We start from the raw sequence: 57,671 nt of genomic DNA on the forward strand, positions 1-57,671 counted from the left end.
AAATCAGTTATGTTCATTGGATGGAAGATATTATGAAATGTTGACATTTTTACCCTTGATAATACTAGTATACTTAAATATGTAAAGTTTTGTAACGACATTCAACATTTCTGGATATTTACATGGTAGAAAATTTTGGTTAAATGAACATGGGTGTCACTCATATAGCAATTCAAGCTCAAAAAATACACCCCAACCCTACCCTTTCCAAAGTATAGGGAAAAGGTAATTTTGTACAGCGTTTTCCGCTCTTATGAGGTACAAAGTTAAATCATAAAACTCTTGTGGTGCGGGCCTCTTGCCCGCTAGATATGTACCTCATAACACCAGTAAATGCCGTATCTCAGAAGAAAAAACTATGAAAGTTCAACCACGCTAAAATACTTATAAAACAAGCGTGATCATTCATTTTTAAGGTTAATAAATTACTGATGATTTTTCAGCTACCTTAAATAACGTTCCAGTAATTATGGCTTTTTTTACTAGAGAACCCATAAAAATAAAGCATAATTAACCTTTATAACCATTAACCAACAAAACCACCATGAACACACCACCCCTCCGCGTCGGAGTCCTGGGATTTGGCGGACTCGGACAAGCAGCAGCAAAACTCCTGACCAGTAAACGGGAAATGATCCTTGTCGCCGTTGCAGATCAAAAAGGCTACGCATACTCCACAGAAGGATTAAACACTCAAGCTTGTATTACCACATACCAAACCCAAGGAACAGTCGGTTATTTAGAACCAGTTGGGACCCTAAGCAATAACAGCATTCAAGATTTAATTCAAGCTACAGGTGACACTGTCAATGGTTATTTCCTAGCCCTACCCAACCTCCCCAACGATTTTATCCCCTCCGTCGCCAAAGAATTTATCAAAGCCGCTTGGAAAGGTGTCCTAGTCGATGCCATAAAACGCACCAGTGCAGTAGAACAACTCCTGGCCATGAAAAACCAACTACAAGCCGCTGGTATTACCTACATGACCGGCTGTGGCGCAACTCCTGGACTATTAACCGCCGCCGCCGCCTTAGCCGCCCAAAGTTACGCGGAAATTCACAATGTGGAAATTACCTTTGGTGTGGGAATTGCTAACTGGGAAGCCTACCGCGCCACCGTGCGGGAAGATATTGGCCACATACCTGGTTATAGTGTAGAAGCCGCTAAAGCCATGACTGACGCAGAGATAGAAGCATTATTAGATCAAACCAACGGCGTGTTAACCCTGAAAAACATGGAACACGCCGATGATATTATGTTAGAAATTGCCGGAATTTGTTCACGGGACAGAGTAACTGTAGGTGGTGTAGTTGATACCCGTAACCCTAAAAAGCCCCTGAGTACCAATGTAAAAGTGACAGGACGTACTTTTGAGGGTAAGATATCCACCCACACCTTTACATTAGGCGATGAAACCAGCATGGCCGCCAACGTCTGTGGACCTGCCTTTGGTTATCTCAAAGCTGGTCAGGAATTACATCAACGCGGTATTTCGGGTTTATTCACAGCAGCAGAAATCATGCCTAAGTTTGTAAAATAGGTAATTGGTAATATAACAATATACCCGACTTCTTTAAGGGTCGGGTATACTTCTAAAAGTACCCAATTTCTTCTCGCAAAACTCCATTAATTGCTTCTGCTGTAGCTGTTGAAATTAGCTGATAAATAAATCTTATGATTGCTACTGACATAAACCCTATTAGCACCGTCAATAATGCTACTAAGTGATAAAAGTTTATATCCCCCCGTAACCCGTAAAAAATGGCAAATTAAGAAAATTAAGCTAATTTTAAATTATTGATATCCTACTATCTTTAACAACAGTGATCTTGTACCACTGCTAGATAAGTTAAAGATGGAAATAACCAGTAATTAACTCTTAAAGGTGGCTTCTAGCATTCTCATGGATGATCATTTTACCTGAAGTTAAGAAAATTTCCACCCCTGCTGGTCAGTTTGTGTAAGTATACAATCACTACTTAGGCGAGATATTTCATCTTGACATTTCACAAAAATTAACTCAACTTGACTATTTAGCTGGATAGCTATTATTTATTTTAAATTTCCATGTCAACTCTCGTTATCGTTGAATCTCCCACAAAAGCTCGCACTATTCGCAACTACCTACCAAATGACTATCGGGTAGAAGCTTCTATGGGTCATGTTCGTGACCTTCCCCAGTCGGCCAGCGAAATTCCCGCGGCCGTCAAAGGAGAAAAATGGGCGCAGCTTGGGGTAAATGTAGAAGCTGATTTTGAACCGATTTATGTAGTTCCCAAAGACAAAAAGAAAATTGTTACCCAGCTTAAAGAAGCTCTCAAGGGCGTAAGTGAACTGATTCTGGCTACTGACGAAGACCGGGAAGGAGAAAGTATTAGTTGGCATTTATACCAATTACTTAAGCCTAAAGTGCCGACAAAGCGCATGGTATTCCATGAAATTACTAAGGAAGCTATTCAAAAAGCTTTGAAGGACTGTCGTAATATTGATGAGCAGTTAGTTCGCGCTCAAGAAACCCGACGCATTTTAGACCGATTAGTAGGATATACCCTATCTCCGCTGCTATGGAAAAAAATTGCTTGGGGACTATCCGCTGGTAGAGTACAATCTGTAGCAGTACGCTTATTAGTAACTAAGGAACGACAACGGCGAGCTTTTCATGAAGGCACCTATTGGGATTTAAAAGCCAGTCTAGAACATGAAAAAAGTCCATTTAGCGCGGTTCTGGTGACTCTTGGCGGTACGAAAGTTGCCACAGGCAGCGATTTTGACCCCACGACTGGCAGAATTACCGCAGGTCGCAATGTCGTCTTGCTCAATGAAGAAGAAGCGGAAGCCCTAAAAGCCCGCTTAGAAGGGAAAACTTGGACAGTGACGGATATGGAAGAACGTCCTGTAATTCGCAAACCAGCACCACCATTTACAACTTCTACATTACAACAAGAATCTAACCGCAAATTGCGTTTATCAGCACGGGATACGATGCGAGTCGCTCAGAATTTGTATGAGCAAGGCTATATTACCTATATGCGAACCGATTCCGTACATTTATCTGACCAAGCGATATCCGCCGCTCGCGCTTGTGTAGAACAAAAATACGGTAAACAATATCTGAGTCCCCAACCTAGACAATACACAACTAAATCTAAGGGTGCACAAGAAGCTCATGAAGCGATTCGTCCCGCTGGTAGCAGTTTTCGTACCCCCCAAGAAACCGGTTTAGCTGGACGGGAATTTTCTGTATATGATTTGATTTGGAAACGCACCGTCGCCTCACAGATGGCTGATTCTCGTCAAACTCAAGTTACTGTGCAAATCCAAGTAGAAGAAGCTGGCTTTCGTTCTTCTGGTAAACGCATAGACTTTCCTGGCTACCTTCGCGCCTACGTCGAAGGTTCGGATGATCCTGATGCTGCTTTAGAAGATCAAGAAGTAATTCTACCTAATTTAAAAGTTGGTGATCATCCTCAATGCAACGAACTGGAAGCAGTCGGCCACGAAACCCAACCTCCCGCCCGTTATACTGAAGCAACTTTAGTGAAAACCTTAGAAAGTGAAGGTATTGGTCGTCCTAGTACCTACGCCAGCATTATTGGGACAATCATTGATAAAGATTACGCCCAATTGGTGAATAATGCCTTAATTCCCACTTTCACGGCTTTTGCTGTCACTGATTTACTGGAAAAACATTTTCCAGATATTGTTGACCCTAGTTTTACCTCTAAAATGGAGCAAACCTTAGATGAAATTTCCACAGGTGAAGCTCAATGGCTACCATACCTAAAGAAATTTTATCTTGGTGAACAAGGTCTAGAAACTTTGGTGCGAGAACAAGAAACCGAAATTGATGCTACCAAGGCTAGAACTGTAGAATTAGAAAATTTAGATGCTAAAGTCCGAATTGGTAAATATGGTCCTTACATTGAAGTTACCAATGGTGAAGAAGTAATTACCGCTTCTATCCCCAAAAACCTCACCCCGGCTGACCTTAACCCTAAACAGGTGGAAATTCTCCTCAAACAAAAAACCGTAGGACCAGACCAACTTGGTCGCCACCCGGAAACTGGAGAACCAATTTATATTAAACTGGGTACTTATGGTCCCTACGTTCAATTAGGGGATAAAACTGAGGAAAATCCTAAACCCAAACAAGCTTCTTTACTCAAAGGTGTAACCCCGGAAACTCTCACTCTAGAAATGGCTGTGGGTTTATTGTCTCTACCCCGTGCTTTGGGAACTCACCCGGAAACTGGAGGTAAAGTCCAAGCTAGTTTGGGACGATTTGGCCCCTATGTAGTCCATGACCAAGGGAAAGAAGGAAAAGACTACCGTTCTCTAAAATCTACGGATGATGTCTTGACAATTTCCCTAAATCGTGCTCTAGAATTATTGGCAGAACCGAAAAAAGGACGTACAGCCAGCAAAAGTAAGTCAAAGGAAGCTTTGCGGGAGTTGGGTCTACATCCAGAAGATGATTCGCCAATTAATATCTATGATGGTCCCTATGGTCCTTACATTAAACATGGGAAAACTAATGCCAGTATTCCTGAAGGTGAAACGGTAGAAAATATAACTTTGTCTACGGCTATTGAATTACTCTCCGCTAAAATATCTACAAAATCTCCACGCAAAACAACTAAGTCAACAACTACTAGAGGGAAAAAGAAAGACCCATAAACCTAGATTTGGGGGAGTAGGGAAAAATTTTTTTTCTTCCTTCTTCCTGCTTCTCACTCGGTAATTTATTTCCCTATCACTAATTACCCATTACTAATTGTGAATGTGATAATGTAAGAAGTGAGGGAAAACACAAAACTAAAATTTCCTTGTAGTTCATACCAGACTTATGGAAATGTGTCAACCTTTTTAAGGGCTAAAGGTGCAATCATACACCAGTTTCTGCGACCCGGTTAAATAAAATTGAGGTACTATCCCAGGAGCGGTCAGTTTAATGGATTATATAGAAAAGGTACTGGAAAAGCTAAAGGAATTAGCTCGGAAGTTGATTGATAGTCTGCTAGGACCAGAGGTGGAATCAGAACCGGAACTGATTCCAATTCCGGTACATGAGCGTTCTACACGTCGACGCTAAAATTCTCGGAGTGTGGGGGTTGAATTTGTCAGCTTTAAGTATTCTTGTACTGCATGGTCCAAACCTAAATTTGCTAGGACTCAGAGAACCTGGAATTTATGGTTCTTTAACAATGTCTGAAATTAATCGCTTGTTAGAGTCCAAAGCTATGGAACTACAGGTAAATATATTACCCATGCAGTCAAATCATGAGGGGTTTTTAGTAGATGCTATTCATGGGTCTTTAGGAAAACATCAGGGGATTGTCATTAATGCTGGAGCTTATACTCATACTAGTGTAGCTCTGCGAGATGCGATCGCTGCTGTTGATTTACCTACTGTTGAAGTACATCTAAGTAATATTTATCGTCGGGAAGATTTCCGCCATCATTCTTATATCGCACCAGTGGTAATTGGTCAAATTAGTGGTTTTGGCTCTCAAAGCTATTTGTTAGGCTTGGAAGCACTGGTGTACTATTTAAGGCAATAGGTAATGGGTAATGGGTAATTGGTAATGGGTAATTGGTAATGGGTAATTGGTAATGGGTAATGGGTAATGGGTAATTGGTAATGGGTAATGGTAATAACAACTGACCACTAACAACTGACCACTGACCACTGACAACTAACAACTGACCACTAACAACTGACCACTGACAACTAACCTATTAAAATTATGCGTTATTCTCTCATTAATCGGGTTAGAGGGGCTTTTTTGGGAGCTTTTTTAGGAGAGAGTTTATCTAACCCGAAGAGTTTTGCTTTGGGTAGAATTGCGGTTTTGGGGACAGAAAGTTTAATTAGTTTAGGTAAGTTAGATGTGGATGATTGGTTAAAACGACAACAACAAACAGGTATTAAATTAGAAACAAATATTGATTCCTGGGGACAAATAATTCTCGCTACATTACCAGTAGTGATTTTTTTCCATGAAAATCCTCCAAAGATGGCAGAAAATATCCTAAAATTGCAACAAATATTTAACTGGCAACATGAGTCAGTCATAAAAGATGCTAGTTTGATTATAGGATATGCGATCGCTCAGTCCCTAAATGAGAAACTTAACCCCCGGACACTAATTTCCGAAATCGTGAGTTTTTTAGATCAAACATCAAATCCTTCATCTTCTATACCACAACAATTGATAAAAGTCAATGATTTGTTACAAACTGTTACAGGACTAGAAACAGCACAAAGGGAACTAACCAGTCCAGAAAAATTGATTAGCAATATTAGTTTAGCTTTCTACTGCTTTTTGAGTACCTTAGAAGACTTTTCTCTTACCGTATTACGAGCTAATCAAAATCACGAATTTGCTAATCAAAATATTACAGGTGCAATTGCTGGAACATTATCAGGTACATATAATAGTATAGTGAGTATACCTGTAAATTGGCAAATTTCCCCCTCAGTCACCAACTCTCCTGTATGGGGACTTGAGAATTTTGCCCAGATGTTAAAATTAACCGATACAATGATGGCGGTGTGGTCTGGAGTTTATAACTGTGGTGATAATTTTGGTGAATGTGTAGAAACAGGATATACTGTTTTTGCGGCTCCTCATATTATCCGTAGACGTTGAGTTAATTTAATTTTTGTGAATTATGAAGTTAATTATCTAATAAACTTGGAGACTTTCGTATTTAGCCCTGCTGAGGGTCAAGTACGAACCGCTATTCCTCCCTAAGTTATTAAACAACTTCGGTCGTGTTCGCAGTAGCGTACCGGAGGTATCAGCCATATTTGGGGTATTTCGCGGCAGAAAAGATGAAAACGCAGCAATTTTTCCAGTCCTTGAGTCAACATTTAAGGCAATGGCAACAAAAGTATAAAGTGCTATTCCGTGAAGGAAAGCATTCAAGTAAACTGCATGGGAATTTTTTGAGGAATCTACCTCTATATTTATCAGCAAAGAGTCATCAAGGCAAACAAGGTAAACAAAGACAGACTCAACAATCAACTGCTAAATTAGTGAGGAAAACTGGTAGCATTGATAAATTTATTTTTAGATGGGTGCATCAAAAACGCTCGTCAATAGTTTTGGTATTGGCAATATTATCATTAACAAGTATAGTAGGTCATGATTTATATAATCAACCAAGAGTGAAAGTTGATAGTATTGCTTTACAAACATTTGTTGCTCCACATACAGATAATATTGAAGATAGGCAAGAGACAGAACAAAAACGAAAAGATTTTATAGATAAGTATGTGCCGGTTTTGATGACTGATAACCAAATAAATCAGCAAATCAATGATCAATTGGCAGAAATTTTAGATACGGGTGATCAAGTGCGGGGAATAGTTGGTGTTTTTCCGTTTTTTGATAGTTCAGTTTTATCTATTTCTACTCAACGTTATCTACGGACTTTTCCTGAATCAGAATGGCAAAAGTTAAAAGGGATTTTAGAAAATAATAGAAAGCAAAATTTAAGACAAAAAAATTCAAAATTTTTGTTGCCTTCGCAAATTTCCAGTAATGGTAAATCAATATCTAATTCATCAAGTTTTCCGGGTTTACCATTTTCTCGAACTTCTTCTGATGATGAAAACCATGGTAATGAAGCTACTTTTATTCAAGCGTTGTCAGAACTGCAAACTTATCAATTTTCTGCACCAGAACCTGATTTCTCGAAGCTGATTACCCAAATATCGAAAGTTAGAGAAGGATATAATCTAGCTATTGATAAAGCCTTGCAAATAGAAACCGGGCAAGTCAAAAAACCTCACACAGCACCTATTATTTTAGAGTTAACTGATAATGATTGGGTGAAAACACAGGTGGGAATTCGTAAAATTGCCGAGCGGATTCTTGCCCAGGGTATACCTGTTGGCTTGCCCAAAACTATTTTGAAGAATGCGGTTAGTTTGCAAGTAGAATTATCTGTACCTAGTGAAGCTGAACCATTAGCAAAAAATTTATTATTAGCGGTATTACAACCAAATCTTAAACAAGATGAGGCAGAAACTAAACAAAAAGCTGAACTGGTAGCTAAGACAATACCATCTGTAATTGTACCGATGAAAAAAGGTGAGGTAATTGTCAAAAAAGGCGAAAAGATTACAAACAGAAAATTTCAGATATTAGAACATTATCGCTTAATTGTCCGCCAAATAAATTGGATGGGTTTAACAATTGTAGCAGTGGTTGTGACTCTAGGAGTTTGGGTTTTTGCGTGGTTAGAAAGAAAAAGTCATAACTATTTGCGACAACGCGATCGCTTGTTAGTTTTACTACTTACCCTGACTGTTCCCGGAGTATTAGCCATGGGTTTACCCTATACTACTTGGAGTGCTATTGGTTTATTATTAGGCAGTTTCTATGGACCAACTGTAGGTATGACTGTGGTGGGGCTGTTGTCGCTAATATTACCAGTTACTACAAGTATAAATATTCTTGTATTACTGTCTGGGGCTGTGGGAGGGATATTAAGTAGTTATGTAGCGCATAGATTGCGATCGCGGGAAGAATTGGCATTATTAGGTATTATCACGGCCTTAACCCAAGGGACTGTATTCTTATTATTAAAAATCCTCACTGGTGGGGTATTTGGTTCAGGTTGGTATATCATCCAAGAAGCTGGTTTATTTGCGATATCTGGGCTGTCTTGGAGTGTTGTGGCTTTGGGTTTAAGTCCTTATTTAGAAACGCTGTTTGATGTAATTACCCCCATCCGTTTGGCAGAATTAGCTAACCCCAACCGTCCATTATTAAAACGACTGGCTACGGAAACTCCAGGAACTTTTCAACATACCTTATTAGTGGCAACTCTAGCTGAGGCTGCAGCTAAAGAATTGGGCTGTAATGTGGAATTAGTGAGGGCTGGAACGCTGTATCATGATATTGGCAAGATGCACGATCCTTTAGGATTTATAGAAAATCAAATCGGCAGTCCCAATAAACATGAAACAGAAATTAAAGATCCTTGGAAAAGTGCCGCATTGATTAAAAAGCACGTTACCGAAGGGTTAGTTATGGCCAAAAAACATAGTTTACCAACGGCAATTCAGGCTTTTATTCCCGAACATCAAGGAACAATGGCGATCGCCTATTTTTATCATCAAGCCCAACAAATAGCCCAAGAAAATCCGCAGATCATTGTCGATAAAGCCGATTTTTGTTATGATGGACCCATACCCCAATCACGGGAAACAGGTATTGTTATGTTGGCAGATTCTTGTGAAGCTGCATTACGTAGTCTCAAAGATGCAACCCCAGAAAAAGCATTAAATATGCTCAATAATATTTTGCGGGCAAAATGGCAAGATGATCAATTAATAGATTCAGGTTTGACAAGGGCCGAAATGCCAAAAATTGCTCGAATCTTTGTGGATGTTTGGCAACAATTTCATCATAAACGCATTGCTTATCCTAAAGCAAAAGCTGGTAATTCGTAATTACAGCACATTCTGCTTGACCGAAATACACCATCAGCGGGCAAGAGACCCGCACCACAAGAGTTTTATTATTAATATCTGTACTTTATAACACCGGGAACTGCTGTAAGATGAAGCTACATGAGAACTTTAGGAATAATTGAACGCCGATGAACGCCGATGAACGCCGATGCAGATGAATTGTATGCTATATTCATACTTAATGGTTAAACTAGAGATAGAAAAATCACAATAGGACGATTATGATGAGCGATCGTGATTATACCTTAATTATTGACAAAAGTGGTAGTATGTCCACACCTGACCAAGCGGGTGGAAGAACTAGATGGCAAATAGCCCAAGAGTCTACTATCGCTTTAGCCAGAAAGTGTGAAGAATTTGATCCTGATGGCATTACAGTTTACGTATTTTCCGGCAAATTTAAACGTTATGATAATGTTACTACTGCCAAAGTAGCCCAAATATTTCAGGAGAATGATCCAGCAGGAACAACCAATTTAGGAAGTGTACTCCAAGATGCCCTAAATAATTACTTCCAGCGCAAAGCCGCAGGTCAAACTAAACCTAATGGAGAAACCATTTTAGTGATTACTGATGGTGAACCAGATGATCGCAAAGCGGTATTTGAAATTATCATCAGTGCTACCCGACAAATGGAAAAGGATGAAGAATTAGGAATTTCCATGATTCAAGTCGGTTCAGATCCTCAAGCTACCAAATTTCTTAAAGCTTTGGATGATCAATTACAAAGTGTCGGTGCTAAATTTGATATTTGTGATACAATAACTCTGGATGATTTAGAAGACATGAGTTTAACTGATGTTTTAATGAATGCTATCACAGATTAATTAACAAAAATTACTAATATCTGGAGAGTTTAGTCATGCTAGAAAACCGTGATTACACCTTGATTATTGATAAGAGCGGTAGCATGGCTACCCCAGATCAAAAAGGTGGGAGAAGTAGATGGGTAGCAGCACAAGAATCAACTTTAGCATTAGCAAGTAAATGTGAACAGTTTGATCCAGATGGTATTACTATTTACTTATTTTCTGGAAAATTTAAACGTTATGATAATGTGACATCTGCCAAAGTAACGCAAATTTTCACTGAAAATGATCCTTCAGGAACAACGGATTTAGCAGGTGTTTTGAAAAACGCTACTGATGATTATTTACAACGCAAAGCAGCGGGTCAAACTAAACCCAATGGGGAAACAATTTTAGTAGTTACTGACGGTGAACCAGATGATCGTAAAGCCGTCATGAGGGTAATTATTGAAGTTTCTCGTCGTTTGGATAGGGATGAAGAATTAGCTATTTCTTTTATCCAAGTGGGGAATGATGCTCAAGCTACTCGCTTTTTGAAAATCTTGGATGATGAACTGCAAAGTGCAGGTGCTAAGTTTGATATTTGCGACACTATCACAATGGATGATATGGAAGATATGAGTTTATCAGAAGTTTTACTCAATGCCATTAATGACTAGTAAGCTCATGAATTGAAAGTTAGAAATTCAAAATTAAACAATTATATCCCTAGCTTTCTACATTAATCCATCATTTATTGATAAGATCAGAAAAGAAGTTAGGGATATTATATTTTGTACACAGGAATTACAAATATGGATGCAATTGACAAGCTATTAGCTGAACTCAAAACTGAATATATAGAAGCAAAAACTCCACCAGCACAAAATAATTTAACCCCAGTTAAATTGATTTCACCGACAATAAAATCTGATGTATTCACAGATAATTTATTATCAAAAGTAAAAGCTGATATTTTGGCAAAAGATGCGGCGGTCGCACTGCAAAAACAAGAAGAATTAACACAGGAAAAAATTCGTCAAGAAAACCTTCAAGCTAAACAAAAAGCAGTTTTAGAAAAATCTGCTAAACAATGGTTAGCTAAATTAGATCCATTATCACCAGAAGGAATATGGTTTGAAAAATTTGCTCAAGGTTATCCTAACAGATTACTAGCCGCAATTGATTATTTACAAACTAATTCTTAATCAAAGATTCAGAACAGTAAATTTTTTTTATATACACAAAATAGAAAATTAAAATTTTTCCCCTTGTTCCTGTTCCCTTCTCAGTTTAGGATAACAAGTACCTAGCACTTTTAGCTTGAGTGAGGTACACCATGAGCAAGATGACCGCACCACAAGAGTTTAATTATTGATATCTGTAATTCATAATAGCGGGAACTGCTGTAAGAACTGGAAAAACAAAGAATCAGAAAAAATCAGTTAAATGATCAATTCTGATTTCTGCATTCACAGACTAAAATGGCATTTTGTCGTTAACAGGAAAATGCTCATCCTCTTCCTTTTCCTCTTCGTCTTCTTCTGAGTTTAACACGATTCGGGATGCAGAATATGGAAATAAATTTTGAAATCCAGTCAACCGTTCTTTTAATAATGCTTCTGGTGCAGTATTCCAAAGACTTTCATAATAGAAAAAAGCCACTCCCAGTCCCCGTTGCTGGGCAGCACGGACTTGAGATTGAATCTGTTCAATTGATACAGATTTAGTTCTTAAACCTGCCATGATACCGATTCCCGTTGGGATTCTTTGTTTTACCTCTTCCATTTCTGGACGAGAAAGCTTATCAACAAAATGATCTAAATTCTCCCGATAAACTTGCATAATTAACTCATCTACTATGTCTAATCGTACCCAATTCAACCAATCTTGGAGTTGAAATTTATAAGCATGATCATAGTAATTAGGAGAGACAGAGAAAATCATTTTCGGTTTTATCTGTTTAACCGTTTGGTTAAGTCTTACCATAAATTCTGTAATTTTATTGGCCCGCCAATTTACCCATTCTGGATTTTGAGGATCACTTGGTGGAGTTTTTTTGGTTTCTTGTTGATATAAGGCAACTGTATATTTATCGTAGCCAAATTCAGAAGGTAAACTGGTATGATCATCAAATTGGATGCCATCAAGATTATATTTATTAGTAAGTTCCACTAGCAGGTCGCTAATAAACTGTTGTACTTCTGGATGAAATGGATTTAACCATGAAACTTCACCACCAGCGCTAATAGATGTTTGACTACCATCTTTTTTTTGTGTTAACCATTCTGGCTTATTCATTGCTAATTCTGAACTGGGAGGAGTCATAAACCCAAATTCAAACCAAGGAATTACCAATAAATTTTGCCGATGAGATTTATCAATTAAATCGGCAAGAATATCATGTCCATCTAAGCCTTGAAATACAAAAGGTTGAATTTCTAAACGCCTGGCTACAGCACTAGGATACATGACATAACCAGAATTCCAAACGACAGGATAGATAGTGTTAAAATTGAGTTTTTGCAGTTGTGTTACAGCTTCCTGAACTTTAGTCCTATCTTTGAGAACGTCTAGATCATTATTTGTCATCCACACACCACGAATTTCTGGATGTGATATTTCTTGCGCGGTAACAGGTGTAAAGATATTTCCCCGGAAAACCAGGAGTAAGGAAATTAAAAATAAGGGCAGAAATAACCTTTTCAGTAATTTCTGAGAACCTCTATGGAAATTGAATTTCATTGTAATTTAACAGTATTGGAATGATATAGCAGTTCCCATGCTCGTAAGGTATAAAGTTTTTTAGTTTTAGGGAACAGTGAACAGTGAACAAGGAATAAATTGGTGTGCACTTCATTAAACCAGGAAATGCTATAATGATATAAGTAGGTTGACCTTAAAAATTGTCGTTATGGTAGTTGGTAATAAGTAACTGGCAATAAATAAGAGTAAAGAAGTGATCACGGATTTTACAGTTCTTTACGCAGTTTGGCTTTATTGTGTTAACCTACTTAGAACATATAGAATAAATTCATCCAAAAAATAGTTATAATTGCTGAGTTTGAGAAAAAATCCAGAAATTGTAGTTTTTACCACCTTCCGATTTTTCTCCATTCCCAGCATTTACAACTTAGTCACCATTACCAAACCGCTTAATTAAATCCTCAGGACGCAGATTAGCAACAAATTCGCGGAAAGCTTCCTGTTCAGCCTCATCAGCATCACGATCCACGGGAATAGAAGCATCAGCCACTACCTCCTCCATCACCCAAATAGGAGTATTTGTACGAAGAGCAATAGCGATCGCATCACTAGGACGGGCATCAATTTCTTTTTTAACATCTCCTTGTTGTAAAATCAACGCAGCATAAAAAGTATCTTTTTGCAAAGTATGAATAATAACTTTATCTAAAGTCATATTCCATGCTTCCAGCATATTCACCATCAGATCATGGGTTAAAGGTCGAGGAGGCTTTTGATTTTCCATTGCCCCCATAATTGCCCTTGCTTGTTCCTGACCTATGTAAATGGGCAAAGCGCGACGATCTGAACCATCCTTCAGAAGTACAATCGGGCTACGAGTAATCGCATCCAATGCTATACCAGCGACTTTCATTTCTATCATTGGTTCAGCCTCTAAAATTCTTTAATCGCTTGGAACTATGTTGCATATAACCCTCTTCTTTAGTTTTTTCACAAGACAGAAATAAACATAGGACTTTTCTTGTTTATAATACTTCCATTAAACTCCGATAGCGTAGCAGGGAATAAGCCATAATTTTAGTTAATGAAAAAATTAAGTTAACTCAAGCCCGGACGTTGATATACCTCTCTAGTGAACAGGTATAGACAAATCCATTTTTCACCGACTCTGACAACTAATTTATTCATCCTTCATACATATTTTATCCTGATTTTAATTTCCTGAGGCCAGTGTGTCTGGAAATTGATGCTAATATATTAATATTCATTGACCAAAATCAGGAAAAAAATTAAACTTGCGGGCTTTAGATTTTTTCCGAGAACTATTAGTTAATTTCCGCCAAAATTAGGCAATAAATAAAATTATTTTCGTAAAAGCTGTGTTTACAGGATTAATTCAAGGCTTAGGAACAATAAAACCCTTAACGGGAGATTCATGGCAAATTAGTTATCGAGATCCTGCTAAGATGATCATTGAGGATTTGGCCTATGGTGACAGTGTGGCAGTAGATGGAGTCTGCTTAACAGTTGAAAATATCCTAAAAGATGGATTTATTGCCACCGCTTCACCGGAAACCCTCCGCCGCACAACATTAGATAAAGAAGAAATTCAACAAAGATATGTCAACTTAGAGGCATCACTGCGAGTAGGAGGTAAAGTCGGCGGTCATTTTGTTATGGGTCACGTAGATGGAATTGGTCAACTCATCACATCTGAACAAACTGCCAGTTCCTGGGAAATGACCTTTGTTGCCCCACAGACTATCACCCGGTATATAGTTCCTAAAGGTAGCATTGCCGTCAATGGTATCAGCCTCACCGTAGCTGAATATCAATCAGAATCATCTCAATTTACCGTCGCCGTCATACCCCTGACCTATAGCGAAACTAATCTCAGTCATTTAGTAGCAGGTAGTTGGGTAAATCTGGAAGGAGACATTCTGGGTAAATACGTAGAAAAATTCCTCACTCCTGGAAATAATCACCATCGACAAGAGGAAATTACAACTACATTCCTAGCAGAAAACGGATATTTATAAAGGGAATAGGAGTTAGCAATTAGAAAGGGGAAGATTCCCCACTATTCCTACTTCCTACCCCTACTCCCTGCCCAAATTACCGAGCTTGGGCGGTTTTTATTCCTTCCGTTCCTTGTGCTAACTCGCTAACTCCACCTTGTAACTGTATACTTGGGTCTACAGCAATCCATCCATTTTGAGTCAGGTGACGGATTTCAAAGTGCAAATGAGGACCAGTAGAGTTACCAGTGCTACCAACTCGACCAATGACAGTTCCTGGTTCTACCCATTGACCAGGTTGAACAAAGATATCTGACATATGCCCATACAGACTCTGTTGAGCAGAACCGTGATTAATGATTACAGCTAAACCATAACCACCTAACCAATTAGCTGATTCTACTTGACCTTTAGCCGCTGCTAAAATTGGTGTTCCCGTGGGCGCACCAAAATCTGTACCAGCGTGAAAACGGCGATCGCCTGTGATAGGATGAACTCGCCAGCCAAATAAAGACGTAATTGGTGCAGCCACCGACAGTGGGAAAACTACTCCCGAACCACCACCAGCGCCACGATAGGCCAGGGTATTAGTATAAGGAACTTCAGGTAAAACTGAGGCCAGGGAGAAGTCATAAGACACCATACTAGGACGGGGTGCAATATTACCCTCTATCATTGGTGCTGGTAAACTACCTACCTGAGGAGGGATAGGATTAGCTCTCACTGTTGTTGTACTAAATTCCCCGGGACTGGGAATAAAGCGATTAGCGTGATAGTTAGCCTTTGTATGACTGCTGCTGTTAGGTTTAGAAATCCGCCAATTATTTTCAGGTTGACTAATTTTGCTGACACTACTAGCAACTGTCTGAGCCAGATTCTCACTTTGATTACTGTTAGCAGTTATAGTTTTCCAGCCTAATTTCTTTTGACCAGAAACTGGAACTAATTTAGCAACTTCACTTTTCTTCAGCCAAGTTGGTGATGATTCTTTAGACTTAGCCACAGTCGGAGTTTGTGTAGCTTTAGCGCAAGTTCTAGATACAGTTGCACCACAACTACTAGAACGCTCTGTCACTACTACAGAACTAGGAGGTTCATAGTTACTTTCTACACCACTATTGTACTCATTTGTATCAATATAAGCGTTATTGGAATCCTTGGGTTTGTTTTCTGTATCCTTAGCAGTGTCTTGAGAAATATTCTTTGTTTGAGAGACTTGTGGCAGTTTTTTTACAGTATCAACCTCACTAACGCTAGTAGTGGGTCGAGTATCTTCACCTTTAGGTTGAGAAATTCTAATACTAGCAGTGGGTCGAGTATCTTCACCTTTAGGTTGAGAAATTCTAACACTAGTAGTGGGTCGAGTATCTTCACCTTTAGGTTGAGAAATTCTAACACTAGTAGTGGGTCGAGTATCTTCACCTTCAGAAACACTCTTACTGGTTAGCTTCTTTTTCAGATTAGCTCGACGGACAGAAAAATCTGGTTCTGGCTCGGTTATATTGGGAATAATAGTTTTCTTCTCAACTGGATTTGTGACTGCTGTTGGTTGGGAATTCTCAATAGTGGGAACAATATTGTCTATCGCTCCACTTTCCGTTTGAGCAGTTACAAACCCGCTGCTAAGAAGACCAAGGCTACTTAATAAACAAAGACCTTGTACTGGTATTCTAGAGGCAAAACGCTTACCCATACCACGGTAGTAAAAATTTTTATGGGCAGATTTATGGTGCTGCGTCATTTTTTCTCTTTTGTTGTGTGTAATAAAGGGTAAATAATCAATATTCGTCAGTGGTCAGTAGTCAGTAGTCAGTGGTCAGTGGTCAGTGGTCAGTGGTCAGTTGCCGGTTTGACTATAACCCAAACTGATTGTACCCGGTTGGACAGAAATTTCTGGTGTTAAGATTGCTTTTGGATCATCAGTTATCACTTGCAACCGCAAATTGCCCTCTTGAGTTACCCCAACTATTTTACCTAAAATATTATTGACATAAACCTGATCACCGATGTTTACAAGTACATTAAGGTAGCGAGGCAAAAGTGTATTTATTCCTTCTACCTGTAGACACTCTATACCGGACTTAATTCCGATTAAAACTTGTGAAGTGAGAACTTCCAGGTGGTGAATCATCTGATAATTACGGGAATTTTGCCATAATTGCAGATTAATTCCAGTTTCTGGAACTTGATTTTCCCAGTTAATTCCAACACCAATCACAGCTTGAGTAATTTGTCCTTGATTGACTTTAGTTTCTGTTAAAATGCCGCCTAATTTGCGACCATCTAATACTAAATCATTTGGCCACTTTATGCCCACCGGTATACCAGATTTTCGTAATTGTGCTGTAATTCCCCAAGCACTGGCCAAAGTAAGTTGATAACTATTGATAGCTTTTAATTGAGAGTCTATTACCATGGAAAGATATAGACCACCAGCCAGAGACTGCCATTGACGACCCCATTGCCCCCTACCAGCGGTCTGCTGGGTAGCAATAACCACACAACCGGGTTTTTCTCCTTGGTCAATTAATTGCCACAGAGTTTGATTTGTAGAGGATAGAGTGCTAAAAATATGTAGAGAGAATGGTATATCTTGCTGCTGATATTCGGCTTTTAAGCTATCTACCAAAAGTTGTTGATTAAATTCCACCACAGTTCACCATCATTTTAAATCTTTTTTGGTAGTTGTTCAAGTTAACATTGATTGCAGGTTGTTAATTTTCTATTGAGGTTTGGTTAAAGATGCACACTTGGCACTGGCACAATTGGGAAGGACTACCTTATCTGACTTGTAATCTCCTAAAACCTTGGTCTCATGGTTTCTTTACCCAACAGTTTTGGCCCCGTCTACCTCATGAGCTAACTCAGGTACTACAACCAGACGCTTTAGCTTATCGCTTAAAACAGGTACATGGCAATACTGTTTTGACTCCCCAGGAGGTTGATGATCATCTTAATAGCAGTGATGATGATTTGGCCTTGGCAGATGGTTTAATTAGTCAGCAACCGTTACAAGCTGTTTGGGTTGCTTCCGCTGATTGTACACCTGTATTAATTGGAGATGTGAAAACTGGACAGGTAGCGGCTTTACACGCTGGTTGGCGGGGTACAGCGGCAAAAATTATCCCGGAGGCTATTTCCAAAATGCAATCCCACGGTACTAATTTAGCAGATTTGCGCGTGGCCATGGGTCCAGCTATTGCTGGGGAAGTTTACCAAGTTTCTGTAGAAGTAGCTGCGGAAATCGGCACTACCATCATACCACATAATCAACCAGAAAAAGTTATTACCGCTTTATACGATTTACCTAATCCACCTTTACTGAGGGATACAGAGCCAGGAAAGGTACGTTTAGATGTACGTCGGGTGAATGCTTTACAGTTGGAGCAATTAGGAATTAGTGGAGAACAAATTGCTATTGCCCCCTATTGTACTTTCCAAACTCCAGATCATTTCTTTTCCTATCGTCGGGAAAGGGAAAAAAAGGTGCAATGGTCAGGAATTGTGAGTATAGGTAAATAAGGCTCTTGGTATTTGTTATACTAAATTACTTGTTAGTAAAAGGAAATGGGGAAAAAGAGAAGATTTTGCCATAATATTCAAACATAAGGCTTATTTTTTATACACTGCTTCCCGGTATTATGAGATACATATCTAGCGAGCAAGATGACCGCACCACAAGAGTTTGATGATTCAACTTTGTACCTCATAAGAGCGGAAACCGCTGTATATACCGTCAAACCTTATTTTAAACAACGAACAACTGACCACTGACCACTGACAACTGACCACTGACAACCGACCAAGGATTGTTAAGCTATAGTTGGAGTCTGTGTTCAAAATCAAAATCAAGCCAGTGATAAGTAGAAAAGCCTATCATATTTATGGGATAATACTATAGACATATCTCATTTAATGAGCAAATAGCCTATTTGCAAGATACTACCTACCGGAATTATCATTAAAAGTGTAAAAATGGTTGCTCATAAAAGAGAAAAATCCTATTTCCCAAGTTTTTCTATTCTAGTAGAAACCAAACATAACGAGACACAATCATGACCAATACAGAAGCACAAGTTGGCGACATCCAAGAAAAAATTCAAGCAGAAGTTGAGCAAGCTCGCGCTGTATGCGACATCTCCGGTGGTAATTCCGCTGAATGTGCTGCTGCTTGGGATGCTGTAGAAGAATTGCAAGCGGCAGCTTCTCACCAGCGTCAAGTTAAGCCTAAAAACGCTCTAGAGCAATACTGTGATGCTAATCCAGAGGCAGATGAATGCCGCTTGTACGAAGACTAAAACCGCAGAACGGAATTAAAGATTAACAATTAAAAATTAAAAAGGTATATTTTACAAGCTTTCTCGCAATTTTTAATGGTTAGTTATTTTTGTCCCCCCCTGCTCTATAACCAGTAGTTGTACTTTGTTGCTAAGTGGCAATTTATCAGTATATCGATGGTTTGAAGCTCCATTAATCACTTGGACGTTAACCAGACGGGGATTAAATTCCCCGTTTTAACTTGGTAATAAAACTTCCAAACTGACTTTTTTCTGGAATGGCTAACTCTACGCTATCCTATCAAATATCCAGTCACAAATTTTTCTATTTTTTATTGACTTTATGACACAACTATGGTTTAGACCTTATGTTTGGATGGACTACCGACTAGCGTTATTATTTACGCTAATTATTCCTTTAATTTTGCTAATTTGGACTTTTGTACAAAAAGCAGAGGCCATGCAACGTTTATTAATCATTTACTGTCGAGTAGCTAGTTTATTAGTTATTAGTATGTACTTAATGATTGGTGGTTTTGGAGTAAGTTTTATTTCCGCTTTAATGGCTCGGATTCTTATTCCTATCGCGCTATGGTTTTGGGTAGATATCAATGATGAAATTGACTATTATCCTCATAGTCCATTAAAACTAATTTTCACTTCTTGGCGTTGGGCAACAACAGTTTATTGTACTTTAGGAACAATAGCTCTTTTACCTTTTTTAGGATGTGCTTTTTCAGAAACTGCTTTCAAAACTCCTTACTGTAGCGTTTGGTTAGAAGCACCATTAGTTTTTAAAGACTATTTCCACCACAACAGTAAACCCGCTTTTTTAGGGTTTTTGGGTATAGTTACTTTAATATTTTACGTAGTTTATTTAAGTTATTTTGTTGCGGTTAAGCTAGGAAAACATGGACGTTCAGCTACACATTGAGCAATTGAAAATTTAGAAAAAATTCTGAACTGTGATTATGCAAATTAATTAATCATCTCTATCAAAACAATCACCAAATTATAATTTTCAATACTGAATTGATGAATAATCCCATTGCTAAAAGACTGGAACAATATACAGTCAAAAAATCCCAAGAAGTTCTCATAGTTACCATAGAAATTGATAATGAACCAGATAAAATTGCTGTATTTAAAGGATTTTCTAGTTCTTTAATGCGCCCCACAGCTTATGATCCTGATGTCCCAGTGTTGCCAAATACAGCTACAATTATCACAATTGACCGCATAGCAAGTCCCTATAATCCTGACTCACCTCGTTATCTTCAACAAAACATTTCTTGGGAAGATATGCAAGTTTTATTATCAGAAATGGGAATTTAAATTACAACTGGGTAGGATTTTTTTGAATTTTTGTTAATTTTAAATTGTTAATATGTCCCGTTCTGGATACACTTTGCCTGTTTTCGCTTGTGCTGCTGCTGTTGCGGCTTTGCATTGGTTACGCCATAATCAACCTCTGACTGTAACTTCTATAGATTTGATTCAACCCGCTGAAATTGTAGATATACCCATTCAGCAAGTAGCGGGAATATCGGAAAATCAGGCCTTGGCTATCACTCGCAGTGATCCAGGTGATAATCTAGATTTAACGAAGAATACACCGATTTGGGCTATGGTAGAATGGTACGAGGGAAATGGAGAAACCGTAATTATTCAGGGTGGAGAAGGAATTGGTAAACAACTTAATGGTGAGGGGAAAGCAGCAATTTATGGTTATGCTCAAAAGTTATTAACAGAAAATTTACAACGATTATTAGCACCGACGGAAAAAATCAAGGTGACAATTATTTTACCAGAGGGACGATCACTTGCTGTACGTACTTCTAACTCCGCTTTTGGGGTAGTCGAGGGACTTTCTTTACTAGGAACAACAGGGATTTCTCAACCTTTAAGCACACCAGAGCAATTAACAGCTTTCCTCGCTGATTTAGCAGATAAAGCTCGTCAATTTACAACTTTAGTATTTTGTATTGGGGAAAATGGCCTGGATTTAGCTCAGAAACTCGGTATCAACCCCGCACAAATTGTCAAAACTGCTAACTGGTTAGGACCGATGTTAGTAGCTGCTGATATCTTAGGTATAAAAGAAATTTTACTATTTGGTTATCACGGTAAATTACTCAAGCTAGCGGGGGGAATTTTTCACACTCATCATCATTTAGCTGATGGTCGACGGGAAATTTTAACCGCCCATTGTTCCATGCTAGGATTAAGGTCTCCAGATCTTCAAGCTATTTTTCATAGTTCTACAGCAGAAGCCGCATTAAAACATCTCAGAAGTTTAGATCACGCTACTGGTAGTCATTGGGTAAATCAAGTATATAACTCCATTGCTGAAACAATTGATACCCGCTGTCAAGAATATATGAATAGCCACAACGAACAAGGTAAGACTATTGTAGCCTGTGGTTCTGTGCTTTTTGACCGCGATCGCCAAATCTTAATAAAAAGTAAAATTGGTTGTATGTTACTGGAAAAATTGTGCTAACTTAATATGAATTATCGTAAGTACCCCAAATAAATATTTTTAACTATGATTTCCTTGATTAATTTATCTGTGATTAGCAATGATCATTATTCACAAAAATCATAAAAACCACAGTTTCTGACTTTACTATCCTTAAGAACACACTTTTTCTACCATGAATACAGCGGTGACCCTACCAACAGTCGAAATACCCCAAACACAGGAAAATCTGTGGAAACTTAAAGGTCAAATAATTGTAATTTTAGACTTTGGTTCTCAATATTCTGAATTAATTGCGCGTCGTATCCGCGAAACACAAGTATATTCAGAAGTTCTTTCCTATCGCACCACAGCCGAACAGTTACGGGAAATCAACCCCAAGGGTATCATCCTATCTGGTGGTCCAAACTCTGTATATAGCGATCATGCTCCCTATTGTAACCCAGAAATCTGGAAATTGGGAATACCCGTTCTCGGTGTTTGCTATGGAATGCAACTCATGGTTAATCAACTAGGTGGAGAAGTAACTAAAGCAGAACGGGGTGAATATGGTAAAGCATCTCTATATATAGATGACCCTACAGACTTATTAACTAATGTCGAAGAGGGTACAACCATGTGGATGAGTCATGGAGACTCAGTTACAAGTATGCCTCCCGGCTTTGAGTTATTAGCACATACTGATAATACTCCTTGTGCTGCGATCGCTCACCATGATAAAAAACTCTATGGTGTCCAATTTCACCCCGAAGTTGTCCATTCTCAGGGTGGTATAGCTTTAATTCGCAACTTTGTTTATCATATCTGTGAGTGTGAACCAACTTGGACAACATCCGCTTTTGTCGAGGAATCAATTGAGGAAATTCGCGCTAAGGTAGGAGATAAACGGGTATTATTAGCATTATCTGGAGGTGTAGATTCTTCTACACTGGCTTTTCTCCTGTATAAAGCCATTGGTGAGCAGCTAACCTGTGTATTCATTGATCAGGGTTTCATGCGGAAATTAGAACCCGAAAGATTAGTTAAGTTATTTAAAGAACAATTTCATATTCCTGTAGAATATGTCAATGCCCGCGAGCGATTTATCTCAGCTATTGCTGGAGTAACAGATCCCGAAGAAAAGCGTCGCCGCATTGGACATGAATTTATCAGTGTTTTTGAGGAGACATCAAAAAATCTTGGTCATTTTGATTACCTGGCTCAAGGGACACTTTATCCAGATGTAATTGAATCTGCTGATACCAATGTTGATCCAAAAAGTGGTGAACGGGTAGCAGTGAAAATTAAAAGTCATCATAACGTGGGCGGTTTACCAAAAGACTTGAGATTTAAACTTGTAGAACCACTACGAAAACTATTTAAAGATGAAGTCCGCAAAGTCGGGCGTTCCATTGGTTTACCGGAAGAAATCGTTCAACGTCAACCCTTCCCTGGACCTGGTTTAGCCATTCGCATTTTAGGTGAAGTTACCCACGAACGCTTGAATATTTTACGAGATGCTGATTTAATTGTCCGTCAAGAAATTAATCAGCGCGGTTTATATAATCAGGTTTGGCAAGCTTTTGCGGTTCTATTACCTATTCGTAGCGTTGGAGTTATGGGTGATAAGCGTACCTATGCTTATCCCATTGTTTTAAGAATTGTCACGAGCGAAGACGGCATGACTGCGGACTGGTCACGGATTCCTTACGATGTGCTAGAGGCAATTTCTACCCGCATTGTTAATGAAGTCAAAGGTGTGAACCGTGTGGTTTATGATATTACTTCCAAGCCACCTGGAACTATTGAGTGGGAATAGGTGATTGGTGATTGGTGATTGGTGATTGGTGATTGGTGATTGGTGATTGGGAAGAATGTTTTACTCAGTCGCCAGTCCCCAGTCTCCATTACCTATTAACTTAGGTCTAAAATTAAGAAGCATTAGATTTAGTTGAGAATATTTATTATGGCTGCGAAAGTAGAAATTTATACTTGGGCAACTTGCCCGTTTTGTATGCGTGCTAAAAGTCTACTCAAAACGAAAAATGTTGATTTTATCGAATACAGCATTGATGGAGATAATGACGCAAGAGCAAAAATGGCACAGCGGGCTAATGGAAAACGCTCTCTACCACAAATTTTTATTAATGATGCTCACATTGGTGGTTGTGACGATATCCATACTTTAGAGCGTCAAGGTAACTTAGATAAGTTGCTAGTTTCTTAAAATATTGTGGATCAGATCCCCGACTTTTTTCTCTGATTTTTCACTGTAAATTAATTTGAGAAGTTGGGGATCTTGAATATTCCTAAATATAAAAACTCGTAGATAAAAGAGGTATAAAGAATGAAACTAGCTTTTATTATTGATCCTATCCATCGGCTTGATCCCTGTCATGATACTAGTGTGGCTTTGATGGAAGCAGCGCAAATTCTAGGACACGAAATTTGGATAACTCAGACAAATTTGCTCAGTGTAATTGATGGTAAAGCTTGGGCTGTTTTGCAACAGTTAGAACTTGTTCCTGTAGAGTTAGTAGAGGGGCGTTGGTTAGCGGTTAATCCTTGGTTTAAATTAAGTCCTAGTTGCTTTGTTGCTTTAGAAACGATGGATACCGTATTTATGCGGACAGATCCACCGATCAATGATGCTTATCTTTATGCTACTTATATTCTGGATTATATTGACCAAGATAAAACTTTAGTGATCAATGATCCTGCGGGTATTCGTAATGCTAATGAGAAAATGTATGCTCTCCAGTTTAGGGAATGTATTCCAGAAACCATTGTCAGCGCCAACAAACAAGTAATTCGCCAATTTGTGGAATCGAAAGGGGCAACAATTCTGAAACCACTGGGGAATAAGGCTGGAGAGGGAATTTTATTTTTACAATCAAGCGATCGCAATTTCAATTCTATTGTTGAACTTAGCACCCTCCAAGGTCAAATTCCCGTCATGGTACAAAATTATTTACCCCAAGCCAAGGAGGGAGATAAACGGATTATCTTACTCAATGGTGAACCCATGGGTGCACTTAATCGCCTCTCTAGTAGCAGTGATTTTCGTAATAATATGGCGACCGGTGGTACAGTTGCTCAAACCACTATTACCCCAAGAGAACGGGAAATTTGTAGCCATTTAGCCGCAAAACTCCGTCAAGACGGCTTAATTTTTGTTGGTATTGACGTAATTGGTGGCTACCTCACGGAAGTTAATGTTACAAGTCCCACTGGTATCCGTGAAATTGACCGTCTCGATGGTACTCATATTGCCAATCAGGTTATTAAATGGCTAGAAGACAATAAATAGGTAAAATGCAGGGTACAGAGTGCCGGGGATAAATTAATTTATTTATGTACTTCTCTCCTCCAACGAACAACTGACAACTTTTATACACCACTGTGAATTTAATCTAAAATCTCATATCCACAATCATTTAATTTCTTGGAGGTGTCCGCCGTCTTTGCAGAAAATCAGGAATATCCAAAGAGGGTTTTTCTTTTGGTTGTTCCATAGGTGGAGTAGGGTTATTAATAGGTTGTTGTAGTGGTGTAGGTCTTCTAGTAGTGGTAGTGGGAGTAGGTGTGACAACTCTAGGAGTAACTACAGTTTGTGCGGATGGAGGTTGAATCTCGCCTGTAAATCCAGTCGCAATCACAGTAATTCTGACTTCTCCTTGGAGTCTGTCATCAATTACCGCCCCAAAAATAATATTGGCATTAGGATCAACTACTTCATAGATTGTTTCTGCCGCAGCGTTAACTTCATGGAGGGTGAGATCACTACCACCAGTAATATTAAAGACAACTCCTCTAGCCCCTTCAATGGAACATTCCAATAGCGGTGAAGAAATGGCAGCGATCGCTGCTTCTCGAGCTCTAGACTTACCCGAACTCACACCAATTCCCATCAAAGCTGATCCAGCATCGGCCATGACAGCCCGCACATCAGCAAAATCAACGTTAACTAACCCTGGGATGGTAATAATATCAGAAATTCCTTGTACACCTTGACGCAATACATCATCAGCATAGCGAAAAGCCTCTTGCACAGGAGTTTGTTCAGGAATGACTTCCAACAGCTTATTATTAGGAATAATAATCAAGGTATCAACTCGACTTTTCAAACCTTCAATACCTTGTTCTGCTTGGCTAGTGCGTCTGCGTCCCTCAAAAATAAATGGCCGAGTCACCACACCAACGGTGAGAGCACCCATTTCCTTGGCTATTTCTGCTACAATTGGGGCTGCACCTGTGCCTGTACCTCCACCCATACCAGCAGTAATAAATACTAAATCAGCACCTTCTAAAGCAGTGGCAATTTCATCACGAGATTCTTCTGCCGCTTTTTGACCAATAGCCGGATTTCCCCCCGCGCCCAATCCTCTAGTTAATTTTTGTCCAATTTGCAACCGACTAGGAGCGCCGGCTAAAGTTAAAGCTTGAGCATCAGTATTAATTGACCAAAACTCTACCCCAGATACATCAGACTCAATCATTCTGTTGACAGCATTACCACCGCCGCCACCCACACCAATCACTTTGATGTTGGCAACACGGCCGGGCACAATTTCACCAATACCGCTATTTTCAGGGGAAATTCTTTTGCTATCTTTAGCTGGGGTGAAATTTAGCCCAGAATTATTAAAAGGATTGTTGGGGTTGACGGACAGAGGGAACCCTGATTGTCCCGCCGCTTGAGAGTTATGGTTAAGCCCTTGGTTGTTATCAAGTGTCATGGGATTTGCAAAAGGTAGATAAACGAATTTTTCCGGTGTGATTCACCTAAGAATTAACTAATTACCAAAATTAACTTTGGCACTGTATTGTATTGTTTTTACTATTGCCAGCCTACATTATGATAAGCCAGATGTAACGATTTGTCACTGAGTGGCGGATAAAACCCCAATTACTGAAGCCAGATATCTAGCGTGTTGACTTCTGACTCTTTTTTTGTGGATTTTTGATTAGCTATACAGTTTATGATACCAACCGCTGATGTTGCTGACTCCCCCTTATTCTTAAAAAGTATAGTTCCAAAAAGCTTAGACATTTATTTGTCGCATACTAGTAAGAATTTTTAATAACCCCCTAATCTTTTTTCAGCAGATTTTTTAGTTACTAAATTTACAATCTTTAACATAATTTCTCAGCCATTAGTTAGAAAATTGTATATCTATATGTACAATATATAACTAATTTACAAAAATATAAATTAGTAGCTTGAGTTTCTCTGGAAGATTTGCCTATTCAGGTAGATAAAGGCAAAAGGGGGTAAAAAGAAACAAGGTTGACCTTCAATTTATTGGAGTTTTGTTCGCTGGTCCCGATTTCTTGATCTCTAAGCTAGGTTTTTTTTGATTCATTTGTACTAGTGGAATAGCAGGATTTTTGATATCAATGTAATCTATATTGCTAGGATTAACTTCATCTGGTAATCGGCGCATTTGTACAAGTGCTTGAATTTGCCCAGTTAATCTATTACTAGGGCTGCCTAAATGCACATTCCCTAATTCAGTTTTCAAAATTAAATTTGTAGGATCTTGAAAATTAATTTCGGTCACTTTTAGAGAACTATGGCTGATAGCTTCATATACTTGAGTCCAAAACATCTGATATTGTGCCCTTGAGCCAATCACTATTAATTGGGGTAATTTTGCCTTGGGATTAATTAATATATAGCTGGATAAGGGCATCCACACGCCACTGGCATCTAATAAACCCAGTTCATTTTCTTTTTTAGCAGTACCACTATTTTGCCAACAAGACTTAATATCGGCGGGCTGTTCCGTAGGGAAAGAGGCAAGAATACAATTAGTAACCGTTTGATCTTGGGTTTTTTGAGCAATGGCCACCGGTACTCGTTCCTGGATTTCAATCATCAAACCAGGTGGTAATAACCGCCGGCTAACCGTAGCTTTGACAATATTTGGTTGTTTTCTTAAAGAATCAGCAATTAAGGAAGGTTTAACCCGCCATAAAGATTGGGGAAATGATAATCCTAACAGTGAATAAATATCTTTTTGGGTCAAAACTCGATCACCAGACTTGATCACTATTTGCTCTGAATCTTTTAATACCCACATTGGTTGGATTGCTACCCAGAATAAAGCCAAGGTAAATCCAGTGACAGCAAGTGCACGCCAAAGAGCCTGAATAATTTTGATTTGTCGTTGCCGACGTAATTTTTGGCGACGTTGAGCTAAATTTGTCCGAGAAACTGATAATATCCCAGCCATATAAACCTCTTTATGAATATCAGTTCAATTTATTGCATATTAAATTCGCTAATTAATACCTTCGCCAAAACCCTGAAACCCCATTGATATCGTCAGGATTTGATTGGGTTTCAGATTTGTATTGGGGAAATTGGCACAGGTATTGCTTATACTAGAGACTAAACTTATTCAAGCATCATGGACATGATCCGGAAAATTAGCTTTTCATAAAGTCTGGGGTAAAACCCTTTAGGTGCAAGCCTCTATGATTAAAGTTCATGCCTCATTTAACAGCATTCTCATCACTAACCTGCTCCGACAAATTCACTAACAAAGCTTGTAATCGCATCCGAGCAATATAAGGCCAACCGCCCTCAGACTCAATATCCTTGAGAAGTGAATATAATCTTTGGCGATTATCAGGCAAATTTTCCTGAAACACTCCATCCCGAATTTCTTTGTGCAACTCCTCTAAATGTCGTAATAAAGCCAATAGAGCAATTACATCCCCTTGGCAGTTTTGAGCTACATCGTTAACCGCAGCGGAAATCCCTTTTAGCTCGTACGACAAATCCCTGGATACCCAATCTTGATCATGGTTCATGGAAGGTTATACTCCATAAAACTAATACGATACTGGAAAAGTCCCTAAATTGATCAACAAAACAATCAGATATAGCAGTATGCAATTGAATGAAGAAGTTTTGAGCGATTTTACTTTTCTTCACATATTTTGGTGATCTCACGTCCACCTACTTAACTTTCTGATTATTCTCAGGTAACAAGAATCCTTGATGATAAGGTAGAGAAAGCTTTTTCATAATTTGTGCTGTGCAACCGCAGAATTTAACTAATAGAATGCTTTGATTTTGAGTTAAAAAAAATCGTATGATCTGGCTAATTTCCCTATCCAATCACCCTTGTTGTATGTACTAACAACACATACATCATCCAAAGTGGATGCGGTTCGCTGCTTAGTCTATGGTTTGACTTCCAGACTCACAAGCGCCATGCGTTTAAGTACATTTAGTAAAGCAGTTCGACAACTTAGACATTAATTTTTGACATTGAGGTTAACCATGAGGTATCGCGCTTTAATTGTTGCTTTCTTAGCTCTATGCTTAGGGCTAATCACCGCTTGCAGTGATGCACCTTCTACCAGTCTCAGTGATGTACTCACTTATGAACAAATTCGTGGTACAGGCTTGGCTAACAAGTGCCCCCAACTAGCAGAAACCAGCCGTGGTTCAATTGCTGTTGATCCTAAATTGACATACAGTATTAAAGAACTTTGTCTAGAACCAACTAGTTTCTTTGTTAAAGAAGAACCTGCCAACAAACGCCAAAAAGCGGAATTTGTATCTGGTAAGGTTATGACTAGGTATACTTCTACCATTGACCAAGTCCAAGGTCAGCTAACCATTAATTCAGATAATAGCCTGACTTTTACAGAAAAAGATGGTATTGATTTCCAGGCTATCACCGTTAAACTTCCCGGTGGTGAACTAGTACCTTTCTTATTTACCATTAAAAACTTAGTCGCACAAACACAACCTAATTTAACCAGCATCAATACATCCACTGACTTTAAAGGAAATTTTAAAGTACCTTCCTATCGCGGTGCTGCTTTCTTAGACCCTAAAGGTCGTGGTGTTGTTAGTGGCTATGATAACGCTGTAGCTTTACCAGCCCAGTCCGATGATGAAGACTTAACCCGTACTAATGTCAAGCGTACAGACATTCTCAAAGGTAAAATTTCCCTACAAGTGGCCAAAGTGGATAATACTTCTGGTGAAATAGCTGGGACTTTTGAAAGTGAACAACCTTCAGATACAGATTTAGGTGCAGGTGAACCTAAAGAAGTCAAGATTCGTGGTTTATTCTACGCACGTGTTGAACCCCTTGCTTAAATATTAATACAACATCATGGGAGCGTAAAATCCATAAATATTTTGGTAATTCAGTAACCTAATATACCTCCCTGATGTTGAAAATAAAAACAATTCACAAGTTATAAGCATTTATTTGTGGGAATTTCCTCGACCAAGATGCAATCTGTTCGTTATCTGCATCTTGGTTTTTTTTAGGAACTTAAGGCTTTTTACATCCTGCGTAAATTTACCAACTTAAAATCCTATTTTATTTTTGAAGCTTTAAAGTGAATTTAGTTATTTAATTACATAAAATGACTTTGTCTATAAAAAGAAGAAGCAGATCAGCGAAAATCGTCCTAGCTCAACGTTTGATAATCATCAACCGGATCTAATTCTCAAGACCTATAAGCAAATCTCATAGTTAATTTAGTTAAATTGGGTACAATTTCGGTTTATCATTAAAATGACTAATTGTATATTTTAAACTATAACAAAGGAAATAAAAGGGCGGCAATCACATCAAAAATCTACTGGTTTAAAAATAAACGTGTTATGCCTAATGAACTAAAACATGAAACTTTACAGTTGTTACGACAGTATCAGCAATCCCCCTCGGAAACAATCCGCAACCAACTGGTAAAACTCAATTTTGGACTGGTCAGAAAGGAAGCGCATTATTGGATTAATCAGTGCAGTGAGAGCCACGAGGATCTTCTTCAGATAGGCTGTATAGGCTTAATTAGAGCAATTGAGAAATTTGAACTTTCTAAAGGAAGTGCTTTTAGTTCCTATGCAATGCCCCATATTCGTGGTGAAATTCAACATTATCTACGAGATAAAGGGGTGACTGTGAGAATACCCAGACGTTGGCTTGAACTCCAGCAACAGGCGGTTGTGCTTTCCCGTTCTCTCCAAGAACAACATCATCGTCAACCTACTGATCATGAATTAGCGCTGGGATTGGAAATTTCTCTCAGTGAATGGCAAGAAATTAAATTAGCATGGATTAACCGCTCTCCTCTGAGTTTAGATGTACCTATCCAAGATGGAGAAGAAGGTACTACTTGTTTGGGGGAATTAGTTCCAGATAGTAAATATCGCAGTTTTCAACTAGCCCAGGAAGACCGAATTCGTTTACAACAGGCCTTAATCCAGTTAGAAAAACGAACCCGTGAGGTTGTGGAGTGTGTGTTTTTGTACGATTTAACCCAAAAACAAGTAGCAGAACATTTAGGCATTAGTGTGGTGACAGTTTCTCGACAAGTTAAAAAAGGCTTAAATTTATTGAAAAAGTTTATGGGTGTAGCAGAAGATTAGTGGTATACATAGGCTTCCGAAATATCAAAATGTAGGTTATAAAGAAAACGGATTAAGTCTGTGATCTATAACGTTTTTATCATGATCAAGAAACTTTTCTATAGTTTTTCAGAGTAGCTAATGAGTAAAAATTCACATATTACAGCCGCAGCTATTTTAACAACCTTGGCGCTTACTGGATGTACAATAGGTGAAACGCCAACATCGACTAATACCCCTAGTCCTGAACCGACTCCTAGCCTTAAATCAGTTACCAAGCAAGCGGTACAACAACCGTTCTTAGCTCAACCTTTTAATGATCCTGTTGTTTCTACCAGGGTATCAATGAATTCTGGCGCAGTTGCCAGTTTAATTCAGCCAACAAACAGTACAGAGCGATTGATTGTGGTAAAGAAAGGAAGAACAGACCCTTTTGGCCAAATTGTTGAGCCAATAGGTTCTACAACTGCACTAGGTCCCCAAATTGTAGTTCCTACATTACCCCCTTTACCTACACCACCCCAGCAAAAATTAATTAAGAAAAAATCAGCACAGACAGCCCAATTACCTAAAAAATCAGCACAGACAGCCCAATTACCTAAAAAACCAGTAAAGACAGCCCAATTACCTAAAAAATCAGCACAGACAGCCCAATTACCTAAAAAATCAGGTTTTAACCCGGTTTTACCCAGAGTTCTAGCTGGTTCTGTTAACTCTCCCAAATTCACAACCGTGTTACCACCAATACGGCAACCGGAAATGGCGAGAGCAGTGATTGTGACTGGTGTAGTATTAATTGGTAAAACACCACAGGCAATTGTGAAAGTACCAGACGAGTTAAGTAGTAGATATGTTCGACCGGGACAAAGGCTAGTGAATGGGGTATTAGTAAAGCGGATTGAAATCAGCCAAGGTGCTAATCCTACAGTGATTTTGGAGGAGTACGGTATTGAGGTCGCCAAACAGGTAGGAGAACAACCTGTTAAAGCATCTACACCAACTTCTAGTCCTGCTGCTACTCCTAGTCCTGCTGCTAGAAATGCCGTTTCCGTAATTAAGTATAATCTTGTGGGAGCAGCTTTATAGATATGATCACACAGGAAAAAATAGAATTTCCCGGTTTACCTTTGGCTGTATATCGAGAAATAGCAGCCCATATCCGTCAGGTGCTGGGAGTAGAGGTGGGATTGATACCGCAAACATCCTCAGAGTTTGATTACAACCAAAGTCAAATTTCTGGCTTATGGATTTCATGGACACCAACCGCTGAGGAGGAAAGTCGGGAATGGTGTAAGCAGATAGTGAGTTATTATCAAAACCGTGATGAAATTGGATAAAATATATATCATTTCCCAGGTTAATGCAGTACACACAAATTTATTCACCATTCCCTTTTTGCTGTTCTGTGTTCCCTAAAATTAAAAATTGTACCTCATGAGCATGGGAACTGCTATAGGTTGCTCGTTAGCTTAACTGACAACTAGATGCTAACTTGGGTTGATAGAAGATAGTTAGGTTAAACTGACAAGCAAGTTAATGCAAAATATAAAATATTAATTAGCTAGTATTCGGTTTGGGCCTTATTGATAATGGAAAACTGGCAATTTTTGATACAGAAACAGGGAGATCACACTTGGCGTAATTTAGAGTCGCCAAATTTAAAGATTTGGGCAGGTAATTATCGAATTTTAGCTCGTTCTGATTTAAAAAACACGGATATAGATGTGCGGGTAAGTCATATATCGGTTGATGAAGTTCCCAAACGGAGACTTATCAAGCGGTCACGTCGTACTAATTCCGAAGGACTGATGGCAGTAATTCCTTTTACCAATTTTAAACCGGGGATTTGGGAGTTACGATGTTCTGGGGATATTATGTCAGAAATGCTGGGTCAATCCTGGCAACATACTCTCTGTATCCAAGTATCATCTCAAGAAACTACCCCAACGGCTACAAATCAACTGACTGAGATATCTGATCTTGCTTCTGAGGGTGATACTGAAGTCAGTATAGTGATGAATCATGGTAATTTTCTCTGGTTTAAGGGGGAAACCACAGAGCAGATTTTACAAAACTTATTAGATTTAGCTTTACCTGAGGATGAATCTTTACTAGATGAGGAAATCATTGACAATGCTCCTACCTTACCACCACCTCTACCACTGAATTTGACTCTAGATCAAGATACTTATGTTGCTCCTTGGGGAAATAATTTTATCATTCATGGTGATGTGGAGGCTAATGAAATAGAGGATCTGGAAAATGAGAGATTTTCTATAGATAGCCTTTGTCAGTTACGATTAGAAGTGACACTGCGATCGCCTTTAGAGTCAAGAATCCTGAAGAGTATTCAGCGACCATTAACAAATCAATTTTTACCTTTCAGCTTTAGTACCCTAATTGATATTCCTCCCAAGTGTGAATCTAAGCTACTTTTAGCAGATATTAATTTATATGGTGCATTAGCTGAAGTTGGTGAAGTGGTACTTTTAGCTAACCATACGTTTATAATTACGGCCGATGCTACTGAATTACTAGCACAGCAAGCCTCCCAATTAGATTCCCGTAGATCTTTACTGGAAAATAACCCAGTAGTTAAACCAAAACCCTCTATAAATATTCGGTTAGAACTGTTCAATTTAGCGAAAACTCCCAAATTAGCTCAGTTTCACGTTTTAAAGCCGTCTCCAAATCAACCTTTACCACCCCAAATTAAACCCCTGGTATCGGGGAAAGTTCTTTCACCCCAATTACCAAATTTACCCTATGATCCCACATCTGATCCTGATTCAGAAAAAGATTCCCTGGGAAAAACCCGGACTATTCAGCCGATAGATTTGAAAAAGTTGGTAATTAAACCAGTTAAAACTATTTTTCCGTATTTAAAACGGTTAAAAGTTAAACCAGCTAAGGGGGAAACAGTCTATAATCGCTTAGATGTTGAAGAATTAATAACTGGGAAAAAATCGCCAGAGTTACCAATGATAGTAACTGTATCAGCAACAGATGATCTTCCCCAGACTGATGAATCTATGGTGGACGATACATTTTCTGGAGAATTAATAGCGGAGATTGTGACGGAGGTAATCACGGGTGAAGTATTAGATGTGGTTGATACTCAGGAAAAGCCGTCGCTTCCCCAACAATGGATAGAAAGTCAAGTATCTTTATTAACTGAAGCGGTTTCTGAAGAATCCTCAGAAAATGATCCTGGGGAAGAAATTCAAGTTGTAGATGTAGAATTGCTGTTAAATGGGGAAATAGTCACCGAGGAAAATACCCTGGCTGAGAATATTCCTTTAGAACTTAATGAACGGGAAATAGTCACTCTCATAGGTTCTATAGCACCCCAGTCTCAGGAAATAGTTATAGATGATTGGGTTATTGAACTGGATGCTGATAACTTGAGTAATGAGACTAGAGAAGATAATCATGATTCCCCTCTAGGGGAAGATGAAACTGGGACAAATTTTTCTCCTATGATACTGGAGTCTTTAGCCACTCCTCAATTGTATTTACCAGAGGGTGAACTTATCGCCGGTAAGTCCGTTATGGTGCGTGTAAAATTACCTGAAGTTTTATCTTGGGTAGCAGTCAAGTTATGGGTGGAAGATTACCAAACTCGCAGTTTAGTAGATGGACCACATATTCTGACGGATTTACATTGTAATGCTGAGGGAGGGAGGGAAACGGCAATTTACCTAAAAATTCCCTTTGGTTGCTTAGAAATCCGTTTAGCAGCCATTGCTGTTAATCAGTCTACCCAGCAGGAAAGTGACAAATTTACGGTGATTAAGACAGTCGTCCCTCCTGATTTACCAACAAGAGAATTGGATGAAATTTTGGGAATGTAAGAAGCTGTGTTAAAAATCTTGATAATTTAGCAAATTAGGTAGGATTTTGCAGTAAGCTCAATTTGAATTGTAGTAAGACTTTACAGGACTTTAATTCTATGTCAAGTTCATTTTTGCCGACTATTTTGGCTTATTCCTCCTTTTTACCTTCTGTTTTCGTTCCCCTAACTGGTTTGGTTTTACCAGCAGTAATTTTCGCATTTTTGTTTTCATACATTGAACGCGAAGATATTGCTTAATTAGGGTATGGGTAATTGGTTACTTAATTTTTCTACCAATTACTTGTATAAAACAAACAAAACCGCCTATCTCACAAAGTTAGGCGGTTTTCCTAATGATTGTAATTACTTAGTAGGTGAGGATTTTTCCCTATTTCCTACTATGGTATTACATTGAAGAACCAATTCCTGAGTAAGATCCATAAAAGAAAATACCTACAACAGTAATTACACCTAAACCTGCGATCGTAGCGACAACCCACAGGGGAATTCTTCCACTTCCAGACACAGTTTTTTCCTCACTTAAAAATAAATCAACACATTGGTCAGTTTGTCAGTTGTTAGTTGTTAGTTGTCAGTTGTTAGTTGTCAGTTGAATATCTTCTCTTTGTAACTTGTTACCTATCACTTAACTAGCAACTGACATTAAAAAACCCAGTTAGTTAAAGAAGTAACTGGAAAATAGAATTCCGAGCACGAAGACTAATAGTAGTCCTAGATAGAGAGAGGTACGGTTTAATTCAACCGGTTGTTGATTAGGATTAGGCGTTCTTTCCATGATTAACTCCTAGCGTTGAATAAACTGCATTGAGGCGATCGCGCCCAAAAAGAATACAGTAGGGACAGCTAAAGTATGAACAGCGATCCATCTGACTGTAAAAATGGGATAGGTAACTGGTTGATTGGTATTATTACCGCTAGTCATGATGTCAAATTACTTTCCAATAAATGTTTCTACTTGTTGTTTTGCTTCAAAACGATTTTTCACAATTGGTACTTCTTGACGGACTTGAGTAAAATACTCATTAGGACGGGGTGTACCAAATACATCATAAGCCAAACCGGTGCTAACAAATAACCAACCGGCAACAAACAATGCGGGGATGGTGATGCTATGAATTACCCAGTAACGAATACTGGTAACGATGTCAGAAAACGGACGTTCTCCAGTCGTACCTGCCATTTATTTCACTCCCTTCTTAAAAACTACGATTGAGTTTATTATCCTACAAAGTTTAGACTTAAGTTACAACTGACAACTTTCTTCTGGTGAATACATCCATAGTTGGGTGTAATTAGGCCGCTGGGGCTGCTGTTGCTGCTGTTTTGGGGTTATATTTGAGTAGAACGCCGCGATCGCCAATTATAAAACCTTGTTCAGGGTTAAAAAACACGATTTTATAGAAATTAGCTGCAACTGTTTCCACTTCACGGTCTTTTTCCCAGGTTTTGCCACCATCACCACTGCGAAGTAAATTAGCACTACCACCACTAACCCAAATTTCATTCGCTGTGCGGTAGGCTAAATCCAGTAAACCCCAACTTGTGGACAATTCTGGATATTTTGCCTCTAACCACTCTTCTGGTTTAGTCGGATCACTAAACTGAACTTGACCACCCCTTGCTAATAACCACAGTTGTCCATCGTTAGTGAAACCCATATTTTCTAAACGACGGGAACTATTGCGGTTATGGGGTTGCCAAGCATTTTGTCCAGGTTCCCAAGTGGAGTAAAAACTACCTTTGGCAGAAACGGCGATATACTTACCATCAGGCGATCGCTCTAGGTTACGAACTACACCAACGGCGGCTTCTAAATTAGCTTTCCAATTTTGACCACCATCTGTAGTTTGGTAAATTGCTCCTACATCGGTGGCCATTTCCGCTGTATTAGTGCCTATTGCTGTAATGGCAATGGGGCTACCGGGTAACTTTTCACTTAAAGCAATCCGTGACCAGGACTTACCCTCATCAGTGGTATGAAGCAGAAGAGAAGGTTCTCCAGCAATCCAGCCTTCTTGACCGGAAAAACTGACAGAGTTAAAACGGTATCTAGGATCATCCAATTCTAATTTTAGCGGTTGCCAAGTCTCACCACCATCATTAGTTTCTAAAAGAGTGGCATTACCACCCACTAAATAACCATGTTGGGAGTTACCAGCAAAGCCAATATCTAGCAATTTCGACTTTGTTGGTACATTAATCACCTGCCAGGGATTGTAGCTCATAGAAGGAACACTACTACATCCGATACAGGCGATAACTACTATCAGTGCGGCAAAAAATCCTTGCCACTTTTTCACAATTGATTGCATCAGTATTACTGAGATTTTCCAGTTCAGGTTTAATGAGATTTTCGCTAAATTGCGGTAAATAAGGATAGCGATTTTTACTGTAGTCCGTAAAGACTAATAAAAAACAAGAATCCCAGAGCCAAAGCCCCAAAAATCAAAATGTTCTTTTGGGTTGGTGTTAGGGTGTTTACACCTAAACCGTAACCTAAGTTTTCTTTGAAACCAGAGGATGTCCCCGTCGGTCCAATATTCGCAAAGGCAGTTTTCTTGGCTATACAAACTGGACAACGCCAATTTGTGGGTAATTCCGCAAAAAGTGTTCCTGGAGGAATATTACTTTTATCGTCTCCCTTTTCAGGTTCGTAAACGTAACCGCAAGAACGACACTCATAGCGGTCTAACACTGGAGTTTCCACAGCTTGTTCAGCTTGTTCACTCATAGATCCTAGTCTCGCTTCAGGGGAATTATTAAATATACGTTACAAATTATGACATAATTGCCGGACTTTTCTATCACTGATCACAAAGTTAGGCCAGACGGAATAAAAAATCAAAAATAAATACAAAAATAAATATAATTGCGGATAAAACCTGCACCCTCACCCTCGGTGTAACTATTTCCACGATTTCAGAACAGCCTTAAAGATATAATGTGAAAAGAACATTATCTATATATTCAGTGAATAGTAAACAGTGAATACTATCTATAGTTTAGTGAAAAGTTAGCAAGTAATTAAACTGATAATTATTCATTGTTCATTAATAACTGATTCTCTTACACCATTAGCGGTAGAAAAACATTGTGTTTGTTCTTAGCGGTTACGAGTACCTTCTAGGCTTTTTTATCCTGTGTAGCCTAGTTCCAGTCCTAGCACTGTCAGCCTCAAAAATTCTTAGACCCAGTGGTAACAGTCTAGAAAGACGCACTACCTACGAATGCGGACTAGAACCCATCGGCGGAGCTTGGATTCAGTTCAATATTCGCTATTATATGTTCGCTCTGGTATTTGTTGTTTTTGATGTAGAAACAGTATTTCTGTACCCTTGGGCAGTCGCTTTTAACCGTTTGGGTTTATTGGCATTTATAGAAGCCTTAGTCTTTATTTCGATTCTTATCATCGCCTTAGTTTACGCATGGCGGAAAGGAGCTTTAGAATGGTCGTAAATTCTCAGATTATCACCCAGGACACAGAACAAATCATCAACCCCATTCAACGGCCGACAGTTACCCATGAACTGTCAGAAAACGTGATTTTAACCACCGTTGATGACCTTTACAACTGGTCACGGCTTTCTAGTTTGTGGCCTTTACTGTTTGGTACAGCTTGCTGCTTCATTGAATTTGCGGCTTTAATCGGCTCTCGCTTCGATTTTGACCGTTTTGGGTTAATTCCTCGGTGTAGCCCCCGTCAAGCCGATTTACTCATTACTGCGGGAACAATTACCATGAAGATGGCACCACAATTAGTGCGTCTTTATGAACAAATGCCCGAACCTAAGTATGTAATTGCCATGGGCGCTTGTACAATTACTGGGGGAATGTTTAGCGTTGACTCACCGACAGCAGTACGCGGAGTTGATAAACTTATTCCTGTAGATGTATATTTACCTGGTTGTCCTCCCCGTCCTGAAGCGATTATTGACGCAATTATTAAACTGCGGAAAAAAATCGCCAACGAGTCTATGCAGGAACGGGATAATATCAAGCAAGTTCACCGTTACTACAGTACCACTCATAATATGAAGCCAGTTCCCGAGATCTTAACTGGTAAGTATATGCAGTCGAATACTCGCTTTAATCCTCCCAAGGAATTAACAGAAGCAATTGGTATGACTGTACCTCCAGCATTATTGACAGCAAAGACACAGAAAGAGGAACAAGCGCGTGGCTGAAGAAGAATCTAAACCAGTTCCAGTGGCGGAAGCAGACGAAGTTAAACCCGGTAAAGTTTCCCAATGGTTGATGGAAAATGGCTTTGTCCATGAGTTTTTAGAACTTGATGCGAATGGAGTAGAGATAATTAAAGTCCCTGCAAGTTTTCTGCTACCCATTTCGACAGCTTTGTATGCTTATGGGTTTAATTATCTCCAGTTCCAGGGGGGGATTGACTTAGGCGCGGGAGAGGATTTAGTAAGTGTTTATCATTTACTCAAAGTTAGTGATAATGCTGACCGTCCCGAAGAAATCAGGGTGAAAGTGTTTTTACCAAGGGAAAATCCCTCTGTACCTTCAGTTTACTGGATTTGGAAAACAGCAGACTGGCAAGAACGGGAAAGCTATGATATGTATGGCATCATTTATGAAGGTCATCCTAACTTAAAGCGGATTTTGATGCCAGAAGATTGGGTAGGTTGGCCTTTACGCAAGGATTACATTTCCCCTGATTTTTACGAGTTACAAAATGCTTATTAAGGATTACTGGAATTGAATTTTCAGTAGTGATAATTAATCCCTTTCCAGTCGTGGAGGGGGTTAATTAGCAATTACCCAGGCTTCCGAACTCCGGTGATCTTCGCTAAAGCATCTTGAAACGCAGGTGGTAACTGACGCATAATTTTACCCTTTTCCCGATCTAAAGCTACTAAAGTGGCCTGAGCAGTAATATATAAATCCTGAGCATCAGGAGAAACAATGGTATAATCCCAGTTGATTCGCACTCCTGTTACTTCAGCCATTCGTGTTCTTACTATAACTGGCATACCTAATTTTACAGACCGATGATAACGGATTGATAACTCCACAACAGGCAAATCACAGCCTAAAGCCACCAAATCGGCAAATTCAATGCCGATAGACCGCAAACATTCTACCCGTGCTTCCTCCATCCAAGTTAAATAAGTACCGTGCCAGACAATACCACCATAGTCCGTGTGATGAGGTTGGGCCCTAACTGGATATTCAAACCAATTTTCAAATGCAACATTAGTTACACTTTCAATTGCGCTAGTTGGTGGTAGTTGGGGTTGATTGATTTCTTTAGGCATAGTTAATAATTTTGTGAGCAACAGACTACTGGAAAATAGATAAAATTTTGTAAATTGGACATTTATCAACTACTCCTGATTTTACAAGAATATCGGGTAAGCGTAAAGCGAGCGTGTCTTTAGACCTCAGATATAAGCGAATCCTGCGGTTTTAACCGCATAGAGTTTTCTTCTTGTAAATATTTATTGATTAAGGTGCGCGAAGTTTTATCGCCTTCGCGCGGCTTCAGCCCTGAGAGTGTCAACAGATTGTTAATATGTTGCATCAAATCCCCATTATCCCAAAAATTTGAGCAATACTGGTAAATGATGGCAGATAAACAGAATTTACAAAAATGACGATTCAAGCTACAAATACAGCATTATTAGATTGGACTGGTGATACCTTAGCTGTGGGACTATTTGAAGGTGCAGTTGAGTTAACTGGTGATCTGGCCAGCTTAAATCATAAATATGCGGGAATTTGCCAAGAAATAATTGCCGAAGAAGAATTTACAGGTAAGGCCAATAGCACTATTGTGATTCGTTTAGGTGCTACTAATTCCGTGCGGAAGGTGATTTTCGTGGGTTTAGGGAAACCGGACGCGCTGAAATTAGAAACTTTACGGCGGGCTGTGGCTAGTGTAGCGCGAACTGCAAAAAAGCAAAAAACCAAAACTCTGGGAATTAGTTTACCAGTATGGAACAATGATCCAGCCGCCACAGCCCAAGCATTGACCGAAGGTATAGAATTGGCACTTTATCAAGATATTCGCTTTAAATCTGAGCCAGAAGATAAAAATCCCAATATCGAAACCATTGATTTAATTGGTTTAGCCGGACAAGAAGCGGCTATTACCCGCGCTGATCAAATTGTTTCCGGTGTAATTTTAGCTAGGCAGTTAGTCGCAGCCCCAGCTAATGCGGTTACATCTATTACTATGGCAGAAACTGCTCAAGCGATCGCACACGAACACGGGTTACAACTGGAAATTTTAGAGCAGGAAGACTGCGAAAAACTAGGCATGGGGGCATTTTTAGGAGTTGCCCAAGCTTCTGATTTACCACCTAAATTCATTCACCTCATCTATAAACCAGCCACTACAGCTAAACGCAAATTAGCAATTATCGGTAAAGGCGTAACTTTTGATTCCGGTGGTTTAAACATTAAAGGTGCTGGTAGTGGTATCGAAACCATGAAAATGGATATGGGTGGTGCGGCGGCCACATTAGGCGCGGCCAAAGCCATTGGACAGTTAAAACCAGATGTGGAAGTTCATTTTATCTCCGCCGTCACTGAAAACATGATTAGCGGTAAGGCTATGCACCCTGGAGACATCTTAACTGCATCCAATGGCAAAACAATCGAAGTTAACAATACCGATGCTGAAGGGCGGTTAACCTTGGCTGATGCCTTGGTCTATGCTGATAAATTGGGTGTAGATGCAATTGTTGATTTAGCCACCCTGACAGGGGCTTGCGTGGTAGCTTTGGGTGAGGATATCGCTGGGTTATTTACCCCAGATGATGCCGTAGCTTCCCAATTACAAACTGCCGCTGACAGTACCGGTGAGAAAATTTGGCGAATGCCAATGGAAGATAAATATTTTGATGGGCTAAAATCGGGTATTGCTGACATGAAAAATACTGGACCCCGTTATGGCGGTTCAATTACTGCGGCTTTATTTCTAAAGCAGTTTGTTAAAGATACTCCTTGGGCTCATTTGGATATTGCTGGACCTGTTTGGGCTGATAAGGAAAATGGCTACAACGGTGCAGGGGCAACTGGTTTTGGTGTACGGACACTGGTTAGCTGGATTTTGAGTTAATTTTACCTCTACCGGGCGGGATTTCCCCGCCTCTAGGGTTTATTCCTCTTTCATAAACTCCCGATACCCTTGACTCAATTCTTCCACAGCTAAATCATAAAACTGCTTTCCATGTTCGGTCGTTGCTAAATCTGGATTTGAACCCATACGGCCATCTGGATAACGTAACCGAAAATCAACGGAACTATAAATTTTATGTCCACTGGCAACTTCTGGGGAAAGAGGAGCTTTTTTAATTGCTTCTGGGTAAATATATTGGGTAACAGCTACTTCACTAGGGGTCGCATGAGAACCTTCTTGATCACTATATAATTCTTTGGCAAGTTTGTACACAGAACTAGTCATAAACCAACTAGCGACTTGACACTGCACCTTTGCAGAATTGGGAATTTGTAAATCTTCTAAATGGGCATAAGTTTCCGAAAAAGCTGCTTTGAGAGTTGCAATATTTCCCCCATGTCCATTAATAAAATAGAATTTGGTAAAACCAGCTTTTACTAAACAAGTTAAATAATCTTTAACTACTAAAATTAAAGTGCTAGGACGTAAACTAATTGTTCCCGGAAAAGCTGTATGATGTAATGCCATTCCTACATTAATTGTTGGTCCTACCATTGCTTGAGTTATTTCACCAACACCTTTTGATATAGATTCTGCACAAATTGCGTCAGTACCAATTAATCCTGTTGGTCCATGTTGTTCTGTTGAACCAATTGGTAAAATAATTCCTGGAGATTTTTGTAAATAAGTTTCAACTTCTGGCCAAGTGCTTAAATGTAAGAGCATTTTCTATTAAAAATTAAGAAGTTTACATTATGATAATATCTAGATCCCCAACTTCTCTGATACAGCACTTCCCGGTGTTAGAAGGTACATATATGGCGGTCAAGATGCCCGCACCACAAGAGTTTCATGATTCAATTTTGTACCGCATCTTCAGCGGAAAACGCTGTAAATTGATAATATGATTATAGAATAAAAAAGAAGTCGGGGATCTTTTTGTATAGTTACCAATTATCCAACAATTTCCCACCAACCAAAGGCAGGACCGATAAAACGAATTATTACCCAAGCAGCAACCATTGTCCCAATACCTATCCAAGCACCACGAGTGGTGATAGCTACAAATTGTGTAGCTTGGGTTTTGTTAATGGGAATCCACGGTAATATTCTCTTGGTATCTTGTCCGTATTCTTCTCCTAGCGAGTTTTTACGGCGTTTTGCTTCACCCATAATTTGATGATTTAGTTTCCTTGGAGTTCAGTTTAAATTTTAATAGAAATTAGTCCCCAGTCGGTGATCATTGACATTAATTAGCTAGAATCATCTTCATTATTTGCCGCAAATAAACTAGGATCAAGATAGTTCAACCGCGCTAGGGGACTCAGTGCTGAGAGGATTTGAACACCGTAACTGCGGTTAACCACTCTACTATCTAATAAAGCTACAATACCCTGATTTTCGCGCACAGGTGCGATCGCTCTTTGCAATTCATTCATGGCTGTAGGTAATAAGTATAGTCTAAACCAGTCTTGATGCGATCGCTTATAATGAGCTACTCTACCCGCTACTAAAGGATTCTCTAAAGATGGTAAGGGTAAAGTGGCAATAATTAACAATCTCGGTGACGGTAAAACACCCTGATTTTCCCGCCAAAATTCCCAACCAGTAATTAAAATCCCATTTTCGTCTAAACAAGTTTTTTCTACCTGTACCCGTGAACCAAATTCTGAGGCTAAAATTGTCGCTACTTTGGATTTTAGCGGTACATCTCCGATTAATATTACCGTCATTCCTGTTGCCGTCGCACTTAAACATACCAATGTGCGAACTTGATGAATTAAAGCTCCTTGAAATTCCGGCGTATTTGGTAAAGGTAATTTATAAGGTACATAAAGTTGAATTGCTTCTCCTTGACTATCAGAAGCAAATTTTAAGCAAGTAACATCTTCTAAACCCAAGCGTTGACGGAAAAGAGGTGCTTCTGTTTCCGGTTCTAAGGAACTGCCAATTAATACTACAGGTTGACGTTGCCAAATCGGTTCGAGGATTTTACCTAATTCAATGGGAGCATAATGTAAAGAAAATAACCCCTGACGACGGGCAATAGTTGACCAAAATAGGGGGACATAAGATGAGAAATTTAAAGAAGAATCTTCTAAATATAGCAATTTTTGGCAAAAATTTCGCCAATTATCTGGAAGATGATTTTTATCTAAATCCAAATATAAACGTTGTAAAATTTCGATTTCCGGTTGAGAAATTAAATAACAGTGATAGGGATTTTCTGGATGCTGAAATAATTGATGGGTTAATTGTACCCTAGCTTCCCGAATTAATTCCACTTCATGGGGATAAGCCAGCATTAACTCGTCCCAATCATGGGGTTCAATACTTTGGGTAAGTTGAGAGCGTACCCAGTCCTCTAAATCGTCAACACCATCAATAATAGTCGGAATATGCTTAGGAAAGGCATTGTTATCAGCCAATTGTCCTTTTAACCAAGCCGCAGGGGAAGTCAATAGCAAACCCTGAAAATCAGGACTTGGCCAATTATCACCTATTCTAATCGGTTTATTCGCTGGTAGCCATTGCTTTAATCGAGGAATTTCTACCTTTAATAACCGTTGCTGTACAGTTTCCGAAGCGACAATAATTACAGAACCATGCCATATTAAAGCAGAAGCGATAAAACTCGTGCGATATCTCCCTTGATGTCCACAAACTGACCCCACCTGAATTAAAGCACTACGTCCCATACGCAAGGCGCGTGCTACTAATCTGGCCATTGTTAAATGATGAGGCCAGGACGGGAAACCTACCTGCGACCTCAGGAAGTTATGTAATGATAAATGAACTTCTGCTTCAATCACGGGCTTTTAATTCCATCCAAAGTTGTTTTTCATTCTCAGTAGTCAGTTATTGGTTGTCTCCTATTTCATTTTTACCACTAACCACTAACTACTGCCTATTTACCATTTACCTATCCTCCTAAATTATGCCAAGTTACCCAGGAATTTCCAGCGCTGCTTTCAGACATCCATTAGATATTCAAGCAGAGCAAGCTTTACGCAGTTTACCGGGCTTTGATTTAATCGCTCGTAAATTTGTGGAATTTGTCTATGAACGCCCTCAATTAGTCTATTTAATGGGTAATTCTATTCAGGTCGGTCCGCGTCAATATTCGACTATTTACCAGATTTTTCGGGAATGTGTCCGAGATTTGGATATCAGCGGTGAACCAGGATTATTTATTTCCCAAGATGCTCAGGTCAATAGTTATGCTCTGGGACAGGAAAACCCTTACATTGTTGTTAACACTGGGTTACTGGATTTACTCAATGAGTCTGAACTGCGGACGGTTTTGGCTCATGAACTCGGCCATATTAAATGTGGTCATAGTATTTTAATTCAAATGGCAATCTGGGCAATGAGCGCCGTTTCTGTCATTGGTGAATTAACTTTTGGTTTAGGTAATTTTGTCAGTCAAGCTTTGATTTATGCGTTTTTTGAATGGCGACGCAAAGCTGAGTTATCTGCTGATAGAGCGGCTTTATTGGTCATGGATGATTTAAATTCTGTGATGTCATCTATGATGAAACTCTCTGGAGGTAGTAATAAGTATGCTCATGAATGTAGTTTAACTGAGTTCATTGAGCAGTCGGAAAAATATCAAGCTTTGGATGATGATGGGCTAAATCAAGTGTATAAATTTTTATTATACAATGGTGGGCAAGGAATGATGTTAAGTCATCCTTTCCCTGTGGAACGGTTGCATTATTTACGCAAATGGGCTGTATCAGAGGAATATCAAGAAATTAAAAGGGGTAATTATCAGCGTTCTCCTGTTGGTTCGGTTGATGTGACACCAGCAAAATCTGATAATGAGGTGGAAAAGTTACGAAGGGAAATTGAAAGGTTACAGGAGGAAATTAACAAGGTGAAAAAATAAATGATAAAACCCCTGATTTCTTGTAGAGGTCAGGGTCTAAATTAATGAAGCGGGTTCTAATTGCTGAGAATGAATAAATTTTAATTTTTCTGCGGTTATTTAAGGTTATTTTAACAATAAAATTTTTTCTTGTTCTAGTGTATTTGCTTTTTGGTGTGCTAAAATGTCTGTATCTTGCATTGCTTACTTGATAAAGCCATTTTACACAGGGAGTAGAAATTGTATTATGTTCACAGATGATAAAAACGATTTTATTAAAAATTGGGCGATCCGTGGAACTATATTTTCGTCTTTGATAGCTGTTGCTGTTGCAATTTATTCTATATCAATGATTTTAACTACTGACAAAGAAGATTTATTAAGAAACAAATATGAATATATTGTTGAAAGTCTTAAAGTATTAGGTTTATTCATTAGTGGAGGGGCAGTAATTGTTAATGTTTACTTTGCAGGTAGACGTGCAGACGCTATGGAAGAGACTGCAAAGGCTACAAATAGAAATGCAGACGCGGCAAATAAAAATGCAGAGGCTGCAAATAGAAATGCAGAGGCTGCAAATAAAAATGCAGAGACTGCAAATCAAAAACAAATTACAGAAAGATTTTCTAAAGCTATTGAACAGCTTGGGAGTGATAAACCGGAAGTTATATTAGGTGGAATTTATACTTTAGAACGAATTGCGAGAGATTCTGCACCAGACCAATGGACAATTATGGAAGTTCTGACAGCTTTTGTCCGTCAGAATGCACCTATTATAAAAGAAAATGAGTCACAATCTCCAGAAGATCAAGAAAAATTCCTAAAACTTAGAATTTCTATTCGAGCGTGTTTAACTGTGATTGCAGAACGTAAATACCCAGATTTAGAAAATAAATATATTGATTTAGCTAGAGTTAATATTAGTGGATTCAATCTCGTAGGATTCAAACTCAAAGGATTCAACTTCACAAGAGCCAACCTCACAGGAGCCGACCTCACAGGAGCCGACCTCACAGGAGCCGACCTCACAGGAGCCGACCTCACAAGAGCCAGCCTCTACAAAGCCGACCTCACAGGAGCCGACCTCACAGAAGCCAACCTCTTCGGAGCCGACCTCACAAGAGCCAACCTCACAGGAGCCGACCTCACAGAAGCCAACCTCAGAGGAGCCGACCTCCCAAGAGCCTACCTCACAGGAGCCAACCTCACAGGAGCCGACCTCACAGGAGCCGACCTCACAGGAGCCAACCTCACAGGAGCCGACCTCACAGGAGCCTACCGCTTGGAACAGGACTGGATAACAAAAGTTTTGCTCACAGAAGCCGACTTGGAAGGAGCGATACTCACAGGCGCTACAATGCCAGACGGGTCAATTCATGATTAGGAAGATTTGATTCTTGTAAATTTTCAATAAACAAGACTTTCTCACCCACAAAACCGAATATTCAAAACAGTCGCTACCATTTTCTAAACCGAATCATATTACTACATAATAGAAATAGAAATTCTATCTTTAGGATTGTTAAGAATGTATCAAACAAATCCGCCACTTTCCCCTAAAGAAACATTACCGACAATGTATGATCTTCCTAGCGAAGACCCGGAGGAACCTGGTTTGCCAGATCAATTTCATTTATTCCAACCACAATTATTAGCAGAAACATTCCGTCCCCCTGACTATCCTAGCGACCAAATATTTACAGGAAGTGATCTGAATCTTTATTATGATTTGCGTCATCCTTCATGGTATAAACGTCCAGATTGGTTTGCAGTATTAGGTGTTCCCTCTCTTTATGACAAAAGAGATTTACGGTTAAGTTATGTAGTTTGGCAAGAAGCAGTTAATCCTCATATTATAGTTGAATTACTCTCACCAGGAACAGAAAAAGAAGACTTAGGGCAAACATTAAGAGATGTCGAAAAACCGCCTGGTAAATGGGAAGTTTACGAACAAATTTTAAGAGTACCCTATTACGCCATCTTTGATCGTTATAAATCTGAATTTAGAATGTTTCAGTTAACAGGCGCTCGTTATGCTGAAGTAAAATTATCAGATTTTCGGTTTTGGATTCCCGAAATAGAATTAGGTTTAGGAGTGTGGACAGGAAGTTATAAAACTGTCGAAATGTCTTGGTTACGTTGGTATGATAAACATGGTAATTGGATATTAACCAGCACAGAAGAGGAAAGAAAAAAAGCTGAACAAGAAAGACAAAAGTTAGAACAAGAAAGGCAAAAAACCGAAAGATTAATTGCCCAACTGCGTGCGCTTGGTGTTGAACCAGATTTATAATAAACAAAATCTCACATTTTCTCGTTTTTCTCGTTCCCAGTCTCCGACTGGGAATGCCATTAGAGGCTCTGCCTCCTAATATTCTATCATTATTCTCGTTCCCAGACTCCGACTGGAAATGCCATTAGAGGCAGAGCCTCAAACTCCATACCACTATCAATCAAAGAAATACAATGGGACGCAGCCGCTATCATGTATTAGGAACTCAACCGCACTTCCTCACCTGCACATTAGTAAATTGGATGCTATTATTTGGTAACATGGAAATTGTCCAAATTATCATAGATTCCCTCAACTTTCTCCAATGTCAGCAGCGTTTGAAATTTTACGGTTACGTAATCATGGAAAATCATCTGCATCTTATTGCTGCTGCTGCCAACTTATCTAAAGAAATAGGCAATTTTAAATCATTTACTGCTCGTTCTATTATTGATTTACTTGAGAAAAATAACGCTAACTATATACTTAACCAACTAGAATTTCATAAATTAAAACATAAAATAAAACAAGATTATCAACTTTGGCAAGAAGGTTTTCATCCCCAAGCAATTGCTAATGAAGAAATGTTTATCCAAAAATTAGAATATATTCATAACAATCCGGTGCGTCGTGGTTATGTTGATGATCCGGCTCATTGGCGTTATTCTAGTTATCGGAATTATATGGAATTACCAAGTTTATTAGAGGTGGAATTGATTGATTTGTGAGGCAGAGCCTCTTGATAGCATTCCTAGCCGGAGACTAGGAACGAGGGACGAGGGATATTGAGGCAGAGCCTCTTGATAGCATTCCTAGCCGGAGACTAGGAACGAGGGACGAGGGATATTGAGGCAGAGCCTCTTTATAGCATTCCTAGCCGGAGACTAGGAACGAGGGAAAACTGGTTGTAAACGTTGACGAATTTTGCCAATTATAATATAAAGAATTGGCACAATAAATAAGCTTAGAAAGGTTGCCACGAACATTCCTCCAAATACCGCAGTACCCAAAGATTGACGACTTGCAGCACCTGCACCTGTAGCAGTTACTAGGGGGAAAATTCCCAGTAAAGTCGAAAATGCAGTCATTAAAATTGGACGTAAACGACCTTTTGATGCTTCTACTGCTGCTTTGGTAATTGATAAACCTTGATTTTCTTGCAGTTGGTTAGCAAATTCTACAATTAAAATTGCGTTTTTACTGGCTAAACCTATTAACATGACTAACCCAACTTGACAAAATACATCATTATTTAAACCTCTTAATGATAGTGATGCTAAAGCTCCCATAATGGCTAAGGGAACTGATAACATAATGATTAAAGGGTCAACATAATTTTCATATTGAGCAGCTAATACTAAAAAGACGAAAATTAATCCTAAAACAAAAATAATTGGCGCTTGTCCTCCTGATTCTTTTTCCTGAGCAACAATACCTGACCATTCATATCCCATACTAGTAGGTAATATTTTCTTTGCCAATTGTTCCATGGTCAAAGTTGCTTGTCCAGAACTAAAACCAGGAGCAGGAGAACCATTAATTTCAATAGAACGAAATAAGTTATAATGATTAATAGTTTGCGCTCCTGTTGTTGGAGTTAATTTTACTAAACTACTCAAGGGAATCATTTGATTAGTTGCAGAACGCACATTTAATAAGCCAATATCATTAGGATTAGAACGAAACTGAGCATCTGCTTGAATATATACCCGATATGTGCGAGAAAGGAAATTAAAATCATTGACATATCGTGAACCTAAATAAGTTTGGAGGGTTTTGAAAATATCGTCAATGGAAACTTGTAGAGATTTCGCTTTATTGCGGTCTACTTCAATTAAAATTTGTGGTGTATTCGCGGTAAATGTGCTAAATACAGCTTGTAGTCCTGGAGTCTTATTACCCTGCATCATAAACTGACCAACGGTTTGCAGCATAGAATTTAAGCTGTTAGTGCCGGCTATATCTTGTAACTGAAATTGGAAACCGCTAAAACTACCTAAACCGCGAATTGCAGGAGGGTTAACTGGGAAAACTCTCGCTTCGGTAATTCCTGACAAGGTTTTTCTTAAATTACCAATAATTGCTTGTACAGATTGATTTGGTTTTTTCCGTTCATTCCAGGATTTAAGAGTTGTAAAAATTACTCCACTATTGGCGGTACTACCACTAAAACCAAAACCACCAATCGCAAAAGTACCTGTAACTTCAGGTAATTTGAGGATTTCTGTTTCTACCTGACTCATGACTTTACTGGTATATTTAAGTGAAGAACCCTCTGGACCTTGAATAATGGTAATGAAATAACCTTGGTCTTCGTCCGGTAGAAATGCTGTGGGTACAGTCGTGTACAGCCAAGCTGTGACACCCAATAAACCAATAAATACTAGAACAACTATCGCTTTAACTTTTGTTAAAAGTATTAAGGAGCTTTCATAGCCCTGACCCATAGCTTCTAAAAACCAGTTAATGCCACCGAAAACCCAGCCGAAAATGCCTCTAGCTGCGGGTCTTTGCCGTAATAACAAGGCTGAAAGAGAGGGAGTGAGGGTGAGAGCCAAAAATGTTGAAATGGCGATAGAAAAGGCAATTGTCAGGGCAAATTGTTTGTAAATTTGTCCAGTCGCACCTGGGAAAAAGGCTACAGGGACAAACACCGCCATTAATACCAGAGAAGTAGCAATTACAGCCCCAAATAGCTCTTGCATGGAGACTGAAGCAGCTTGACGGGGTGACATTCCTTTGTCTTGAATTAAGCGGGAAATATTTTCGACAACAATAATCGCATCATCAACTACCATCCCCGTCGCTAGGGTTAAACCAAACATGGTTAAGGTATTCACAGAAAAACCAAAGGCTTTGACAAAGGCAAAAGTCCCTACTAAAGATAGAGGAATAGTAATAACGGGTATTAATGTAGTTCGCCAGTCTTGTAAGAAGATAAAGATAACGAGGACTACCAGTATAATGGCTTCTAAAAGGGTTTTTACTACTTCTGCTAAGGATTCTTCTACAATTGTAGTGGTGTCAAAAGCTACTTGATATTTCATTCCTGGGGGAAAACTTTGGGAAAGTCGTCCCATTTCCTTTTTGACTAAATTGGCCACGTTTAAGACATTACTTCCTGGTGTCGGAAATATCCCAATTCCTACACCCTCATTCCCCTTAAAACGGAGAAATGAGTTATAGTTTTGAGCGCCAAGTTCTGCTCTTCCCACGTCTTTTAATTTAATTAAACTACCGTCAGCCGCAGTTTTAACCACTAAATTATCAAATTCTTCCACTTCCGTAAGTCTACTAACTGCCCTTAAATCAATTTGATACATTTGACCATCTACGGCTGGCTGTTGTCCAATTTGTCCCGCACCTACCTGTAGATTTTGTTCATTAAGGGCATTAATAATATCATTAGTGGTTAGATTCCGACTAGCGAGTTTATTCGGGTCAAGCCATAGACGCATCGCATAGCGGCGTTCACCAAAAATTCGCGCCTCACTTACCCCTTTAATCCGTTTAAGGGCATCCGCTATATATAAATCTGCATAATTACTTAAAAAGACATTATTTAAGGCTTTATTATTACTGTATAAACCTATCGCTAACAGAATGTTATTAGACTGTTTACTCACAGTTACTCCTGTTTGCTTGACAGATTCTGGTAACTGGGGTTCAGCGGAAGTAACGCGGTTTTGCACGTCTACGGCGGCAATATCTTTGTCACGGGAAGCATCAAATGTTACAGTAATTGTACTACTGCCATCATTACTACTGCTGGAAGTCATGTATTTAATGCCTTCAACACCGTTAATTTGCCGTTCTAAGATGGTTGTTACAGTATTTTCGACAATTTCCGCACTAGCGCCAATATAATTAGAACTGACGATAATCTGCGTAGGACTAATTTCTGGATACTGAGCGGTGGGTAAGCTGGGAATACTAATTGCACCGACGAGTAAAATAATAATAGCGCAGACACTAGTAAATACAGGTCGCTTAATAAAAAAGTCAACAAACATAATTAATTTGTCTTTTGGATTTTGTATTTTTTCAAATTCTTATCTTTTCTCTATTTCGTTATTTTCAGGAATGATTGGTAGTCCGTCTCTGAGATTTTGCACTCCTGAAATAATCAATTTTTCATCTTTTTGTAGTCCAGAAATTACCTGATAATTATTACCTTGAATATTTCCTAATTTCACCTGTTTTTGTTTAGCTATTAATTGGGAAACACCTTGAGGAGATTTTTCTGTTTGGGCTACAAATACAAAGGTTTCTCCAGCTATTCGAGATATTGCTGTCGTAGGAATTATAACACCAGAACGTTTACTCCAAATTACTTTTGCCCGAATCATTTGATCTGCTCGCAATTGTCCTTGAGAATTATCATAAAGTGCTTTTACTAATATTGATTGAGAATTATTAGTAATATTAGGAGAAATAAAGAATATACTACTATTACCTATAATTTGACCTTGGGCATTAATTAATTCTACTGGTAGTCCTTGACGCAATTGTATACCTTTTTCCAAAGGAACAGGAATTTTCACTTCTAAAGGTCGGTTTTGGGTAATAGTAGCTAATGGTGTGGAAGTATTGGCAAAATCACCCACTTTTACGGGAATATCGCCAACAATTCCCGCAAAAGGAGCAGTAATTTTGTAATATTGAAGTTGAACTTGTTGTTGTCTAATATTAGCATCAGCTTGCAGTAAGGATTTTTCTACCTGGGATATGGTAGCCATTTGGGCTTGAATGCGAGCCTCTATAGCCCCTAATCGGGCTTTTGCTGTCGCCAGCTTGTTAGCATATAAATCTTTAGTTTGACGAGATACAGCCCCTTGTGCGGCTAATTCAGAATAGCGATTATAGTCTTGTTGATTTAAACGTACATCTGCAACATTAGCTAACCGTTCTGCTTGTAAAGATTTTAGAGTGGCGCGAGCGTTTTCTAGTTGTGCTTGTGAACCTTGACCAGCAGCAGATAAACTACTAACTGCGGCTTGTTGTTGTCGAGAATCTATTTGTACAATCGCAGCACCAGAGGAAACTAAATCTCCTGACTTGACGAATATTTGCGAAACTTGACCTTGAATTCTGGGTTGAAGACTGACTGAACGTCGAGATTCTAGACTGGCTAAATATTCTGTGCTATCTTCAATTGTACCTGTTTGCACTGGTGATAGTTTAACTTTGACCCCCGGAGGTGGAGCATTAGTTACTGCTGGACCAGGTTTTTCAGGAGTTAGTAATTTCCATACTATCCCAGTTCCACCCCCAATCAATAATAGTGCAGCTAGTAGTAATCGCGGCCACCGACTTGATTTAGGGGGAGACGGGTGAATTTCTTTAATATCAGGGTGATGTTCGGGTAATGTCATAATTGATAACAATTTGAAGGATTGATGAAAACTCTATAGGACTCCTATTTGAGTTATGAACTAGTTTTTTTTAACGAACCACTCCAGGCGCAGAGGACACAGAGGTAGGAAAATAAGAGATATCTGGATATGTATAATATTGATTTTGAAATTCCTCTGACAATTTCAGGGAAAGATAATTGATGATCAATTTCTGGAATTAGTTATACAAAATACATTGTCTACTTTAGCTCACCTGGAATATGGAAACAACCTGATTGTGCTATCACTATTTGGAATTAAGGATTTTTGCGGTTATGTATTAGTAGATTTATTCTATAAATAAAGTATGGATCATATTTGTAGATTTCTCAAGCAACCGGGTCTAGAAAAATGATTCCAGCTACTATTCCCCCTGACAAAATTTGACTTAACCTGTTATTAACATCAAAATCCATGATTAATAAATTAACACAACAGTTATTGACTTTGGGACTTATTTGTGCTATCGCTTTTTTTTCCTGGGAAGTTCCTTTCGTTTATGCTAGTCATTTGTTTACCAACTCTGGAGAAATTGGCGATAATATTAAATTATCCGAATATGATTTTACCCCCCAAGAAAATCAAGCTCTACAAGCTATTCGTCAGCGTCGAAATAAGGAAGTTGCAGCAATTTTAGATTCATCTCAACGTGAGTTACTTGCTCATAAATTACACAAGGGTAATAATCTTGATCAAGCTTTAGAAACAATAAATTTAAGTTCAGAACAACGAGAATTAATAAATTCTATCAATGTATTCACTAATTTAAAACTGAAAGGTATTTTTTCTCGTCATGTTTTACTTGATAGTCATAAGTAGGGAAGAGGGAATGGTACTTAGATAAGTTAGGAGTTACCAATATAACTGTTAACAACCCTACCAGCGCCGCGTAATTGTTGATAATAGGCTAGACTAACCTTATCTCCTTGTTCCGAAAGTTGGTCAATACCGATACCATTCCGTCCTTGGTCTTTTCCTGAACTGTGAATGTAATAACCATCACCTAAATATAAACCTACGTGAGTGGCCTTGTGAGGAGTACCAAAAAAGATCAAATCTCCCAGTTGTAGTTCAGTAATATCAACGGGTTGGGTAAAAGCCTCCTGTTGATAAGCGTCTCTGGGTAGCCAAATACAGACAGATTTAAAAGCTGCTTGCATTAAACCAGAACAATCATAATTAGGTGCAACTGTACCGCCCCAAAGGTAATAATTATTTTGTGCTTTTGCTGCGTGGGTAAAAGCGATAACAGCGGGTATGTGTTGTTGAATTGCTGCGGACGAGATAAATTGGGGTTGATATACGGTTTCTGCGGGTTGAAGAAACTGTAAATCTTCAAGTGATAACCATCCGGGATAATCATCTTCACATAAACATACTGTAACTGCGGTATTTTGATGATTTGATGTTATTTTTAAATGTCGTCCTGTAGCAGCTTGGGTGGTTAAACTGACGCATTCGGGAGAATTATAGAGATTGAGGTCGCGTAAACATTGATATTCTGTTGTAGGAGAATGGGGAATTAATAAGTTTAAAGACATGAGTAATATGTAATATTTTCTAAATCAGAATTTACAGGATTTAAAGATGTAGATAATGGTAATTTTATCACCTTTCTGTTAGAGGGTGTTTAGAAAGTTATGATTGATGTATCAAATATTTTTAACCCCACCCTAACCCTCCCCTTGTTAAGAAGAGGGAACTGGATTTTCCGGTTTCCCCCATTTCCAAGGGGGGACTAAGGGGGGTAATTTCAAAGTAACTGGATTTTCCGGTTTCCCCCATTTCCAAGGGGGGACTAAGGGGGGTAATTTAATTACCTTTCCTATCATTGTAAAAATTATTTCCTGTTAATCCTTTAATCCTGGATATCCTGATTCAGACAACTTCAAATATCATCACATAATCGGCGCTCTTTGTCACTCAACTTAACCTCCCGATTGTGTAAATAATCCCTTAACCAAGCACAACCATCTTTAAGTACCCGGTCTAAATTCCGCACAGGCCACAACCGCGCTGTTTTGTCCCAAGAACCAGTAGCAATGGTTTTACCGTCGGGACTGAAACTTACACTATAGACAGCACCCTGATGTCCTTTAAATTCCTGTCGCAAATTCCCCTGTAAATCCCACAACCGCGCTGTATTGTCATATGAAGCAGTAGCAATGGTTTTACCGTCGGGACTGAAACTTACACTTGTGACAGAATCCTGATGTCCTTTAAATTCCTGTAGCAAATTCCCCTGTAAATCCCACAACCGCGCTGTATTGTCTAATGAACCAGTAGCAATGGTTTTACCGTCGGGACTGAAACTTACACCCCAGACAGCACCCTGATGTCCTTTAAATTCCTGTAGCAATTTTCCCTGTAAATCCCACAACCGCGCTGTTTTGTCATCAGAACCAGTAGCAATGGTTTTACCGTCGGGACTGAAACTTACACTTCTGACCCAATCCTGATGTCCTTTAAATTCCTGTAGCAATTTTCCCTGTAAATCCCACAACCGCGCTGTATTGTCCCTAGAACCAGTAGCAATGGTTTTACCGTCGGGACTGAAACTTACACTATAGACCCAATCCTGATGTCCTTTAAATTCCTGTAGCAAATTCCCCTGTAAATCCCACAACCGCGCTGTATTGTCCCTAGAACCAGTAGCAATGGTTTTACCGTCGGGACTGAAACTTACACTTGTGACAACACTTTGATGTCCTTTAAATTCCTGTCGCAAATTCCCCTGTAAATCCCACAACCGCGCTGTATTGTCCTCAGAAGCAGTAGCAATGGTTTTACCGTCGGGACTGAAACTTACACTTGTGACAGAATCCTGATGTCCTTTAAATTCCTGTCGCAAATTCCCCTGTAAATCCCACAACCGCGCTGTATTGTCCCAAGAAGCAGTAGCAATGGTTTTACCGTCGGGACTGAAACTTACACTATTGACAGCACTTTGATGTCCTTTAAATTCCTGTAGCAAATTCCCCTGTAAATCCCACAACCGCGCTGTTTTGTCATATGAAGCAGTAGCAATGGTTTTACCGTCGGGACTGAAACTTACACTATAGACATAATCCTTATGTCCCTGAAACTCGTTACGGACTTTGATATTATCCAGGATATTATTTAGGGCATAAATAGGACTAATGGTGGGATATTTGTCTAGGGGACTGTTTTTAACTAATGTTTTTAAATTTTTACCATTCTGGATAGCAACGACTAAAGATGGTAATTCTTCCACTTGAAATTGTCTTAAAACATTGACTACACCTTGTTCTAGTTTTGTTACTTGTTTAGAAATATCAGCTTCTCTAAGTTGATTGAAGGAATAGACAGAGGATATACCTGCAATTACTATAAAACCCGCAGCTAACCTAGAACTTAATTTTAATCTTTTTTCTCCTTCTTTAATTCGTGCTTCAGCTTTAATTCTGGCTGTTTCTATTATTTGGTTAGCTTCCTTTTCCTGTTTTAATTCTGCTTGAGCTTGAGCTAATTTTGCTAATAATTCATTTCCCTGCTGTTGACGAATAAACTCAACTAAATAATCATGAACTAACTGATATCTATCTGCTGGAGATTCTGGTAATAGTAAGACCAAACCGGACGCAACGAAGATATTTAAAATCAAAACTAAATCCAGATTTTCACTTTCTGGTAATTGTACTACTAATTCATCTTTAGTTTTTAAAGGTCTGGTATTATTTTCATCTGTGAGTAAATATAATAGCAGTCGCGCTACTTGTTCATGTTCTGAACCACAGTCTTTAATAACATCTTCTAAAAACTTTTCTACTACCTTTTCCTTATTCCCAAATTCTCGATATTTTGCTAAGGTTGTAATTTGTTCAGTTTGTAATTGTGTTCCCACAATTTGTAATTCTATTGGTCTCACTTCCCCCATATCTCCCGCTAATTCTTTGACCAATTCCGTAATTAATTCTGCTTGTAAATAAAACCGAGTTTTTTCCGTGAGAGTTTGAATTACTGTTGTAGCGTCTGGGGGAGAA

At 39.0% G+C, this 57,671-nt stretch carries 54 protein-coding genes (1 of these 54 running past the window's edge); 32 read left to right on the top strand and 22 right to left on the bottom strand.

Going from position 1 to position 57,671, the window contains the following annotated elements; translation table 11 throughout:
* Window positions 1–544: 544 nt before the first annotated feature.
* The 3 genes from bioU to aroQ all read left to right on the top strand — a co-directional run bounded on the left by bioU (window position 545) and on the right by aroQ (window position 5,561).
* Window positions 545–1,540: a (S)-8-amino-7-oxononanoate synthase BioU gene (bioU, locus tag H6G44_RS12125; RefSeq protein ID WP_190387120.1), complete on the top strand. Its 996-nt coding sequence runs from the start codon at window positions 545–547 to the stop codon at window positions 1,538–1,540.
* Window positions 1,541–2,067: 527 nt separating this feature from the next.
* Window positions 2,068–4,677, top strand: a complete 2,610-nt coding sequence (gene topA, locus H6G44_RS12130; protein WP_190387121.1) for a type I DNA topoisomerase — start codon at window positions 2,068–2,070, stop codon at window positions 4,675–4,677.
* 389 nt (window positions 4,678–5,066) lie between these two features.
* Window positions 5,067–5,561, top strand: a complete 495-nt coding sequence (gene aroQ / locus H6G44_RS12135) for a type II 3-dehydroquinate dehydratase (RefSeq protein WP_190387122.1) — start codon at window positions 5,067–5,069, stop codon at window positions 5,559–5,561.
* Here the strand turns inward: aroQ and H6G44_RS12140 are convergent.
* Window positions 5,550–5,690, bottom strand: a complete 141-nt coding sequence (locus tag H6G44_RS12140) for an alpha/beta hydrolase (RefSeq protein ID WP_190387123.1) — start codon at window positions 5,688–5,690, stop codon at window positions 5,550–5,552. The two genes, aroQ and H6G44_RS12140, sit on opposite strands and share 12 nt — an antisense overlap.
* A 57-nt stretch (window positions 5,691–5,747) precedes the next feature.
* On the opposite strand from H6G44_RS12140, the gene H6G44_RS12145 reads away from it, so the two are divergent.
* The 5 genes from H6G44_RS12145 (at window position 5,748) to H6G44_RS12165 (ending at window position 11,486) form a co-directional block, all read left to right on the top strand.
* Window positions 5,748–6,653: an ADP-ribosylglycohydrolase family protein gene (locus H6G44_RS12145; RefSeq protein WP_190387124.1), complete on the top strand. Its 906-nt coding sequence runs from the start codon at window positions 5,748–5,750 to the stop codon at window positions 6,651–6,653.
* A 185-nt stretch (window positions 6,654–6,838) separates the two neighbouring features.
* A complete protein-coding gene (locus H6G44_RS12150) occupies window positions 6,839–9,469 on the top strand; it encodes an HD family phosphohydrolase (protein ID WP_190387125.1) in 2,631 nt (876 codons plus the stop codon).
* Between the two features lie 242 nt (window positions 9,470–9,711).
* Entirely contained in the window at window positions 9,712–10,317 is a 606-nt protein-coding gene (locus tag H6G44_RS12155; protein WP_190387126.1) for a vWA domain-containing protein, read from the top strand.
* 35 nt (window positions 10,318–10,352) lie between these two features.
* Window positions 10,353–10,958 carry a vWA domain-containing protein gene (locus H6G44_RS12160; protein ID WP_190387127.1) on the top strand — a complete coding sequence of 202 codons (606 nt, stop codon included), beginning with the start codon at window positions 10,353–10,355 and terminating at the stop codon, window positions 10,956–10,958.
* 135 nt (window positions 10,959–11,093) lie between these two features.
* Window positions 11,094–11,486: a salt stress protein, Slr1339 family gene (locus H6G44_RS12165; protein WP_190387128.1), complete on the top strand. Its 393-nt coding sequence runs from the start codon at window positions 11,094–11,096 to the stop codon at window positions 11,484–11,486.
* A 271-nt stretch (window positions 11,487–11,757) separates the two neighbouring features.
* On the opposite strand, the gene H6G44_RS12170 is transcribed toward H6G44_RS12165, so the two are convergent.
* Together H6G44_RS12170 and H6G44_RS12175 are read right to left on the bottom strand one after the other, a co-directional pair.
* Window positions 11,758–13,023: a glycoside hydrolase family 10 protein gene (locus tag H6G44_RS12170; protein WP_242031742.1), complete on the bottom strand. Its 1,266-nt coding sequence runs from the start codon at window positions 13,021–13,023 to the stop codon at window positions 11,758–11,760.
* Window positions 13,024–13,411: 388 nt separating this feature from the next.
* The gene (locus H6G44_RS12175; protein WP_190387129.1) at window positions 13,412–13,906 is read right to left on the bottom strand and encodes a bifunctional nuclease family protein; all 495 of its coding nucleotides are present in this window, start codon (window positions 13,904–13,906) and stop codon (window positions 13,412–13,414) included.
* A 457-nt stretch (window positions 13,907–14,363) separates the two neighbouring features.
* Here H6G44_RS12175 and H6G44_RS12180 point away from each other — a divergent pair, with 457 nt between their 5' ends.
* Entirely contained in the window at window positions 14,364–15,023 is a 660-nt protein-coding gene (locus H6G44_RS12180; protein WP_190387130.1) for a riboflavin synthase, read from the top strand.
* Between the two features lie 76 nt (window positions 15,024–15,099).
* On the opposite strand, the gene H6G44_RS12185 is transcribed toward H6G44_RS12180, so the two are convergent.
* Window positions 15,100–16,743 (bottom strand): peptidoglycan DD-metalloendopeptidase family protein, encoded by a 1,644-nt coding sequence (locus tag H6G44_RS12185; RefSeq protein WP_190387131.1) that lies wholly within the window; start codon window positions 16,741–16,743, stop codon window positions 15,100–15,102.
* A gap of 96 nt (window positions 16,744–16,839) precedes the next feature.
* Window positions 16,840–17,652, bottom strand: a complete 813-nt coding sequence (locus tag H6G44_RS12190; protein ID WP_190387167.1) for a biotin--[acetyl-CoA-carboxylase] ligase — start codon at window positions 17,650–17,652, stop codon at window positions 16,840–16,842.
* Between the two features lie 92 nt (window positions 17,653–17,744).
* Here H6G44_RS12190 and pgeF point away from each other — a divergent pair, with 92 nt between their 5' ends.
* The 8 genes from pgeF (at window position 17,745) to gshB (ending at window position 25,050) form a co-directional block, all read left to right on the top strand.
* Window positions 17,745–18,524 carry a peptidoglycan editing factor PgeF gene (gene pgeF, locus H6G44_RS12195; protein ID WP_190387132.1) on the top strand — a complete coding sequence of 260 codons (780 nt, stop codon included), beginning with the start codon at window positions 17,745–17,747 and terminating at the stop codon, window positions 18,522–18,524.
* A gap of 533 nt (window positions 18,525–19,057) precedes the next feature.
* Window positions 19,058–19,300 (top strand): Calvin cycle protein CP12, encoded by a 243-nt coding sequence (locus tag H6G44_RS12200; RefSeq protein ID WP_190387133.1) that lies wholly within the window; start codon window positions 19,058–19,060, stop codon window positions 19,298–19,300.
* A gap of 322 nt (window positions 19,301–19,622) precedes the next feature.
* Complete coding sequence (locus H6G44_RS12205; protein WP_190387134.1) at window positions 19,623–20,213, top strand: DUF3177 family protein; 591 nt, start codon at window positions 19,623–19,625, stop codon at window positions 20,211–20,213.
* Window positions 20,214–20,314: 101 nt separating this feature from the next.
* A complete protein-coding gene (locus tag H6G44_RS12210) occupies window positions 20,315–20,614 on the top strand; it encodes a DUF7734 family protein (protein ID WP_190387135.1) in 300 nt (99 codons plus the stop codon).
* 52 nt (window positions 20,615–20,666) lie between these two features.
* Entirely contained in the window at window positions 20,667–21,782 is a 1,116-nt protein-coding gene (gene cbiD, locus H6G44_RS12215) for a cobalt-precorrin-5B (C(1))-methyltransferase CbiD (protein ID WP_190387136.1), read from the top strand.
* Window positions 21,783–21,936: 154 nt separating this feature from the next.
* Window positions 21,937–23,559, top strand: coding sequence for a glutamine-hydrolyzing GMP synthase (gene guaA, locus H6G44_RS12220; RefSeq protein WP_190387137.1), 1,623 nt, complete (start codon window positions 21,937–21,939; stop codon window positions 23,557–23,559).
* A gap of 147 nt (window positions 23,560–23,706) precedes the next feature.
* Complete coding sequence (grxC, locus tag H6G44_RS12225) at window positions 23,707–23,967, top strand: glutaredoxin 3 (RefSeq protein WP_190387138.1); 261 nt, start codon at window positions 23,707–23,709, stop codon at window positions 23,965–23,967.
* Window positions 23,968–24,087: 120 nt separating this feature from the next.
* On the top strand, window positions 24,088–25,050 hold the full coding sequence (gshB, locus tag H6G44_RS12230; protein WP_190387139.1) for a glutathione synthase: 963 nt from the start codon (window positions 24,088–24,090) through the stop codon (window positions 25,048–25,050).
* 127 nt (window positions 25,051–25,177) lie between these two features.
* Here gshB and ftsZ read toward each other — a convergent pair whose 3' ends face one another.
* The 3 genes from ftsZ to H6G44_RS12245 all read right to left on the bottom strand — a co-directional run bounded on the left by ftsZ (window position 25,178) and on the right by H6G44_RS12245 (window position 28,562).
* Window positions 25,178–26,479 carry a cell division protein FtsZ gene (gene ftsZ, locus H6G44_RS12235; RefSeq protein ID WP_190387140.1) on the bottom strand — a complete coding sequence of 434 codons (1,302 nt, stop codon included), beginning with the start codon at window positions 26,477–26,479 and terminating at the stop codon, window positions 25,178–25,180.
* 558 nt (window positions 26,480–27,037) lie between these two features.
* Window positions 27,038–27,979 (bottom strand): cell division protein FtsQ/DivIB, encoded by a 942-nt coding sequence (locus tag H6G44_RS12240; RefSeq protein ID WP_190387141.1) that lies wholly within the window; start codon window positions 27,977–27,979, stop codon window positions 27,038–27,040.
* A 262-nt stretch (window positions 27,980–28,241) separates the two neighbouring features.
* Entirely contained in the window at window positions 28,242–28,562 is a 321-nt protein-coding gene (locus H6G44_RS12245) for a hypothetical protein (protein ID WP_190387142.1), read from the bottom strand.
* A gap of 475 nt (window positions 28,563–29,037) precedes the next feature.
* Here H6G44_RS12245 and psbO point away from each other — a divergent pair, with 475 nt between their 5' ends.
* From psbO to psaI, 6 genes are all read left to right on the top strand, one after another.
* Window positions 29,038–29,868: a photosystem II manganese-stabilizing polypeptide gene (gene psbO, locus H6G44_RS12250; RefSeq protein ID WP_190387143.1), complete on the top strand. Its 831-nt coding sequence runs from the start codon at window positions 29,038–29,040 to the stop codon at window positions 29,866–29,868.
* Between the two features lie 516 nt (window positions 29,869–30,384).
* Window positions 30,385–31,149, top strand: coding sequence for an RNA polymerase sigma factor SigF (locus H6G44_RS12255; RefSeq protein WP_190387144.1), 765 nt, complete (start codon window positions 30,385–30,387; stop codon window positions 31,147–31,149).
* A 120-nt stretch (window positions 31,150–31,269) separates the two neighbouring features.
* Window positions 31,270–32,214 (top strand): hypothetical protein, encoded by a 945-nt coding sequence (locus tag H6G44_RS12260; RefSeq protein ID WP_190387145.1) that lies wholly within the window; start codon window positions 31,270–31,272, stop codon window positions 32,212–32,214.
* Window positions 32,215–32,216: 2 nt separating this feature from the next.
* The gene (locus tag H6G44_RS12265; protein ID WP_190387146.1) at window positions 32,217–32,465 is read left to right on the top strand and encodes a hypothetical protein; all 249 of its coding nucleotides are present in this window, start codon (window positions 32,217–32,219) and stop codon (window positions 32,463–32,465) included.
* Window positions 32,466–32,717: 252 nt separating this feature from the next.
* Window positions 32,718–34,982, top strand: coding sequence for a hypothetical protein (locus H6G44_RS12270; RefSeq protein WP_190387147.1), 2,265 nt, complete (start codon window positions 32,718–32,720; stop codon window positions 34,980–34,982).
* A 98-nt stretch (window positions 34,983–35,080) separates the two neighbouring features.
* Complete coding sequence (psaI, locus tag H6G44_RS12275) at window positions 35,081–35,221, top strand: photosystem I reaction center subunit VIII (RefSeq protein ID WP_015081480.1); 141 nt, start codon at window positions 35,081–35,083, stop codon at window positions 35,219–35,221.
* Window positions 35,222–35,369: 148 nt separating this feature from the next.
* Here the strand turns inward: psaI and H6G44_RS12280 are convergent, their stop codons facing one another.
* From H6G44_RS12280 to H6G44_RS12305, 6 genes are all read right to left on the bottom strand, one after another.
* Window positions 35,370–35,489 carry a photosystem II reaction center protein J gene (locus H6G44_RS12280; protein WP_015081481.1) on the bottom strand — a complete coding sequence of 40 codons (120 nt, stop codon included), beginning with the start codon at window positions 35,487–35,489 and terminating at the stop codon, window positions 35,370–35,372.
* Between the two features lie 150 nt (window positions 35,490–35,639).
* Window positions 35,640–35,759, bottom strand: coding sequence for a photosystem II reaction center protein L (locus tag H6G44_RS12285; RefSeq protein ID WP_015081482.1), 120 nt, complete (start codon window positions 35,757–35,759; stop codon window positions 35,640–35,642).
* 9 nt (window positions 35,760–35,768) lie between these two features.
* Window positions 35,769–35,906 (bottom strand): cytochrome b559 subunit beta, encoded by a 138-nt coding sequence (psbF, locus tag H6G44_RS12290; protein WP_190387148.1) that lies wholly within the window; start codon window positions 35,904–35,906, stop codon window positions 35,769–35,771.
* 9 nt (window positions 35,907–35,915) lie between these two features.
* Complete coding sequence (gene psbE, locus H6G44_RS12295) at window positions 35,916–36,164, bottom strand: cytochrome b559 subunit alpha (RefSeq protein ID WP_028082860.1); 249 nt, start codon at window positions 36,162–36,164, stop codon at window positions 35,916–35,918.
* Window positions 36,165–36,276: 112 nt separating this feature from the next.
* Window positions 36,277–37,296, bottom strand: a complete 1,020-nt coding sequence (locus tag H6G44_RS12300; RefSeq protein WP_190387149.1) for a photosynthesis system II assembly factor Ycf48 — start codon at window positions 37,294–37,296, stop codon at window positions 36,277–36,279.
* Window positions 37,297–37,370: 74 nt separating this feature from the next.
* Window positions 37,371–37,715, bottom strand: a complete 345-nt coding sequence (locus H6G44_RS12305) for a rubredoxin (RefSeq protein ID WP_190387150.1) — start codon at window positions 37,713–37,715, stop codon at window positions 37,371–37,373.
* Window positions 37,716–38,077: 362 nt separating this feature from the next.
* On the opposite strand from H6G44_RS12305, the gene H6G44_RS12310 reads away from it, so the two are divergent.
* The 3 genes from H6G44_RS12310 to H6G44_RS12320 are packed head-to-tail and all read left to right on the top strand — an operon-like array spanning window position 38,078 to window position 39,688.
* The gene (locus H6G44_RS12310) at window positions 38,078–38,440 is read left to right on the top strand and encodes an NAD(P)H-quinone oxidoreductase subunit 3 (protein ID WP_190387151.1); all 363 of its coding nucleotides are present in this window, start codon (window positions 38,078–38,080) and stop codon (window positions 38,438–38,440) included.
* Entirely contained in the window at window positions 38,431–39,168 is a 738-nt protein-coding gene (locus tag H6G44_RS12315) for an NADH dehydrogenase subunit K (protein ID WP_190387152.1), read from the top strand. The genes H6G44_RS12310 and H6G44_RS12315 overlap by 10 nt, the downstream gene beginning before the upstream one ends.
* A complete protein-coding gene (locus H6G44_RS12320; protein ID WP_190387153.1) occupies window positions 39,161–39,688 on the top strand; it encodes an NAD(P)H-quinone oxidoreductase subunit J in 528 nt (175 codons plus the stop codon). The genes H6G44_RS12315 and H6G44_RS12320 overlap by 8 nt, the downstream gene beginning before the upstream one ends.
* A 71-nt stretch (window positions 39,689–39,759) precedes the next feature.
* Here H6G44_RS12320 and H6G44_RS12325 read toward each other — a convergent pair whose 3' ends face one another.
* Window positions 39,760–40,260 (bottom strand): acyl-CoA thioesterase, encoded by a 501-nt coding sequence (locus H6G44_RS12325; protein ID WP_190387154.1) that lies wholly within the window; start codon window positions 40,258–40,260, stop codon window positions 39,760–39,762.
* 335 nt (window positions 40,261–40,595) lie between these two features.
* On the opposite strand from H6G44_RS12325, the gene H6G44_RS12330 reads away from it, so the two are divergent.
* Window positions 40,596–42,068, top strand: a complete 1,473-nt coding sequence (locus tag H6G44_RS12330) for a leucyl aminopeptidase (protein WP_190387155.1) — start codon at window positions 40,596–40,598, stop codon at window positions 42,066–42,068.
* 39 nt (window positions 42,069–42,107) lie between these two features.
* Here the strand turns inward: H6G44_RS12330 and H6G44_RS12335 are convergent, their stop codons facing one another.
* From H6G44_RS12335 to H6G44_RS12345, 3 genes are all read right to left on the bottom strand, one after another.
* Window positions 42,108–42,854: a creatininase family protein gene (locus H6G44_RS12335; protein WP_190387156.1), complete on the bottom strand. Its 747-nt coding sequence runs from the start codon at window positions 42,852–42,854 to the stop codon at window positions 42,108–42,110.
* A 228-nt stretch (window positions 42,855–43,082) separates the two neighbouring features.
* Window positions 43,083–43,301 carry a DUF2839 domain-containing protein gene (locus H6G44_RS12340; protein ID WP_190387157.1) on the bottom strand — a complete coding sequence of 73 codons (219 nt, stop codon included), beginning with the start codon at window positions 43,299–43,301 and terminating at the stop codon, window positions 43,083–43,085.
* A gap of 80 nt (window positions 43,302–43,381) precedes the next feature.
* Complete coding sequence (locus H6G44_RS12345) at window positions 43,382–44,941, bottom strand: helicase C-terminal domain-containing protein (RefSeq protein ID WP_190387158.1); 1,560 nt, start codon at window positions 44,939–44,941, stop codon at window positions 43,382–43,384.
* Window positions 44,942–45,066: 125 nt separating this feature from the next.
* Between H6G44_RS12345 and H6G44_RS12350 the strand changes: the two genes are divergently transcribed.
* The 4 genes from H6G44_RS12350 (at window position 45,067) to H6G44_RS12365 (ending at window position 48,999) form a co-directional block, all read left to right on the top strand.
* Window positions 45,067–46,020, top strand: a complete 954-nt coding sequence (locus H6G44_RS12350; protein WP_190387159.1) for a M48 family metallopeptidase — start codon at window positions 45,067–45,069, stop codon at window positions 46,018–46,020.
* Between the two features lie 226 nt (window positions 46,021–46,246).
* Complete coding sequence (locus H6G44_RS12355) at window positions 46,247–47,383, top strand: pentapeptide repeat-containing protein (protein WP_190387160.1); 1,137 nt, start codon at window positions 46,247–46,249, stop codon at window positions 47,381–47,383.
* Between the two features lie 144 nt (window positions 47,384–47,527).
* A complete protein-coding gene (locus H6G44_RS12360; protein WP_190387161.1) occupies window positions 47,528–48,292 on the top strand; it encodes a Uma2 family endonuclease in 765 nt (254 codons plus the stop codon).
* A 173-nt stretch (window positions 48,293–48,465) separates the two neighbouring features.
* Complete coding sequence (locus tag H6G44_RS12365) at window positions 48,466–48,999, top strand: REP-associated tyrosine transposase (protein ID WP_190387162.1); 534 nt, start codon at window positions 48,466–48,468, stop codon at window positions 48,997–48,999.
* Between the two features lie 156 nt (window positions 49,000–49,155).
* Here the strand turns inward: H6G44_RS12365 and H6G44_RS12370 are convergent, their stop codons facing one another.
* Both H6G44_RS12370 and H6G44_RS12375 read right to left on the bottom strand, forming a co-directional pair.
* Complete coding sequence (locus tag H6G44_RS12370) at window positions 49,156–52,284, bottom strand: efflux RND transporter permease subunit (protein ID WP_190387163.1); 3,129 nt, start codon at window positions 52,282–52,284, stop codon at window positions 49,156–49,158.
* A gap of 39 nt (window positions 52,285–52,323) precedes the next feature.
* Window positions 52,324–53,646, bottom strand: a complete 1,323-nt coding sequence (locus H6G44_RS12375) for an efflux RND transporter periplasmic adaptor subunit (protein ID WP_190387164.1) — start codon at window positions 53,644–53,646, stop codon at window positions 52,324–52,326.
* Between the two features lie 435 nt (window positions 53,647–54,081).
* Between H6G44_RS12375 and H6G44_RS12380 the strand changes: the two genes are divergently transcribed.
* Window positions 54,082–54,486, top strand: coding sequence for a hypothetical protein (locus H6G44_RS12380; protein ID WP_190387165.1), 405 nt, complete (start codon window positions 54,082–54,084; stop codon window positions 54,484–54,486).
* A gap of 26 nt (window positions 54,487–54,512) precedes the next feature.
* On the opposite strand, the gene H6G44_RS12385 is transcribed toward H6G44_RS12380, so the two are convergent.
* Together H6G44_RS12385 and H6G44_RS20320 are read right to left on the bottom strand one after the other, a co-directional pair.
* Window positions 54,513–55,208, bottom strand: a complete 696-nt coding sequence (locus H6G44_RS12385) for a C40 family peptidase (protein ID WP_190387166.1) — start codon at window positions 55,206–55,208, stop codon at window positions 54,513–54,515.
* A 347-nt stretch (window positions 55,209–55,555) separates the two neighbouring features.
* On the bottom strand, window positions 55,556–57,671 hold the 3' portion of the coding sequence (locus tag H6G44_RS20320) for an nSTAND1 domain-containing NTPase (RefSeq protein WP_190388059.1). The gene runs 2,084 nt beyond the window's last position; 2,116 of the gene's 4,200 nt are visible here — the last part of the coding sequence; its start codon lies beyond the right edge, outside the window — the gene reads right to left on this strand; the stop codon is at window positions 55,556–55,558.

Origin of the sequence: Aphanizomenon flos-aquae FACHB-1287 (assembly GCF_014698755.1) — a bacterium.
GTDB lineage: Bacteria > Cyanobacteriota > Cyanobacteriia > Cyanobacteriales > Nostocaceae > Dolichospermum > Dolichospermum flosaquae.

Excerpts from the sequence above, each read along its gene's own strand:
- bioU (WP_190387120.1), top strand. The coding sequence starts at position 545 with ATGAACACACCACCCCTCCGCGTCGGAGTCCTGGGATTTGGCGGACTC.
- topA (WP_190387121.1), top strand. The coding sequence starts at position 2,068 with ATGTCAACTCTCGTTATCGTTGAATCTCCCACAAAAGCTCGCACTATT.
- aroQ (WP_190387122.1), top strand. The coding sequence starts at position 5,067 with ATGAGCGTTCTACACGTCGACGCTAAAATTCTCGGAGTGTGGGGGTTG.
- H6G44_RS12145 (WP_190387124.1), top strand. The coding sequence starts at position 5,748 with ATGCGTTATTCTCTCATTAATCGGGTTAGAGGGGCTTTTTTGGGAGCT.
- H6G44_RS12150 (WP_190387125.1), top strand. The coding sequence starts at position 6,839 with ATGAAAACGCAGCAATTTTTCCAGTCCTTGAGTCAACATTTAAGGCAA.
- H6G44_RS12155 (WP_190387126.1), top strand. The coding sequence starts at position 9,712 with ATGATGAGCGATCGTGATTATACCTTAATTATTGACAAAAGTGGTAGT.
- H6G44_RS12160 (WP_190387127.1), top strand. The coding sequence starts at position 10,353 with ATGCTAGAAAACCGTGATTACACCTTGATTATTGATAAGAGCGGTAGC.
- H6G44_RS12165 (WP_190387128.1), top strand. The coding sequence starts at position 11,094 with ATGGATGCAATTGACAAGCTATTAGCTGAACTCAAAACTGAATATATA.
- H6G44_RS12170 (WP_242031742.1), bottom strand. The coding sequence starts at position 13,023 with ATGAAATTCAATTTCCATAGAGGTTCTCAGAAATTACTGAAAAGGTTA.
- H6G44_RS12175 (WP_190387129.1), bottom strand. The coding sequence starts at position 13,906 with ATGATAGAAATGAAAGTCGCTGGTATAGCATTGGATGCGATTACTCGT.
- H6G44_RS12185 (WP_190387131.1), bottom strand. The coding sequence starts at position 16,743 with ATGACGCAGCACCATAAATCTGCCCATAAAAATTTTTACTACCGTGGT.
- pgeF (WP_190387132.1), top strand. The coding sequence starts at position 17,745 with ATGCACACTTGGCACTGGCACAATTGGGAAGGACTACCTTATCTGACT.
- H6G44_RS12200 (WP_190387133.1), top strand. The coding sequence starts at position 19,058 with ATGACCAATACAGAAGCACAAGTTGGCGACATCCAAGAAAAAATTCAA.
- H6G44_RS12205 (WP_190387134.1), top strand. The coding sequence starts at position 19,623 with ATGACACAACTATGGTTTAGACCTTATGTTTGGATGGACTACCGACTA.
- H6G44_RS12210 (WP_190387135.1), top strand. The coding sequence starts at position 20,315 with ATGAATAATCCCATTGCTAAAAGACTGGAACAATATACAGTCAAAAAA.
- cbiD (WP_190387136.1), top strand. The coding sequence starts at position 20,667 with ATGTCCCGTTCTGGATACACTTTGCCTGTTTTCGCTTGTGCTGCTGCT.
- guaA (WP_190387137.1), top strand. The coding sequence starts at position 21,937 with ATGAATACAGCGGTGACCCTACCAACAGTCGAAATACCCCAAACACAG.
- grxC (WP_190387138.1), top strand. The coding sequence starts at position 23,707 with ATGGCTGCGAAAGTAGAAATTTATACTTGGGCAACTTGCCCGTTTTGT.
- gshB (WP_190387139.1), top strand. The coding sequence starts at position 24,088 with ATGAAACTAGCTTTTATTATTGATCCTATCCATCGGCTTGATCCCTGT.
- ftsZ (WP_190387140.1), bottom strand. The coding sequence starts at position 26,479 with ATGACACTTGATAACAACCAAGGGCTTAACCATAACTCTCAAGCGGCG.
- H6G44_RS12240 (WP_190387141.1), bottom strand. The coding sequence starts at position 27,979 with ATGGCTGGGATATTATCAGTTTCTCGGACAAATTTAGCTCAACGTCGC.
- H6G44_RS12245 (WP_190387142.1), bottom strand. The coding sequence starts at position 28,562 with ATGAACCATGATCAAGATTGGGTATCCAGGGATTTGTCGTACGAGCTA.
- psbO (WP_190387143.1), top strand. The coding sequence starts at position 29,038 with ATGAGGTATCGCGCTTTAATTGTTGCTTTCTTAGCTCTATGCTTAGGG.
- H6G44_RS12255 (WP_190387144.1), top strand. The coding sequence starts at position 30,385 with ATGCCTAATGAACTAAAACATGAAACTTTACAGTTGTTACGACAGTAT.
- H6G44_RS12260 (WP_190387145.1), top strand. The coding sequence starts at position 31,270 with ATGAGTAAAAATTCACATATTACAGCCGCAGCTATTTTAACAACCTTG.
- H6G44_RS12265 (WP_190387146.1), top strand. The coding sequence starts at position 32,217 with ATGATCACACAGGAAAAAATAGAATTTCCCGGTTTACCTTTGGCTGTA.
- H6G44_RS12270 (WP_190387147.1), top strand. The coding sequence starts at position 32,718 with ATGGAAAACTGGCAATTTTTGATACAGAAACAGGGAGATCACACTTGG.
- psaI (WP_015081480.1), top strand. The coding sequence starts at position 35,081 with ATGTCAAGTTCATTTTTGCCGACTATTTTGGCTTATTCCTCCTTTTTA.
- H6G44_RS12285 (WP_015081482.1), bottom strand. The coding sequence starts at position 35,759 with ATGGAAAGAACGCCTAATCCTAATCAACAACCGGTTGAATTAAACCGT.
- psbF (WP_190387148.1), bottom strand. The coding sequence starts at position 35,906 with ATGACTAGCGGTAATAATACCAATCAACCAGTTACCTATCCCATTTTT.
- psbE (WP_028082860.1), bottom strand. The coding sequence starts at position 36,164 with ATGGCAGGTACGACTGGAGAACGTCCGTTTTCTGACATCGTTACCAGT.
- H6G44_RS12300 (WP_190387149.1), bottom strand. The coding sequence starts at position 37,296 with ATGCAATCAATTGTGAAAAAGTGGCAAGGATTTTTTGCCGCACTGATA.
- H6G44_RS12305 (WP_190387150.1), bottom strand. The coding sequence starts at position 37,715 with ATGAGTGAACAAGCTGAACAAGCTGTGGAAACTCCAGTGTTAGACCGC.
- H6G44_RS12315 (WP_190387152.1), top strand. The coding sequence starts at position 38,431 with ATGGTCGTAAATTCTCAGATTATCACCCAGGACACAGAACAAATCATC.
- H6G44_RS12325 (WP_190387154.1), bottom strand. The coding sequence starts at position 40,260 with ATGCCTAAAGAAATCAATCAACCCCAACTACCACCAACTAGCGCAATT.
- H6G44_RS12330 (WP_190387155.1), top strand. The coding sequence starts at position 40,596 with ATGACGATTCAAGCTACAAATACAGCATTATTAGATTGGACTGGTGAT.
- H6G44_RS12335 (WP_190387156.1), bottom strand. The coding sequence starts at position 42,854 with ATGCTCTTACATTTAAGCACTTGGCCAGAAGTTGAAACTTATTTACAA.
- H6G44_RS12340 (WP_190387157.1), bottom strand. The coding sequence starts at position 43,301 with ATGGGTGAAGCAAAACGCCGTAAAAACTCGCTAGGAGAAGAATACGGA.
- H6G44_RS12350 (WP_190387159.1), top strand. The coding sequence starts at position 45,067 with ATGCCAAGTTACCCAGGAATTTCCAGCGCTGCTTTCAGACATCCATTA.
- H6G44_RS12355 (WP_190387160.1), top strand. The coding sequence starts at position 46,247 with ATGTTCACAGATGATAAAAACGATTTTATTAAAAATTGGGCGATCCGT.
- H6G44_RS12360 (WP_190387161.1), top strand. The coding sequence starts at position 47,528 with ATGTATCAAACAAATCCGCCACTTTCCCCTAAAGAAACATTACCGACA.
- H6G44_RS12365 (WP_190387162.1), top strand. The coding sequence starts at position 48,466 with ATGGGACGCAGCCGCTATCATGTATTAGGAACTCAACCGCACTTCCTC.
- H6G44_RS12370 (WP_190387163.1), bottom strand. The coding sequence starts at position 52,284 with ATGTTTGTTGACTTTTTTATTAAGCGACCTGTATTTACTAGTGTCTGC.
- H6G44_RS12375 (WP_190387164.1), bottom strand. The coding sequence starts at position 53,646 with ATGACATTACCCGAACATCACCCTGATATTAAAGAAATTCACCCGTCT.
- H6G44_RS12380 (WP_190387165.1), top strand. The coding sequence starts at position 54,082 with ATGATTAATAAATTAACACAACAGTTATTGACTTTGGGACTTATTTGT.
- H6G44_RS12385 (WP_190387166.1), bottom strand. The coding sequence starts at position 55,208 with ATGTCTTTAAACTTATTAATTCCCCATTCTCCTACAACAGAATATCAA.